At 71.3% G+C, this 55477-nt stretch carries 57 protein-coding genes and 2 riboswitches (2 of these 59 cut by a window edge); of the genes, 28 read left to right on the forward strand and 29 right to left on the reverse strand.

Features of this window, described 5'->3' with window-relative positions; translation table 11 throughout:
• Positions 1-4253, forward strand: partial view of a GH92 family glycosyl hydrolase gene (locus O7614_RS15055; RefSeq protein ID WP_278139082.1) — the 3' portion only. The gene continues 1363 nt to the left of window position 1, outside the view; only the last 4253 of its 5616 coding nucleotides appear in the window; its start codon lies beyond the left edge, outside the window; its stop codon occupies positions 4251-4253.
• Between the two features lie 117 nt (positions 4254-4370).
• Here O7614_RS15055 and O7614_RS15060 read toward each other — a convergent pair whose 3' ends face one another.
• Positions 4371-4553 (reverse strand): hypothetical protein, encoded by a 183-nt coding sequence (locus O7614_RS15060; protein ID WP_278139083.1) that lies wholly within the window; start codon positions 4551-4553, stop codon positions 4371-4373.
• A gap of 116 nt (positions 4554-4669) precedes the next feature.
• Here O7614_RS15060 and O7614_RS32225 point away from each other — a divergent pair, with 116 nt between their 5' ends.
• Both O7614_RS32225 and O7614_RS32230 read left to right on the forward strand, forming a co-directional pair.
• A complete protein-coding gene (locus O7614_RS32225) occupies positions 4670-5077 on the forward strand; it encodes a hypothetical protein (RefSeq protein ID WP_347404352.1) in 408 nt (135 codons plus the stop codon).
• Positions 5074-5286 (forward strand): helix-turn-helix transcriptional regulator, encoded by a 213-nt coding sequence (locus O7614_RS32230; protein ID WP_347404353.1) that lies wholly within the window; start codon positions 5074-5076, stop codon positions 5284-5286. The genes O7614_RS32225 and O7614_RS32230 overlap by 4 nt, the downstream gene beginning before the upstream one ends.
• Before the next feature lie 59 nt (positions 5287-5345).
• On the opposite strand, the gene O7614_RS15070 is transcribed toward O7614_RS32230, so the two are convergent.
• Genes O7614_RS15070 through O7614_RS15080 form a run of 3 tightly spaced genes read right to left on the reverse strand, consistent with a single transcriptional unit; the run spans position 5346 to position 6906 of the window.
• Positions 5346-5942, reverse strand: a complete 597-nt coding sequence (locus tag O7614_RS15070) for a histidine phosphatase family protein (protein ID WP_278139084.1) — start codon at positions 5940-5942, stop codon at positions 5346-5348.
• Positions 5939-6712: a CbtA family protein gene (locus O7614_RS15075; RefSeq protein ID WP_278139085.1), complete on the reverse strand. Its 774-nt coding sequence runs from the start codon at positions 6710-6712 to the stop codon at positions 5939-5941. The genes O7614_RS15070 and O7614_RS15075 overlap by 4 nt, the downstream gene beginning before the upstream one ends.
• On the reverse strand, positions 6703-6906 hold the full coding sequence (locus O7614_RS15080) for a CbtB-domain containing protein (protein WP_278139086.1): 204 nt from the start codon (positions 6904-6906) through the stop codon (positions 6703-6705). The genes O7614_RS15075 and O7614_RS15080 overlap by 10 nt, the downstream gene beginning before the upstream one ends.
• A 34-nt stretch (positions 6907-6940) precedes the next feature.
• A riboswitch (cobalamin riboswitch) is annotated at positions 6941-7093 on the reverse strand.
• A 268-nt stretch (positions 7094-7361) separates the two neighbouring features.
• Here O7614_RS15080 and O7614_RS15085 point away from each other — a divergent pair.
• The 5 genes from O7614_RS15085 to O7614_RS15105 all read left to right on the forward strand — a co-directional run bounded on the left by O7614_RS15085 (position 7362) and on the right by O7614_RS15105 (position 11946).
• Positions 7362-7496: a hypothetical protein gene (locus O7614_RS15085; RefSeq protein WP_278142456.1), complete on the forward strand. Its 135-nt coding sequence runs from the start codon at positions 7362-7364 to the stop codon at positions 7494-7496.
• A gap of 492 nt (positions 7497-7988) precedes the next feature.
• Positions 7989-8996 carry an ABC transporter permease gene (locus O7614_RS15090; protein ID WP_278139087.1) on the forward strand — a complete coding sequence of 336 codons (1008 nt, stop codon included), beginning with the start codon at positions 7989-7991 and terminating at the stop codon, positions 8994-8996.
• Between the two features lie 40 nt (positions 8997-9036).
• Positions 9037-10089, forward strand: a complete 1053-nt coding sequence (locus O7614_RS15095; protein WP_278139088.1) for an ABC transporter substrate-binding protein — start codon at positions 9037-9039, stop codon at positions 10087-10089.
• Positions 10089-10907, forward strand: coding sequence for an ATP-binding cassette domain-containing protein (locus O7614_RS15100; protein WP_278139089.1), 819 nt, complete (start codon positions 10089-10091; stop codon positions 10905-10907). The genes O7614_RS15095 and O7614_RS15100 overlap by 1 nt, the downstream gene beginning before the upstream one ends.
• Before the next feature lie 40 nt (positions 10908-10947).
• Positions 10948-11946 carry an aldo/keto reductase gene (locus O7614_RS15105; protein WP_278139090.1) on the forward strand — a complete coding sequence of 333 codons (999 nt, stop codon included), beginning with the start codon at positions 10948-10950 and terminating at the stop codon, positions 11944-11946.
• A gap of 10 nt (positions 11947-11956) precedes the next feature.
• Here the strand turns inward: O7614_RS15105 and O7614_RS15110 are convergent, their stop codons facing one another.
• Positions 11957-12679: a FadR/GntR family transcriptional regulator gene (locus tag O7614_RS15110; protein WP_278139091.1), complete on the reverse strand. Its 723-nt coding sequence runs from the start codon at positions 12677-12679 to the stop codon at positions 11957-11959.
• A 7-nt stretch (positions 12680-12686) separates the two neighbouring features.
• Positions 12687-14084, reverse strand: a complete 1398-nt coding sequence (locus O7614_RS15115) for an enolase C-terminal domain-like protein (protein WP_278139092.1) — start codon at positions 14082-14084, stop codon at positions 12687-12689.
• Between the two features lie 447 nt (positions 14085-14531).
• Positions 14532-14749, forward strand: a riboswitch (cobalamin riboswitch).
• A gap of 191 nt (positions 14750-14940) precedes the next feature.
• Here O7614_RS15115 and O7614_RS15120 point away from each other — a divergent pair.
• A complete protein-coding gene (locus tag O7614_RS15120; protein ID WP_278142265.1) occupies positions 14941-17274 on the forward strand; it encodes a ribonucleoside-diphosphate reductase subunit alpha in 2334 nt (777 codons plus the stop codon).
• A 56-nt stretch (positions 17275-17330) separates the two neighbouring features.
• A complete protein-coding gene (locus tag O7614_RS15125) occupies positions 17331-18326 on the forward strand; it encodes a ribonucleotide-diphosphate reductase subunit beta (protein ID WP_278142266.1) in 996 nt (331 codons plus the stop codon).
• Here O7614_RS15125 and O7614_RS15130 read toward each other — a convergent pair.
• Positions 18323-19237 (reverse strand): MerR family transcriptional regulator, encoded by a 915-nt coding sequence (locus O7614_RS15130; protein WP_278139093.1) that lies wholly within the window; start codon positions 19235-19237, stop codon positions 18323-18325. The two genes, O7614_RS15125 and O7614_RS15130, sit on opposite strands and share 4 nt — an antisense overlap.
• 118 nt (positions 19238-19355) lie before the next feature.
• Here O7614_RS15130 and eno point away from each other — a divergent pair, with 118 nt between their 5' ends.
• Together eno and O7614_RS15140 are read left to right on the forward strand one after the other, a co-directional pair.
• A complete protein-coding gene (gene eno, locus O7614_RS15135) occupies positions 19356-20627 on the forward strand; it encodes a phosphopyruvate hydratase (RefSeq protein WP_278139094.1) in 1272 nt (423 codons plus the stop codon).
• Complete coding sequence (locus tag O7614_RS15140; RefSeq protein WP_278139095.1) at positions 20627-21124, forward strand: GNAT family N-acetyltransferase; 498 nt, start codon at positions 20627-20629, stop codon at positions 21122-21124. The genes eno and O7614_RS15140 overlap by 1 nt, the downstream gene beginning before the upstream one ends.
• Before the next feature lie 13 nt (positions 21125-21137).
• On the opposite strand, the gene O7614_RS15145 is transcribed toward O7614_RS15140, so the two are convergent.
• The 6 genes from O7614_RS15145 to O7614_RS15170 all read right to left on the reverse strand — a co-directional run bounded on the left by O7614_RS15145 (position 21138) and on the right by O7614_RS15170 (position 26981).
• Positions 21138-21491 (reverse strand): TraR/DksA C4-type zinc finger protein, encoded by a 354-nt coding sequence (locus O7614_RS15145; protein WP_278139096.1) that lies wholly within the window; start codon positions 21489-21491, stop codon positions 21138-21140.
• A gap of 95 nt (positions 21492-21586) precedes the next feature.
• Positions 21587-22798 carry a ferritin-like domain-containing protein gene (locus tag O7614_RS15150; protein WP_278139097.1) on the reverse strand — a complete coding sequence of 404 codons (1212 nt, stop codon included), beginning with the start codon at positions 22796-22798 and terminating at the stop codon, positions 21587-21589.
• Complete coding sequence (locus O7614_RS15155; protein ID WP_278139098.1) at positions 22795-23640, reverse strand: PhnD/SsuA/transferrin family substrate-binding protein; 846 nt, start codon at positions 23638-23640, stop codon at positions 22795-22797. Before O7614_RS15155 ends, O7614_RS15150 begins: the two co-directional genes overlap by 4 nt.
• The gene (locus tag O7614_RS15160) at positions 23640-24806 is read right to left on the reverse strand and encodes an acyl-CoA dehydrogenase family protein (RefSeq protein WP_278139099.1); all 1167 of its coding nucleotides are present in this window, start codon (positions 24804-24806) and stop codon (positions 23640-23642) included. Before O7614_RS15160 ends, O7614_RS15155 begins: the two co-directional genes overlap by 1 nt.
• 77 nt (positions 24807-24883) lie before the next feature.
• Entirely contained in the window at positions 24884-25831 is a 948-nt protein-coding gene (locus O7614_RS15165; protein WP_278139100.1) for an ion transporter, read from the reverse strand.
• Positions 25832-26123: 292 nt separating this feature from the next.
• Complete coding sequence (locus O7614_RS15170; RefSeq protein ID WP_278139101.1) at positions 26124-26981, reverse strand: SDR family oxidoreductase; 858 nt, start codon at positions 26979-26981, stop codon at positions 26124-26126.
• A gap of 96 nt (positions 26982-27077) precedes the next feature.
• On the opposite strand from O7614_RS15170, the gene O7614_RS15175 reads away from it, so the two are divergent.
• Positions 27078-27473, forward strand: coding sequence for a helix-turn-helix domain-containing protein (locus tag O7614_RS15175; protein WP_278142267.1), 396 nt, complete (start codon positions 27078-27080; stop codon positions 27471-27473).
• A gap of 201 nt (positions 27474-27674) precedes the next feature.
• Here O7614_RS15175 and O7614_RS15180 read toward each other — a convergent pair whose 3' ends face one another.
• Positions 27675-28637 carry a helix-turn-helix transcriptional regulator gene (locus tag O7614_RS15180; RefSeq protein WP_278139102.1) on the reverse strand — a complete coding sequence of 321 codons (963 nt, stop codon included), beginning with the start codon at positions 28635-28637 and terminating at the stop codon, positions 27675-27677.
• A gap of 429 nt (positions 28638-29066) precedes the next feature.
• On the opposite strand from O7614_RS15180, the gene O7614_RS15185 reads away from it, so the two are divergent.
• A complete protein-coding gene (locus O7614_RS15185) occupies positions 29067-29726 on the forward strand; it encodes a hypothetical protein (RefSeq protein WP_278139103.1) in 660 nt (219 codons plus the stop codon).
• A 39-nt stretch (positions 29727-29765) separates the two neighbouring features.
• On the opposite strand, the gene O7614_RS15190 is transcribed toward O7614_RS15185, so the two are convergent.
• Positions 29766-30353, reverse strand: a complete 588-nt coding sequence (locus O7614_RS15190; protein WP_278139104.1) for a MarR family winged helix-turn-helix transcriptional regulator — start codon at positions 30351-30353, stop codon at positions 29766-29768.
• Between the two features lie 114 nt (positions 30354-30467).
• Between O7614_RS15190 and O7614_RS15195 the strand changes: the two genes are divergently transcribed.
• From O7614_RS15195 to O7614_RS15210, 4 genes are all read left to right on the forward strand, one after another.
• Positions 30468-31316 (forward strand): LLM class flavin-dependent oxidoreductase, encoded by an 849-nt coding sequence (locus O7614_RS15195; RefSeq protein ID WP_278139105.1) that lies wholly within the window; start codon positions 30468-30470, stop codon positions 31314-31316.
• Positions 31317-31390: 74 nt separating this feature from the next.
• Positions 31391-32134 carry a hemerythrin domain-containing protein gene (locus O7614_RS15200; RefSeq protein WP_278139106.1) on the forward strand — a complete coding sequence of 248 codons (744 nt, stop codon included), beginning with the start codon at positions 31391-31393 and terminating at the stop codon, positions 32132-32134.
• 64 nt (positions 32135-32198) lie between these two features.
• The gene (locus O7614_RS15205; protein ID WP_278139107.1) at positions 32199-32876 is read left to right on the forward strand and encodes a helix-turn-helix domain-containing protein; all 678 of its coding nucleotides are present in this window, start codon (positions 32199-32201) and stop codon (positions 32874-32876) included.
• Positions 32873-34147: an MFS transporter gene (locus tag O7614_RS15210; RefSeq protein ID WP_278139108.1), complete on the forward strand. Its 1275-nt coding sequence runs from the start codon at positions 32873-32875 to the stop codon at positions 34145-34147. The genes O7614_RS15205 and O7614_RS15210 overlap by 4 nt, the downstream gene beginning before the upstream one ends.
• A 119-nt stretch (positions 34148-34266) precedes the next feature.
• On the opposite strand, the gene O7614_RS15215 is transcribed toward O7614_RS15210, so the two are convergent.
• The 4 genes from O7614_RS15215 to O7614_RS15230 form a co-directional block, all read right to left on the reverse strand.
• Entirely contained in the window at positions 34267-34962 is a 696-nt protein-coding gene (locus tag O7614_RS15215; protein WP_278139109.1) for an alpha/beta hydrolase, read from the reverse strand.
• Between the two features lie 39 nt (positions 34963-35001).
• Positions 35002-35382, reverse strand: coding sequence for a VOC family protein (locus O7614_RS15220; RefSeq protein ID WP_278139110.1), 381 nt, complete (start codon positions 35380-35382; stop codon positions 35002-35004).
• Between the two features lie 28 nt (positions 35383-35410).
• On the reverse strand, positions 35411-36448 hold the full coding sequence (locus O7614_RS15225; RefSeq protein WP_278139111.1) for an L-dopachrome tautomerase-related protein: 1038 nt from the start codon (positions 36446-36448) through the stop codon (positions 35411-35413).
• A 129-nt stretch (positions 36449-36577) separates the two neighbouring features.
• Positions 36578-36997 carry an MmcQ/YjbR family DNA-binding protein gene (locus tag O7614_RS15230; protein WP_278139112.1) on the reverse strand — a complete coding sequence of 140 codons (420 nt, stop codon included), beginning with the start codon at positions 36995-36997 and terminating at the stop codon, positions 36578-36580.
• 152 nt (positions 36998-37149) lie between these two features.
• Between O7614_RS15230 and O7614_RS15235 the strand changes: the two genes are divergently transcribed.
• The gene (locus O7614_RS15235; protein ID WP_278139113.1) at positions 37150-38952 is read left to right on the forward strand and encodes an acyl-CoA dehydrogenase; all 1803 of its coding nucleotides are present in this window, start codon (positions 37150-37152) and stop codon (positions 38950-38952) included.
• A 4-nt stretch (positions 38953-38956) separates the two neighbouring features.
• On the opposite strand, the gene O7614_RS15240 is transcribed toward O7614_RS15235, so the two are convergent.
• Both O7614_RS15240 and O7614_RS15245 read right to left on the reverse strand, forming a co-directional pair.
• On the reverse strand, positions 38957-39133 hold the full coding sequence (locus O7614_RS15240; RefSeq protein WP_278139114.1) for a hypothetical protein: 177 nt from the start codon (positions 39131-39133) through the stop codon (positions 38957-38959).
• A gap of 156 nt (positions 39134-39289) precedes the next feature.
• Positions 39290-40009 carry a spermidine synthase gene (locus tag O7614_RS15245; protein ID WP_278139115.1) on the reverse strand — a complete coding sequence of 240 codons (720 nt, stop codon included), beginning with the start codon at positions 40007-40009 and terminating at the stop codon, positions 39290-39292.
• Positions 40010-40139: 130 nt separating this feature from the next.
• Between O7614_RS15245 and eccB the strand changes: the two genes are divergently transcribed.
• Positions 40140-41522: a type VII secretion protein EccB gene (gene eccB / locus O7614_RS15250; RefSeq protein WP_278139116.1), complete on the forward strand. Its 1383-nt coding sequence runs from the start codon at positions 40140-40142 to the stop codon at positions 41520-41522.
• A gap of 16 nt (positions 41523-41538) precedes the next feature.
• On the opposite strand, the gene O7614_RS15255 is transcribed toward eccB, so the two are convergent.
• Positions 41539-42144 carry a class I SAM-dependent methyltransferase gene (locus O7614_RS15255; RefSeq protein ID WP_278139117.1) on the reverse strand — a complete coding sequence of 202 codons (606 nt, stop codon included), beginning with the start codon at positions 42142-42144 and terminating at the stop codon, positions 41539-41541.
• 40 nt (positions 42145-42184) lie between these two features.
• Positions 42185-42781: a TetR/AcrR family transcriptional regulator gene (locus O7614_RS15260; RefSeq protein ID WP_278139118.1), complete on the reverse strand. Its 597-nt coding sequence runs from the start codon at positions 42779-42781 to the stop codon at positions 42185-42187.
• Between the two features lie 106 nt (positions 42782-42887).
• On the opposite strand from O7614_RS15260, the gene O7614_RS15265 reads away from it, so the two are divergent.
• Positions 42888-43625: an SDR family NAD(P)-dependent oxidoreductase gene (locus O7614_RS15265; protein WP_278139119.1), complete on the forward strand. Its 738-nt coding sequence runs from the start codon at positions 42888-42890 to the stop codon at positions 43623-43625.
• Between the two features lie 57 nt (positions 43626-43682).
• Here O7614_RS15265 and O7614_RS15270 read toward each other — a convergent pair whose 3' ends face one another.
• Genes O7614_RS15270 through O7614_RS15280 form a run of 3 tightly spaced genes read right to left on the reverse strand, consistent with a single transcriptional unit; the run spans position 43683 to position 46893 of the window.
• On the reverse strand, positions 43683-44549 hold the full coding sequence (locus O7614_RS15270; RefSeq protein ID WP_278139120.1) for a carbohydrate ABC transporter permease: 867 nt from the start codon (positions 44547-44549) through the stop codon (positions 43683-43685).
• Positions 44549-45502 carry a sugar ABC transporter permease gene (locus O7614_RS15275; RefSeq protein WP_278139121.1) on the reverse strand — a complete coding sequence of 318 codons (954 nt, stop codon included), beginning with the start codon at positions 45500-45502 and terminating at the stop codon, positions 44549-44551. The genes O7614_RS15270 and O7614_RS15275 overlap by 1 nt, the downstream gene beginning before the upstream one ends.
• Complete coding sequence (locus O7614_RS15280; protein ID WP_278139122.1) at positions 45499-46893, reverse strand: extracellular solute-binding protein; 1395 nt, start codon at positions 46891-46893, stop codon at positions 45499-45501. Before O7614_RS15280 ends, O7614_RS15275 begins: the two co-directional genes overlap by 4 nt.
• Before the next feature lie 116 nt (positions 46894-47009).
• Between O7614_RS15280 and O7614_RS15285 the strand changes: the two genes are divergently transcribed.
• The 6 genes from O7614_RS15285 to O7614_RS15310 all read left to right on the forward strand — a co-directional run bounded on the left by O7614_RS15285 (position 47010) and on the right by O7614_RS15310 (position 52379).
• A complete protein-coding gene (locus tag O7614_RS15285) occupies positions 47010-48047 on the forward strand; it encodes a zinc-binding dehydrogenase (protein WP_278139123.1) in 1038 nt (345 codons plus the stop codon).
• Positions 48047-48868, forward strand: a complete 822-nt coding sequence (locus tag O7614_RS15290) for a sugar phosphate isomerase/epimerase family protein (RefSeq protein ID WP_278139124.1) — start codon at positions 48047-48049, stop codon at positions 48866-48868. The genes O7614_RS15285 and O7614_RS15290 overlap by 1 nt, the downstream gene beginning before the upstream one ends.
• A gap of 366 nt (positions 48869-49234) precedes the next feature.
• Complete coding sequence (locus tag O7614_RS15295) at positions 49235-50233, forward strand: hypothetical protein (RefSeq protein ID WP_278139125.1); 999 nt, start codon at positions 49235-49237, stop codon at positions 50231-50233.
• A gap of 55 nt (positions 50234-50288) precedes the next feature.
• Positions 50289-50687: an NUDIX domain-containing protein gene (locus O7614_RS15300; protein ID WP_278139126.1), complete on the forward strand. Its 399-nt coding sequence runs from the start codon at positions 50289-50291 to the stop codon at positions 50685-50687.
• Between the two features lie 41 nt (positions 50688-50728).
• A complete protein-coding gene (locus O7614_RS15305; protein ID WP_278139127.1) occupies positions 50729-51142 on the forward strand; it encodes a DUF2267 domain-containing protein in 414 nt (137 codons plus the stop codon).
• Between the two features lie 88 nt (positions 51143-51230).
• Positions 51231-52379, forward strand: coding sequence for an FUSC family protein (locus O7614_RS15310; RefSeq protein WP_278139128.1), 1149 nt, complete (start codon positions 51231-51233; stop codon positions 52377-52379).
• A gap of 10 nt (positions 52380-52389) precedes the next feature.
• Here the strand turns inward: O7614_RS15310 and O7614_RS15315 are convergent, their stop codons facing one another.
• The gene (locus tag O7614_RS15315; RefSeq protein WP_278139129.1) at positions 52390-53022 is read right to left on the reverse strand and encodes a TetR/AcrR family transcriptional regulator; all 633 of its coding nucleotides are present in this window, start codon (positions 53020-53022) and stop codon (positions 52390-52392) included.
• A 70-nt stretch (positions 53023-53092) separates the two neighbouring features.
• On the opposite strand from O7614_RS15315, the gene O7614_RS15320 reads away from it, so the two are divergent.
• Positions 53093-53857 (forward strand): SDR family oxidoreductase, encoded by a 765-nt coding sequence (locus tag O7614_RS15320; RefSeq protein WP_278139130.1) that lies wholly within the window; start codon positions 53093-53095, stop codon positions 53855-53857.
• On the opposite strand, the gene O7614_RS15325 is transcribed toward O7614_RS15320, so the two are convergent.
• Both O7614_RS15325 and O7614_RS15330 read right to left on the reverse strand, forming a co-directional pair.
• A complete protein-coding gene (locus tag O7614_RS15325) occupies positions 53858-55099 on the reverse strand; it encodes a hypothetical protein (protein WP_278139131.1) in 1242 nt (413 codons plus the stop codon).
• Between the two features lie 26 nt (positions 55100-55125).
• A protein-coding gene (locus O7614_RS15330) for an NUDIX domain-containing protein (RefSeq protein ID WP_278139132.1) crosses the window boundary here: on the reverse strand, positions 55126-55477 show its 3' portion. 164 nt of this gene lie beyond the right edge of the window; the window shows 352 of its 516 coding nt (coding positions 165-516); the start codon falls outside the window, past its right edge — the gene reads right to left on this strand; its stop codon occupies positions 55126-55128.

Genomic DNA, 55477 nt, shown 5'->3' on the forward strand with positions numbered 1-55477 from the left:
TCAACAACGAGGCCAACCTGCCCATGTTGCAGGGCCTCGCGATCTCCCACGAGCCGAGCCCGTGGATGGGTGACCGCAACCAGATGTCGGTGATGCCGGTCGTCGGCGGCGGACCGCTGACCGGTCAGCCGGCCAGCCGGGCGCTCGCCTTCAGTCACGACGACGAGATCGCGCAGCCGGACCTCTACCGGGTCACGCTGCAGAACGGCCTCGTCGCGGAGATGTCGCCGACCGACCACGCCGGGATCATGCGGTTCACCTTCCCGACCGGGCAGACGACCGGAAGTCTCGTCTTCTACAACGGCACGTTCACCATCGGCACGGACGGCACCTTCACCGGCTGGGTGGACAACGGCAGTGGCCTGTCCGCCGGACGTAGCCGCATGTTCGTGGCGGGCTCGTTCGACCGGGCGCCGACGGCCTCCGCCGCGACCTCGGCCACCTTCGACGTCTCCACCACCCGGGAGGTGACGATGCGCCTCGCGACGTCGTTCCTCTCCGTCGACCAGGCGCGCCGCAACCTCGACCTGGAAGTGACCGGCAAGAGCTTCGACCAGGTCCACAGCGCCGCGACCGCGGTGTGGAAGGACCGGCTCGGCCGGATCGAGGTGCGTGGCGCGACCGAATCGCAGCTGGTCTCCATGTACTCCAACCTGTACCGGCTGAACCTCTACCCGAACTCGCAGTCGGAGAACACCGGCACCGCCGCCGCACCGCGCTGGCAGTACGCGAGCCCCGTCTCCGCGCCCACCGGCGCGTCGACCCCCACGCAGACCGGCGCGAAGATCGTCGACGGGCAGATCTACGTCAACAACGGCTTCTGGGACACCTACCGCACCGTGTGGCCCGCCTACGCGCTGCTGTACCCGGACGTCGCCGCGAAGATCTCCGACGGGTTCGTCCAGCACTACCGCGACGGCGGCTGGATCGCCCGCTGGTCGTCGCCCGGCTACGCCGACCTGATGACCGGCACCAGCGCCAACGTGGCCCTGGCCCAGGCATACCTCACCGGGGTCAAGCTGCCCGACCCGCTCGCGGCGTACGACGCGGCGGTGAAGGACGCGACCGTCGCGTCCGGGCGCAGCGCGGTCGGCCGCAAGGGCATCGAGACCTCCCTGTTCCTCGGCTACACGCCCACCTCCACGGGCGAGTCGGTGTCGTGGGCGCTGGAGGGCTTCATCAACGACTACGGCATCGGCAACATGGGCGCGGCGCTCGCCAAGGACCCGGCCACGCCGAAGTCGGAGCGTGCCCGGCTCAAGGAGGAGTCGCGCTACTTCCTGGAGCGGGCCCGCAACTACGTCCACCTGTTCGACCCGAAGACGAAGCTCTTCCAGGGTCGCGACGCCGCCGGCAACTTCCTCGCCGGCGACCCGCTGGACTGGGGTGGCGTCTACACCGAGACCAACGGGTGGAACTTCGCCTTCACCGCCCAGCAGGACGGGCAGGGCCTCGCCAACCTGTACGGCGGGCAGAAGGCGCTGCGGGACAAGCTCGACACGTTCTTCTCCACCCCGGAGAACGCCGACCGCCCCGGTGGGTACGGCGGCATCATCCACGAGATGGTCGAGGCGCGCGCGGTGCGGATGGGTCAGCTCGGCATGAGCAACCAGCCGTCGCACCACATCCCGTACATGTACAACTTCGCCGGCGCGCCGGCGAAGACGCAGGCGGCGGTACGGGAGATCCTGCGACGCCTCTACGTCGGCAGTGAGATCGGCCAGGGCTACCTGGGCGACGAGGACAACGGCGAGATGTCGTCGTGGTACATCCTCAGCTCGCTGGGCATCTACCCGCTGCAGGCCGGCTCGTCCGAGTGGACCATCGGGTCACCGCAGTTCACCAGGATGACAGTGCGTCGCCCCAGTGGCGACATCGTCGTCAACGCGCCGGCCAACAGCACGCGCAACATCTACGTGCAGGACGTCAAGGTCAACGGCAAGAAGCAACGCGGCCTGTCCCTGGACGTGACCGCGCTCGCCAAGGGCGGCACCATCGACTTCCAGATGGGCCCCAACCCGTCGTCCTGGGGCAGCGGCAAGAAGGACGCACCGCCGTCGCTGACCAAGGGCGACGACGCGCCGAAGCCGTTGCAGGACACCACCGGCCCCGGTCTGGGCACCGCTACCGCGACCGGCGGTCAGGACGCGGCGAAGCTGTTCGACGACTCGTCGACCACGCAGCTGACCTTCACCTCGGCGACTCCGCAGATCACCTGGACCAACCGTGGTGGCAAGCAGAAGCCGACGTACTACACCGTGACGTCCGGGGCCAGTGCCGGTGACCCGGCGGACTGGCGTCTGCAGGGCTCCAACGACGGCATCACCTGGACCACACTGGACACCCGCAAGGACCAGGCGTTCCGGTGGCGCAACCAGACCCGCCCGTACCCGATCGACAAGCCGGGTCGGTTCGCGCAGTTCCGGCTCGCCGTGACGAAGACCGTCGGCGCCGCGCAGACCAACCTCGCCGAGGTCGAGCTGCTCGCCGGTGGGGACCTGGCCATCGGCGGTGGCGACATCACGGTGACCCCCGCGGGCAGCGTGCACGCCACCTCCGGCGTACCCGTCTCGGTGCCGCTGGCATCCGTCACCGGCGGCACCGCCGACGGCTACCGGGCCACGATCGACTGGGGCGACGGCACTCCGGTCACCGAGGGCACCCTGACGCTCAGCTCGCGGGCCGTCTACCGCGTCGGTGGATCGCACACCTACGCCACGCCCGGCTACCACCAGGCCAACGTCACGGTGACCGACGGCGAGAGTCAGAGTTCCGCGACGGTCGGCGTCGAGGTGGCGTACGCCCCGACGTCCGGCCTCACCGCCGCCTTCGACACCGTCTGCGTCGGTGACGAGGGGGTCCTCGCGGCGGACTGCGACGCCAAGTCGTGGGCGTACTCGCGGGCCGCCCTGACGGCGGGCGGCGCGGTCCAGGGCCAGCGGCAGCAGGTGCCCGGAACGGCACTGCAGTTCACCCTGCCGGTGATCCCGCCCGGGCAGCCGGACAACGCCACCGGCAACGGCGCGACTGTCGTGCTCGACCTACCGGCCGACGCCCGCACCATCTCGTTCATCGGCGCCGGAACGCAGGGCAACCAGAGCACCACCGGCACCGCGACGTTCAGCGACGGCAGCACGGCCAGCATCCCGATCCAGTTCAGCGACTGGACGCTGGGCGGCGACGCCAACGGCACCCCGTCCTACGGCAACATCATCGTCGCCAGGACGGCGTACCGACTGCACGGCACCAGCCGGGACGGCGCCCAGCCGTTCCTGTTCGCCACCGCGCCGTACCAGATCCCGGCGGGCAAGACGCTGGTGTCGGTGACCCTGCCGACGCAGACCGGCGACCCCCGCTCGGCGGGCCGGATCCACGTGTTCGCCGTCGCCAACGACGGCACCCCGGCCCCCGCGCTGACCACCGACGCACCGAAGGACCAGACGGCGAAGGCTGGACAGGCCCTGGCGGCGAACCTCGGTTCGGTGAACGGCGGGGTTCCCGGTACGACGGGTTACCGCGCCCGGGTCCAGTGGGGTGACGGCACGGCTCCGGACGACGTCACCATCGACGGGTCCGGTGCGATGAGCGGGCAGCACACCTATACCCGGGAGGGCGCCTACACGGTGCACGTCACCGCCTGGGACACGCAGTCCAGCAGCACCGAGGCGTTCACCGTGACCGTGGGGAGGGGTGGATCGCAGCCGGCGATCGCGCTCTCCGCGGCGGGCAGCGTCACCACCGGCGGTGCGATCACCGTCGACGGCAGCGGGTTCGCCGCCGGCGAGCAGGTGACCGTCAGCGTCGGCACCGACCCGGCCCGGACCACGAAGATCACGGCCTCCGCGAAGGGAACGGTCCGAGTTTCGGTTCCGACGTCCGACGACGCGCAGCCCGGCCGGTACGCGGTCACCGCGACCGGCGCGTCCTCCCGTACGCCGGCCACGGCCACCGTCCAGGTGACCGAGCAGGAACTGACGCGGACCTACCAGCCGAGGGTGGCGCTGTTGACGGCCTCGGGGCCGCGCGCAACGGCGATCACTGTCGACGGCTCCGGGTTCGTGCCGAACGAGGTGGTCACGATCGCCTTCGGCAACGGTGTCGCGCTCAGCACCGTGCGCGCGAACGGTGACGGTGTCATCTCCGGTACGACGGTGAGCGTGCCCGGATCGGCCAAGGCCGGGCCGACGAGCGTCACGCTGACCGGTGCGACGTCGGCGACGAAGGTGTCCCGACCGTTCACGGTCACCGGCTAGAACGGATTCGACGCGTAGGGCGGGCCGTGCTCACGGCCCGCCCTACGCCATTCGACCTCACGGGTTCGCTGGGACAGTCCGCGTCTCGATGCCGTACGGCCACGGCGCTCCTCGGGGTCAGTCGGGCAGCTCCCAGATGAACACGAGTCCTGCGGGCGTCGCCTGGAACGAGTGAAGAGTCCAGCCGTTCTCCGTGCCCTCGTCCAGGACGGGCTGAATCATCTCCTCGGCGATCCTGTCTTCATCCTTGGCGGTGAGCACAGCCTTGATGATCCTGTTCTGCGCCTTGTAACGGGCCATCGCTGCCTCCGTGAATCGTGGGAACGCCGCCGGAGTCAAGCATGCTTGACTCCGGCGGCTAAGGTCAAGCGTGCTTGACGCGACAACGCAGAGGGAGGGCCGTGGAAGCCTGCGACGTGACCACGAAATATCGGGACTCCAACCGGGCTGCTGTCCGGCTGGCGCTGTGGACGCTGGCCTGGGTGGTCAGCCTTGCCGCAGCCAGATTCGGCCCTGAATTGCTGCGGGAGGCGCAGAGGTCGCCAATGGCGAGCTGGATCCTGGTCGGAGTCAACGCTCTTGTCGGTGCCGCCTGGATCGTCGCTTTCGCGAGCTTTCTCCGAGCAATTGATGATCTCTGGCGCAAGGTCATGCAGGATTCGCTGGCGGTCACCCTCGGGGTGGGCTGGGTCGTCGGCTTCGCCTATGTCGCAGCCGACGCCGCCAGGCTCATCACCCACGACCTCAACATCGCACTCTTTCCTCTGCTCTTGGGGGTCGTCTACGTCGTCACGTCCGTCATCGGCTGGATCAGGTACCGATGAAGAACCGGATCGCCGCCCTCCGAGCCGAACAGGCGTGGACGCAAGCTGACCTGGCTCAGCGCGTTGGCGTCTCACGACAGTCGATCAACGCGATCGAGACCGGGAAGTTCGACCCGAGCCTGCCCGTCGCGTTCCGTCTGGCCAGGCTCTTCGGTCTGCCGATCGAACAGATATTTGTCGACGAGTCGACCGACACGCAGATGCCCTAGCCCAGGCGACCATCGCGGCCCGTGACACAGAGCCCGCCGAACAGCGGTGTGGCGATGGCTCAGGCCACCCGGGGCGGGCCCAGTCGGAGGTGCCAGCGCGACCCACGGCCGGTCAGCCGGACGATCGCCAACGGCTCCACGTCCACCTGCCGGTACGTCGCCAGGGGCAGGTCCAGGGCGTGCACGACCGCGACCCGGATCACCAGCGGGTGGGCGACTGCGGTGATCCGCTGGTGAGCGCCTCGTTGCCGGTCCAGCCAGCGACCGACGCGGTCCCGCAGGGCGGCGACGGATTGACCGCCGTGCGGTGCGGACTCCGGTTCGGACATCCATTCGTGCAGCGCCTGCGGTTGCTCGACGGCGATCTCCTCGATCGACCGCCCGGTCCAGTCGCCGTAGTCGCAGTCCGCCAACGCCGCCTCGATGGTGGGCAGCAACCCGAGCGCGTCGGCGGTCTGGGTGGCCGCCGCCGCCGGACTGGACAGGCAGGCGCGGTCCACGCCGAGGTGCCCACGTCGGTCCGGTCGATCCTGGGCCAGGGCGAGGGCGGCCCGCCGGCCGCCCTCGTCCAGGCCGTCGTCAGGCCCGCCGAAGCGGGCCTGACGCAGGGCGGTGGTGTGCGCGTGGGCGACCAGCCGGAGGCTGGTCGCGGTCACGTGCTCGGAAGTGCTGCGGCGGTCCGACGACGCCGGTCGTGGTGCATCAGGGCGCCGAACAGCAGACCGATCCCGGTCCAGAGCACCACCTGGGTGCCGAGGGAGGCCAGCCGGAAGTCCCACAGCAATGTCGCGGGGAAATCGGCGGGAACTTCCTGGAACGACGGAAGCACCACGTAGGACACCACGGTGACCAGCAGGAATCCGCCGACGGCCGCGGCGGCGCGCTGCCACAGCGGGGCCTGGGCGCCGACCGACCGGTAACCCAGCGAGCCCGCCCACACGGCGACCAGACCGAGCACCACCATCAGCAGGTAGGTGACGGTGCGTTGGTCGATGGTGGCCGGGTCGCCGACCGCCGGCGGGTTCGCCGGGTACTTGAGGAACGGCACGATCACCGCGCCGAGCAGCGCCGCGCCGGCCAGCAACAGGGCCGACCGTCCGTCGTCGTAGCTGCGCCGTCGGCGTGACAGCAGGACGTACGCGGTGGCCAGCAGACCGCCCATCGCGGCACCGAACAGGCCGGTGGCCAGGAACAGGCCGCTGCGCTGCCCGTTGCGGCTGACCAGGGCGTCCTCGTGGTCGTGCGCGCCCGCGACGGGCTCGGTGTGCGCCGACGCCGCCTCCTCGATGGCGATGGCCGCCTCGACGTGCGGTTCGCCCGCGACATAGGCGAACGTCCCGGCGAGCAGCCCGGCGATCAGGCCGGCGAGCAGCCCGCGGACGAGGACGGTGACGAACGGGGGAGCGGTGCTGGCGTTCAGTGGCACGGAACACCCAGCAGGTGCCGGCCGTCGTGCATCAGCTCGTGCAGGTACATGCCATTGCGCGACACCGCACCCTGGTCGAAGGCGACGAGGTAGGCCAGCAGGGCGAGCGCGACGACGGTCGCCGTCACCGTCCACAACAGACGAGTGGTGCCAGCGGGGGTCACCAACGGCCGGCTGGACGTGGAACTGGACATGTGATCACAGACCTCCCCGGGGATGACGCGTCCCCATCGCAAGGCTGCGGACGACCGAGCGTCCTGGCTCGCGGCCCCTCGTCATGGGGGAACCGCTCACAGTGGCGCGACCGCGCCGGAATCACACCGGCTTCCCTCGCGTCGCCGCAGATAGTGGGTCGACGGTATCGGCGCCGCCTCAGGCGGTCAACCCGGCCACGGGCGCGGACGCGCCACCGGCCGACGCACAGGGGTTGGCGTCGGTACCGGCGGATCCGACACGGCGAAGGTGTACGCGGTCATCCGCGAGGGTGGCTGCGGAGTTTCGCCGCCGAGCCGAACACGACGGCGAAGCTCTCCGGCCTGGTGACCGAGGTGAGCGGTGGCCCCTGGACAGCGGCGGACCTGCGGCCGGCCGTCGAGCACGCGCTCGACGTGTTCGGGCCGGGCCGGCTGATGTTCGGCTCGGACTGGCGGTGTGTCTGCTCGCCACCTCGTACACCCGCTGGGTGCGGGTCCTCGGCGATCTGCTGGACCCACTGGCCGACGACGAGCGTGCGGCGATCTGGCGGCGGACAGCCTGCCGGGAGTACCGGCTTACGGCGTCGTGATCCGGCAGCGGCTCGCGGGCTGTGCCGTCGGCAGGTCTCGGCGAGACGGCCGTGCCCGCGACCGCCTCCGGGCATAGGATGTTATCGATAACATGCTCGCGTTGATCCACCGGAAGGTGCGAGGTGCGCATGGTCGTTGGGGCCGGACTCGCCGATCCGGTGTGGACCGTCGCTGGCCGATTGTCCGCCGGTCGCACGTCGGGCGGTCGGGTCCGTGCCACTCGGCCGCAGTTGTGCCGTTGTGATCAGACCTATGCGTCGGGCGGCGCTGGTAACGATGACAAAACATGGTTGTAAGACCTTGGCAACGCGCATTGGCGCATGGCATGGTAACGGCTGATCAAGGAAAACATCTGATCTATCGTCACGGTGAGGCAGGTTCAGGCCAGGCCCTCTCCTCTCTTGGGAGGCTCGGTCGCTCATAGGTGCTCGGCACCACGACGGGTCCTCCGTCGAGTGCTGGCCCCACGCTTGGGGAGGTCAGGTCCGACGATGAGTACCGTCGAGGCATCCGCCGGCACGCAGCGCGGCGAACTCGCTGACTGGTTCCGGGAGCGGATCTCCCACGCCGTCTCCGAGTTCACCGCCGCCACCGCGTTGGTCGTCCTGTTCGTCGCGTTGACCTTCGCGAGCCCCTACTTCCTGACGGCGGACAACCTCTTCAACATCGGGGCACAGACGGCGGTGATCGCCATCATCGCCACGGCGCAGACGATGATCATCATCACGAAGGGCATCGACCTGTCCGTGGGGTCGGTGGCCGCGCTCGCCGGCGTGCTGGGCGCGATGGTCGTCCGCGACCTCGGCTTCTCCCTCTGGGCCGCGACGGCGGTCGCGATCGGCGTCGGCGCACTGGCCGGGCTGTTGAACGGGCTGCTGGTGACGGCGGCCCGGATACCGCCGTTCATCGCGACGCTGGGCACGATGTCCGTCGGCCGCGGTCTCGTCTTCATCATCACCGGCGCGGTCGGCGTCTACGGCCTGCCCCGGTCGTTCCAGCTGCTGGGCAACGGAGAGATCATCGGTGTTCCGTTCGCCGTCGTGATCACCGTCCTCGTGGCCGTCGGGGTCGCCTTCCTGCTCTCGCAGACCCGCTTCGGTCAGTACACCTACGCGATGGGCTCCAACCTGGAGGCCGCGCGCCGCTCCGGCATCCGGGTGGGACGTCACCTGACCGGGGTGTACGTGCTGGCGGGCGTGCTGGTCGGGCTCGGTGGCATGATCGCCGCCTCCCGCGTCAACTCCGGCCAGCCGAACTACGGGATCTCGCTGGAGCTCGACGTGATCGCCGCCGCGGTCATCGGCGGAGCCAGCCTTTTCGGGGGCCAGGGTCGGATCGTCGGGACGATCATCGGTGCCTTCCTCATCGCCCTGGTGCGCAACGGGGCCGTCCTGCTCGACATCAGCATCCACTACCAGCAGGTGATCGTCGGCCTGATCATCTGGGCCGCCGTCTACTTCGACCAGTACCGCCGCCGGCGGCTGGAATCGCGGGGTTGACATGCCATTCCACGAGTCCGAACGAGGAAGGACACACACCATGGCACACACCACCACCAGCCGACCGGAGCGCAAGCCCCTCCTGCGTGCACAGGCCATCCTGGCCGCGGTCGCGGCCACCGCACTGCTCAGCGCCTGCGGCGGCGTCGAGGTCCGGGACGGCGGAGACGGCGCGACCAAGGACGCGAGCGGCCCGTTGAAGCTCGCCGTCGTACCGAAGGCCGTCGGAGCCGACTACTGGAACACGGTGAAGGCGGGCGCGGAGTGTGCCGCGCAGCGCGCGGGGGACGTCACCGTCCAGTGGGACGGGGTGACCACCGAGACCGACGTCGAGGGCCAGGTCAACCTGATCCAGAACTTCGTCACCAAGAAGGTCGACGGCATCGTCTACGCGGCCACCGACTCCAGCGCGCTGGCGCCGGCCACCGACCAGGCGCTCGCCGCCAACATCCCGGTCGCGATGATCGACTCCGGCACCAGCCCGCAGCCGTCGGGCGTGCCGCTCTTCGCCACCGACAACCGCGCGTCGGCGACCGAGGCGGCGAAGCTGCTTGCCACCGAGTTGGGCCCCGGCAACCACGACGTGGCCCTGGTCGAGTTCCAGCCCGGGTCGCAGACCAACACCGAGCGGGTCGACGGCTTCAAGGCCGGCCTCGCCCAGTTCCCCAACCTGAAGCTGGTCGGCCAGCAGCCCAGCCGCAGTGACGTCAACGAGGCGCGGCGGGTCACCGAGAACATCCTCACCGCCAACCCCAACCTCAAGGGCATCTTCGCGGCCAACGAGCCGAGTGTGCTCGGCGCCGCGCAGGCCATCCAGGCGGCGGGCAAGTCGGGCAAGGTGGTCATCATCGGTTGGGACGCCGCCCCCGACGAGGTGGCCGGGCTGCGCAGCGGTCAGATCTCAGCGCTGGTCGTGCAGAACCCGTTCAAGATGGGCTACTTCGGCGTCGACAAGATGGTCAAGCACCTCCGGGACAAGGCACCACTGGCGTCGGCCGACACCGGCGTCACGTTCGTCACCAAGGAGAACATCGACTCGGCGGAGATCAAGGCGGTGCTCGAGCCCAGCTGCGCCAACCCTCCGGTGCAGTGATGGGCGCGACTCCAACGGCCACCGCCGACGCCGGCGAGTTGCCGTCCGCCGGGGACCCGCCGGTCCTGGAGGCCCGCGGCATCGTCAAGCGCTTCGGACACGTCGAGGCGTTGCGTGGAGCCGACTTCACGGTCCACCGAGGTGAGGTCGTCGCGTTGATCGGCGACAACGGCGCGGGGAAGAGCACTCTGATCAAGACGCTCTCCGGTGTGCACCCGCCGGACGAGGGCGAGATCCTGGTGGGTGGTCGTCCGGTGCGGTTCTCGACCCCGGTCGACGCCCGCCGAGCGGGGGTGGAGACGGTCTACCAGGATCTTGCCGTCGCCGACGACCTCAGCGTGGCCGCCAACCTGTATCTCGGCCGGGAGATCCTGCGCTCCGGACCGCTCGGTCGGCTGGGGCTGCTGGACAAGCGCGCCATGCGGCAGGGCGCCGCCGCGGCCCTCGACGAACTCGGTGTGCGGATCCCGCGGGTCACCACCCCGATCGCCATGTTGTCCGGTGGGCAACGGCAGTGCGTCGCGGTGGCCCGCGCCATCATCTGGGCGACCAACGTGGTCATCCTCGACGAACCCACCGCGGCGCTCGGGGTGGTCCAGACCGGGCGGGTCCTCGACGTCGTCCGGCGCGCCCGCGACGCCGGCATGTCGGTGGTGCTGGTGAGCCACAACATGCCGCAGGTGCTCGACATCGCCGACCGGGTCGAGGTGCTGCGCCTCGGTCGCCGTGCGGCCCAACTCCGCGCCGACGAGGTCACCACCGACGACCTCGTCGCAGCGATGACCGGGAGCACCAGCGCGGAACGGGACGAGCGGTGACGGCGGACAGCCTGGCCGACGGCGACGGTTGGCGCGGCCGATGACAGGTCCCCTCGGTCGACGGACCACCCTGGACGCCGCTCGCCCGCCGCTGCGGCTGGGCGCGCTGGGCTTCGGTGCCTCGCAGGGCGGCAACCTCTACCGGACGACGTCGGACGAGGAGTTCGCCGCCGCCGTGGACACCGCGTGGGCAGGTGGCATCCGATACTTCGACACCGCGCCGCACTACGGGCTCGGCCTGTCCGAACGGCGTCTGGGTGCCGCCCTCCGGTCCCGCCCGCGTGCCGAGTACGTGGTGTCCACCAAGGTCGGTCGGCTGCTCGTGCCCTCGCCGGAGACCGCGCACCTGCGTGACCCGCAGGGGTTCGACGTGCCCGCAGATCACCGCCGGGTCTGGGACTTCAGCCGCGACGGCGTACACCGCTCGGTGGAGGCGAGCCTTCGGCGCACCGGCCTGGACCGGATCGACGTGGTGTATCTGCACGACCCGGACGACCATTGGGAGCAGGCCGCGTACGAGGCGGTGCCGGCGTTGGTGGAGCTGCGCGAGCAGGGTGTGGTCGGCGCGATCGGTGCGGGAATGAACCAGTCCGCGATGCTGGCCCGGTTCGTGGCCGAGACCGACGTGGACGTGGTGATGTGCGCCGGCCGGTACACGCTGTTGGAGCAGGGCGCGTTGACCGACCTGTTGCCCGCCGCGCAGGCCCGCCGCGTCGGAGTGGTGATCGCCGGGGCCTACAACTCCGGGTTGCTGGCCCGGGACCTGCCGCCGAGCGACGCCGCCTACAACTACCAGCGGGCGCCGGTGGAGGTGGTCGGTCAGGCCCGCCGGATCGCCCGGGTCTGCCAGGCGTACGGAGTCACGCTGCCCCAGGCGGCGTTGGCGTTCGTCCGTCGGCACCCGGCCGTGGTCTCGACGGTGGTCGGCGTACGGAACGCGGTCCAGGTGACCGAGACCCTGCGCCGCTTCGACGCCGACGTCCCGGACCAGCTCTGGGTGGCGCTGTACGAGGCGGGGCTGCTCGACGTGCAGCCGTGAGGGGCGACGGTCAGGAGCGTGTCGTCTCGGTGGTCGCGTCCGCGTCGTCGGGCGACCCCAGCAGGGACTCCTCCACACCGATCAGGTGGTTGGCCATCCGGGTGCGGGCCCGCTCCGGATCGCGGGCCACCAGGGCCTTCAGGATCGCCACGTGTTCGTCATGGGTACGCCGGTCCGCGCCCTCCTCGTGCAGGCTCCGCCAGAGCCGCCCGCGGATGGTGCGTCCGGCGAAGGCCTCGATCAAGCCGACCAGAACCGGGTTCTCGGCGTGCACGGCGATGATCCGGTGGAAGGCGATGTCGATCTCGAGGATGCGTTCGTGGTCCTGCGGTTTCTGGCCGACCATCCGGGCCGCCTCGTCGAGGAGTTCCCCCGCCTGGGCGAGGGCCTCGTCGGTGATCCTGGTCGCGGCCAGCCGGGCTGCCTCGCACTCCAGCAGCCGCCGGACGGTGTGGATGTGCCGCGGGTCGCCCTGACCCTGGAAGTCCACCACGAAGCCCATCGGGGCCAGCAGTTGTGGCGCGTCGAGGTTGGTGACGTAGGTGCCGTCGCCCTGACGGATGTTGACGATCCCGAGGATCGACAGGGCCGACATCCCCTCGCGCAGCGAGCCGCGGGAGACGCCGAGCGACTCGGCGAGGTCCTTCTCGATCGGCAGTCGGTCCCCGGGCTTGAACTTTCCGTCCAGGATCATCCGCTTGATGCCGTTGACCACTTCGTCAGTGCGAGACATGATCCCCCTAGCGGCCGGCGGGGGTGGCCTTCCCACCCGCGATCACGTACGCCGCCTCCGGAGATGACACGGTAGTCGGGTCTGCCGCCGCCCAGTAGTGGCCGTCCGGAAACCGGTAGAGCGCGATCGACTCGGTGCGCATCCGGGTGGAGTAGCCGGGCTGGTCCGGCAGGACGTAACCGCTGCCCGAGCCGGTGTCGCGGATGACGCACGGGTCGGTGAAGTGCTCGTGCAGGTGGTCGACGAACTCGGTGACCCGGTTGGTGAGATCTCCCGACACCGCGACGTAGTCGAGCACCGACACGTGTTGGACCATCTCGCACAGCCCGACGCCGCCGGCGTGCGGGCAGACCGGGATGTCGAACTTCGCGGCGAGGAGCAGCACGGCGACGATCTCGTTGATGCTGGCCAGTCGGCCGGTGTCCAGTTGGCAGAAGTCGATGGCTCCGGCCTGGAACAGTTGCTTGAACATCACCCGGTTGTGGCAGTGCTCGCCGGTGGCGACGCCGATCGGGGCGACGGCCCGGCGGACGGCCGCGTGGCCCAGGATGTCGTCCGGGCTGGTCGGCTCCTCGATCCACAGCGGCGTGAACCGGGCGAGGGCCGTGACCCACTCGATGGCCTGGCCGACGTCCCACACCTGGTTGGCGTCGATCATCAGGTTGCGGTCCGGGCCGAGGATCTCCCGGGCGATCGCGCACCGGCGGATGTCGTCGTCGAGGTTGGCGCCCACCTTGAGCTTGACGTAGCCGTAGCCGCTGTCGACCGCTTCCTGACACAACCGGCGCAGCTTGTCGTCGCCGTAGCCGAGCCAGCCGGCCGAGGTGGTGTAGGCGGGGTAGCCGGTCCGGTCGAGCTCGGCGAGGCGGTCGGCCTTGGTGCTCTCCTTGGCCCGCAGGATGGCCAGTGCCTCGTCCCGGGTCAGCGCGTCGGACAGGTAGCGCAGGTCCGCGATGTCGACGAGTTGCTCGGGGGACATGTCCACCAGCAGGCGCCACAACGGCTTGTCGGCGAGCCGGGCGACCAGATCCCACGAGGCGTTCAGCACGGCCGCGAGCGAGAGGTGGACGACGCCCTTCTCGGGCCCGAGCCAGCGCAGTTGCGAGTCGGACGTGAGGAGGCGGTAGACCGCCCCCATGTCGGCGGCCATCGTCGCCACGTCCAGACCCACGAGGTTCTGTGCCTGGTGGACCGCCGCGGCGGCGACGATGTCGTTGCCCCGACCGATGGTGAAGGTCAGGCCGTGGCCCGCGAGCGGCGCGCCCACGCTGTCGGTGCCGTCGGTGTGTAGGACGACATAGGCCGCCGAGTAGTCGCCGTCCTTGTTCATGGCGTCTGACCCGTCAGCGGTCAGTGAGGTGGGGAAGCGGACGTCCTCGACGGTGACGGCAGTGATCTGCGGCATGCGCTCCTCGCCCAGCTAGGCCAAAGATCAGATGATCATTCGGAGTATACGGAGGCTGGATCAGGTGCGTCAACGACGTCGATCACCCGCTCGGTGCAAACATCCGACGTTTCTGATCCGGACTGGGCCGCTGACGACAAGGGCCCCCGAGGCGGAGCGGTAGGGGCCGGCGTCGGCGGTCGGGTGGGGTTCTGAAGATTGGATGTTCATTCCGGATGGGCACATCGACGGCGAATTATGGGCAACGTTCCTTACCTCTGTGGACTCTATACATCACACCTCTGTGGATCGCTGCCGCATACCACCCGGCCCCGGACTGCCGGTGCCGGCCGCGGACGGCACGACGAGGTCGCGAGAGGAGGTGCGGTCGGGTGACGGTCGTCACCGCTCGGCCGTCGACACGCCGACACCGACATGTGGGGTGTGACAACCGCTGCATCCCTATATATGGTGTCGAGCGCAGCTGGTTCGGCCGCTCATCCGGCGCGGTCGAGGCAAGAGGGAACCCGGTGGAAATCCGGGACTGTCCCGCAGCGGTGAGTGGGAACGACAGCCGTCATCAGCACTGGGCCACCAAGCGGTCTGGGAAGCGACGGCCAGTAGGAGACCGGCCAACCCGGTCGCGCCCACGAGTCCGAAGACCTGCCAGCGCGCCGCGTACCCGCACCCGGGTGGGCGGCGGTCCGAGGCCGCGTGGGACGGCTGACGCCACCCGACCCACGCCGTACCGGTGTGGCGTCCGTCGGTGTCTGTCTCCTCGCGTCCGGACCACCAGGTCTCGAACTCCGAGGAGCGAGTGGTGACAGTCACCGAGGTAGTCCCGGCCAGCGCCGACGCCGCCCTGCGGCGGACGCCTATGCAGGTCCGCAAGCGCGACGGGGCCACCGAGCCCGTGGACGTGAACAAGATCGTCCGGGCGGTCGAGCGATGGGCCGACGACCTGACCGACGTCGACCCGATGCGCGTCGCCACCCGCACCATCAGCGGCCTGTACGACGGCGCGACGACGGCCGAACTGGACCGGCTGTCCATCCAGACGGCGGCCGAGATGATCGGTGAGGAGCCGCAGTACTCGCGCCTCGCCGCCCGGCTGCTGGCCGGGTACGTCGACAAGGAGGTGCGTCGCCAGGGCATCGCCTCGTTCAGCGCGGCGATCCGGGTCGGCCACGCCGAGGGCCTGATCGGCGACGACACCGCAGCGTTCGTCGCCGCACACGCCGGCGTGCTGGACGACGCCGTCGACGTGGACGGCGACCGGCGCTTCGAGTACTTCGGGCTACGCACGGTGTACGACAGGTACCTGCTGCGTCACCCCACCAGCCGGCTGGTGCTGGAGACCCCGCAGTACTGGCTGCTGCGGGTGGCCTGCGGCCTGTCCCGCACGCCGGACGAGGCGGTCGGCTTCTACCGGCTGATGTCCAGCCTGGCCTACCTGCCCAGCTCACCGACGTTGTTCAACTCCGGCACCCAGCACACCCAGATGTCCTCCTGCTACCTGGTCGACTCGCCGCTCGACGAGCTGGACTCGATCTACGCGCGGTACGCCCAGGTCGCCAACCTGTCCAAGTTCGCCGGCGGCATCGGCATCGCGTACTCCCGGGTCCGGTCCCGGGGCGCGTTGATCCGCGGCACCAACGGGCAGTCCAACGGGATCGTGCCGTGGCTGCGCACGCTGGACGCCAGCGTCGCCGCGGTCAACCAGGGCGGCCGGCGCAAGGGCGCGGCGTGCGTCTACCTGGAGCCGTGGCACCCGGACATCGAGGAGTTCCTGCAACTGCGGGACAACACCGGCGAGGACGCCCGCCGCACCCACAACCTGAACCTGGCCAACTGGGTTCCGGACGAGTTCATGCGCCGGGTCGAGGCCGACGAGATGTGGTCGCTGTTCGACCCGCACGAGGTTCCCGAGCTGCCGGACCTGTGGGGGGAGCGGTTCGACGCCGCGTACCGGGAGGCCGAGGCGCAGGGTCGCTACGTGCGGCAGGTCCCGGCGCGCGAGCTGTACGGGAAGATGATGCGCACCCTGGCCCAGACCGGCAACGGGTGGATGACCTTCAAGGACGCGTCGAACCGGCTGTGCAACCAGACCGCCGAGCCGGGCAACGTGGTGCACCTGTCCAACCTCTGCACCGAGATCGTCGAGGTGTCCAGCGACGCCGAGACGGCCGTGTGCAACCTGGGTTCGGTGAACCTCGCCGCCCACCTGGTCGACGGTGGCATCGACTGGGAGCGGCTGCGCGCCACGGTGCGTACCGCGGTGACCTTCCTCGACCGGGTGATCGACATCAACTACTACCCGACCCCGCAGGCGGCGGCGAGCAACCCCCGCTGGCGGCCCGTCGGGCTCGGGCTGATGGGCCTGCAGGACGTCTTCTTCGCGCTGCGGCTGCCGTTCGACTCGCCGGCCGCCCGGGAGCTGTCCACCCGGGTCAGTGAAGAGCTGTACCTGACCGCGCTGGAGACCTCCGCCGACCTGGCGCGACAGTTCGGCGCGCACCCGACGTACCCGCAGACCCGGGCCGCGCGGGGCCAGTTGCAGCCCGACCTGTGGGGTGTCGAGGGTACGCAGACCGCCCGGTGGGACGCGCTGCGGGAACGGGTCGCGGCGCACGGGCTGCGTAACTCGCTGCTGGTGGCCGTCGCCCCGACCGCGACCATCGCCTCGATCGCCGGGTGCTACGAGTGCATCGAGCCGCAGGTGTCGAACCTGTTCAAGCGCGAGACCCTGTCCGGGGAGTTCCTCCAGGTCAACACCGCTCTGGTCCGCGAGTTAAAGGCCCGAGGGCTGTGGACCGACCGGATCCGGTCGGCGATCAAGCGGGCCGAGGGGTCGGTGCAGGACATCGCCGAGCTGCCGGCCGGCGTCCGCGAGTTGTTCCGTACCGCGTGGGAGCTGCCGCAGCGGGCGCTGATCGACCTGGCCGCCGCCCGTGCCCCGTTCATCGACCAGTCCCAGTCGCTGAACCTCTTCCTGGCCGCGCCGACCATCGGCAAGCTCTCCTCGATGTACCTGTACGCCTGGAAGGCCGGGCTGAAGACCACCTACTACCTGCGCTCACGGCCGGCGACGCGGATCCAGCAGGCCACCGTCAGCGCCGTCGCGCCCGTAGCCGTCGCGCCCGTCGCCCTCGACGCGGACGCGCTGGCCTGCTCGCTGGAGAACCCCGAGTCGTGCGAGGCCTGCCAGTGACCCCCGCCGACACCACCACCACCGACGCCCGCACCACCGACACGAGGACCACGCACATGCTGCTCGACCCCGGGATGGACCTCACCCTCCGCCCGATGCGCTACCCACACTTCTTCGACCGCTTCCGTGACGCCATCCGCAACACCTGGACGGTCGAGGAGGTCGACCTGCACGCCGACCTCGCCGACCTGGACAAGCTGTCACCGGCCGAGCGGCACCTGGTCAGCCGTCTGGTGGCGTTCTTCGCCACCGGCGACACGATCGTCGCGAACAACCTGGTGCTCAACCTCTACCAGCACGTCAACAGCCCCGAGGGTCGGCTCTACCTGTCCCGGCAGCTGTTCGAGGAGGCCGTGCACGTCCAGTTCTACCTCAACCTGCTCGACACGTACGTGCCCGACGAGACCGAGCGGTTCGAGGCCTTCGCGGCGATCGAGAACATCCCCTCGATCCGTCGCAAGGCCGAGTTCTGCTTTCGCTGGATCGACTCGCTGAACGACCTGCGGGAGCTGCGGTCCCGGGAGGACCGTCGGACGTTCCTGCTCAACCTGATCTGCTTCGCCGCCTGCATCGAGGGGCTGTTCTTCTACGGCGCGTTCGCGTACGTCTACTTCCTGCGCTCCCGTGGCCTGCTGCACGGGCTCGCCTCGGGTACCAACTGGGTGTTCCGCGACGAGTCCATGCACATGGCGTTCGCGTTCGACGTGGTGGACACCGTTCGCGCCGAGGAGCCGGACCTGTTCGACGACGACCTCGCCGAGCAGGTGCGGCAGATGCTCACCGAGGCCGTCGAGTGCGAGGTGCAGTTCGCCGAGGACCTGCTGGGCCACGGCGTGCCGGGCCTGACGTTGGCCGACATGCGGGAGTACCTCCAGCACGTCGCCGACCGCCGGCTCGCTCAGCTCGGCATCGCCGCGCACTACGGGTCGAGCAACCCGTTCGCCTTCATGGAGTTGCAGGACGTGCAGGAGCTGTCCAACTTCTTCGAGCGCCGGGTGTCGGCGTACCAGGTCGGGGTGAGCGGCACTGTCGCCTTCGACGACGATTTCTAGGCGGCGACCGGTCCGGGGGCCCGGCGTCGCTTGGTGAGCCATCGCATCACGTGCAGGGGGTGCGACGCCGGGTCCGGAATCGGGTGGAAGACGTGCTCCACCACGCCGTCGGCGATGATCAGGGTCAACCGCTCGTAGAGCGTCATGTCGCCCGCCGTGCGGGTCGGCAGGCGCAGCGCGGTGGCCAGGGTCAACCTCGGGTCGGGAATCAGCGGGTAGGGCAGCCGCAGCCGGTAGGCGAGTTCCCGCTGGTACCCGGTCGACTGCGCGGACAGGCCGTACACCCGGGCGGCACCGGCCGCGCGGAGCTCCGCGTGGTGGTCGCGGAACCAGGCGGCCTGCTCGGTGCTGCCCCGGGCGCCGTGCACCTCCAGCAGCCCGTTGGGCAGGTCGACGCCCGGCCGCCCGGTCAGCGGGTACACGAAGATGACGGTGCGCCCGACGCCGAGCGCGCCGAGGTCGACCGGGCGGCCGTCGGTGCCGTAGAACGACAGCGCCGGCAGGCTGGTGCCGACCAGCGCGGCGGGGTCGCCCCCGACCTCGCCACCGCCGGGTATGACCTGGGTCGCTGCCGCGTCCAGGCGCGCGTCCAGCGCGTCCCGCTGGGCGGTCAGCCTGCCGATCCGCTCCTGGAGGGTGGTGATGGTGCTGCGGTACGTCGCCACCGCCGCCGCACACACGTCGGTGTCGTCGGCGCCACCGGCGATCGACTCGACGAACGGCCGGGTCTCCTCGACGGTCAGACCGAGCGCCATCAGCTCGCGGATCTGTGCCACCAACCGCACCGCGATCGGGTCGTACTCGCGGTAGCCGTTGCCGAGCCGCCGGGGCACGACCAGCCCGGCCGACTCGTAGTACCGCAGTGCCCGGACCGTGGTCCCGGTCCGTCGTGCCAGCTCACCCACCCGCATCCCGCGACCCTAAACCCGCACCCTGGGGTACGGGTCAACGTGTCGATCGTCGCGGTGCCAGCACCGCCGTTTCCTGCCAGTCTGGCTGCGAAAAGCCAGTGTGACCAGGGAGTGTGTGATGACGGCAATCAATCGGGTGCGTGCTCGGCAGATCCTCGACAGCCGGGGCAACCCGACCGTGGAGGCCGACGTGGAACTCAGCGACGGCTCGGTCGGCCGGGCGGCCGTACCGTCCGGGGCGTCGACCGGGGCGAACGAGGCGGTCGAACTGCGCGACGGCGACCCCGCCCGCTTCCACGGCAGGGGCGTCACCACGGCGGTCGCCGCCGTCAACGGCGAGATCGCCGACGCGGTGCGCGGGCTCGACGCCGAGGACCAGGCGTTGATCGACGAGACGATGATCGATCTCGACGGTTCGAAGGACAAGGGGCGACTGGGCGCCAACGCGATCCTCGCGGTGTCCCTGGCGGCGGCGAAGGCCGCGGCGGCAGCGCACCGCCAGCCGCTCTACCGCTACGTGGGTGGCGTCGGCGCCCGCCTGCTGCCGGTGCCGATGATGAACATCGTCAACGGTGGCGCGCACGCCGACAACCCACTCGACTTCCAGGAGTTCATGATCGCCCCGGTCGGAGCGCAGAGCTTCGCCGAGGCGGTCCGGATGGGCTCGGAGGTCTTCCACACCCTGAAGGCATCGCTCGCCGCGGCCGGTCACCACACCAACGTCGGCGACGAGGGCGGGTTCGCACCGGCCTTCACGACCGCCGACGAGGCGCTGGGTTTCGTGCTGCGCGCCGTCGAGGAGTCCGGCTACCAGCCCGGCGCCGACATCACGATCTGCCTCGACCCGGCCAGCTCGGAGTTCTACCGCGACGGCGTCTACGCCTACGCGGGCGAGGGGCGCGAGCGCACCGTCGAGGAGCACGTCGACCACCTGCTCGACCTGGTCTCCCGGTACCCGATCAGCTCGGTCGAGGACCCGATGGCCGAGGACGACATCGCCGGCTGGCAGCGGCTGACGGCACTGGCGGGGGAGCGGGTGCAGTTGGTCGGCGACGACGTGTTCTGCACCGACGTCGACCGGCTGCGCGACGGGATCGAGGGCGGTTACGCCAATGCGATCCTGGTGAAGGTCAACCAGATCGGCACGCTCACCGAGACCCTCGCGACTGTCGACGCCGCCCACCGGGCGGGGTACCGGGTGGTGATGTCGCACCGCTCCGGCGAGACCGAGGACACCACCATCGCCGACCTGGCCGTGGGCGTACGCTGCGGCCAGATCAAGACCGGCTCGCTGTCGCGCTCGGACCGCACGGCCAAGTACAACCAGCTCATCCGCATCGAGGAGGAGCTCGGCGATCGCGCCGTCTACGCCGGGAGGGGAGCCCGCTGATGGTCGACGTCACCGTCCGACCGATGACCGACGCCGACGCCGATCGGGTCCTGGCCATCTACCAGGCCGGTCTCGACGCCGGCAACGCCAGCTTCGAGGTCACCGCGCCGACCTGGTCGGCGTTCGACGCCGCGCGTCTGAGCGCGCACCGGTTCGTGGCCGTCGACCGCCCCGGCGCGGTCGTCGGCTGGGTCGCGGTCTCGCCGATCTCGACCCGGGAGGTCTACGCAGGTGTGGTCGAGCACTCCGTCTACGTGGACCCGGCCGCCCAGGGCCGTGGCGTCGCCCGACTGCTGCTGGATGCGCTGATCACCTCCACCGAGGCGGCCGGCATCTGGACGATCCAGTCCGGGGTCTTCCCGGAGAACGGCGCCAGCCTGGCACTGCACGAGCGGGCCGGGTTCCGGGTGGTCGGCGTACGCGAGCGGGTCGGTCGCCACCACGGACGCTGGCGTGACGTGGTCCTCATGGAGCGGCGCAGCCCCACCATCACCTGACCGGCCCGGGCCGTCACCGTCGGCTGGCGCAGGCCACGCAGGTACGCGCCGACGGGCGGGCGACCAGCCGCTCGGCGGGAATGGGACGAGAGCACCGTTCGCACACGCCGTAGCTGCCGTCCTCGACCCGTGCCAGCGCGACGTCCAGCTCCGCCAGCCGGCGGCGCGCCGCGTCCAGTACGGCGCTGAGCTGTGCGCGTTCGAAGGCGATCGTGCTGCCCTCGGGGTCGTGTTCGTCGTCGGCGTTCGACGCCCGGGACGCCTCGAAGAGGCTGCGCAGGTCGCCGTCCAGGGCGGCGACCTGCGCCTCGGTCTGTGCGCGTAGCCGCACCAGTTCCTCGCGGACCGCGTCGGAGTTCCTGTCCATGGCTGTTCCACGGTACTGCGGGATGACAGTGGTCACGGTTCTGGCGTTCCGAGACGACCGGCCCGCGCACGACACGTCGTGCGCGGGGGTCGCGCCTACATGAAGTTGCGGGTGTGCAGGGCCGAGAGCGCGGCGGCCTCGTCGGGCGGGAAACCCAGGCGTACCAGCCGGCGCTGGCGCCCCTGGTCCATCGCCCGTTGCAGGGCCTGCACCCGGTCGAAGCCGGCCGACACCTCGGCGGGGTGCCAACCACCCGCGGCGAGCACCACCAGCGCGTCGAAGACGTCCGCGTTGAGACCGGCCGTGTCGGCGAGAGCGTCGTGGCGACGGTGGATGGCCGCCCGCAGCCGGTCGCGCAGCAGCGGGTCGAGCTGTGCCTGATGCTCCAGGTGGGCCATGCCGAACACCACGTGCCGGCGCTCGTCCTGCATGGCGAGCCAGCAGATCCGGCGGGTCACCGGATCCGGCGCGAACCGGTGCAGGAACGAGAGCAGGTCGACGAAGCTGCCCTCCCCGAGCACGGACAGCAGGAAGGAGGCCAACGCGAAGTCCGACTCCGTGACGAGCGTGAACAGCGACTGCCGCCCACCGGCCGACGACGTGCCCAACTCGGTGCCCCGCAGCAGCGCCCGCCGGCCGAACACCTCCATGTGCCGGGCCTCGTCGGCCATCTGCACCGCGAGGAGCTGCACCACCTCGCGGAAGTGCGGGTGGATCCGCCCGACGAACCGGGCCGGAACGACCAGAGCTGCCTGCTCGTTCTCGACCAGGTAGGTCATCACCTGGACCACTGCGGCCTCCACGTCGGCCGGCAGCGTGAACGGATCGTCCCAGGGCACTGCGGTCTGCGGGTCCCACTGTCGCGCCGCCGCCTGGGCGTAGAGGTGCGGAGCGACGTCGGCCCACACCAGGTCACGGTCGTCCAGGTCGAACCGGGCCTCGGGGCCACCGGCTTCCAGCAGCGCGCCCCGAGCACCCAGCCCCCACCGCGCCGGCGGGCGGCTGCTGAGCGGCGTCGGCAGGGCTGGCCCGGCCCGCTCTGCGCCGAACCAACGGTCGTCGTCCGCCGTACCCCGCACGATCACCGCGACCAGGTCGCTCCGGTCGTCACGCGCGGGCGACTCGACCCGATGGCCCCGGCCACGACACCAGGCGGGCAGGTGTACGCGCAACGCCGGGTCGCGGCCGGCGACCGCCAACCGGCCGCCGGGCGGCAGCCCGGCCAGGGCGCGTTGCACGAGCAGGTGCGCGCCCCGGCCGAAACCCAGGTCGCCGAGGTCGACCTGGGCGACCGGTGTGGCGTTCACGGCCGGTAGTCCGAGGCCGTCACCCGCCCGTCGGGGGAGTAGAAGCCGATGGCGTCGACCGCCCCGGTCAGGGCGTCGTACCCGGTGGCGCGGCCGTCCTTCCAGGCCGTCAGCCCCTCCAGGTCGAGCAGCGGACGCACCTGCGGATCGGTGTACGACATGCCGAGCAGCAGCGAACCGAGGAGCCGGACCCCGGCGGTCTCCGGACCACGGACCGTCATGTTGCAGTGGTCGTAGGGCGCTGTCTGCGCGATGATCCGGGTGCCGTCGGGCGGCAGTGTGCCCTCCCGGACGAACGCCAGGTGGTTGGCGTCGATCATGCAGGCGGCGTCGACCTCGCCGGCGGTCAGGGCGCGGGCGGCGTCGCGCTCACCACCGATGTGGTCGCCGTGCAGACCGACGCCGACATCGAAGCGGCGTACGTCGACAGCGACCCCGGCCGCCGCGAGGTGAGCCAGCGGAATCAACGTCGCCTGAGGGCTGTCCACCGCTCCGACGGCGACCGTCATCCCGGCCAGGTCCGCGGCGGAATGCACCGGCGAGTCGGCCCGGACCACCACGACCGACGTGAGGTCCTGGTCGGTGTCGCGCATGGCCAGCGCGCGCACTGTCGTGCCGTTGGCGCCCGCCAGTCGTTCGGCGCGCAGCCAGGCCAGGGGGGAGTTCCACGCCGCGTCGATCCGCCCGGCGACGAGATCCTCGACCTGCCGCTCGTAGTGCGAGTAGAGGACGAAGTCGAAGTCCAGGCCGCGTCCGCGCAGCCACGCACGGAAACCCTCCCAGATGGTCACCACCTTGGGGTCGTACGCGACAGCGCCCATCACGACGCCGGGCACCGGCATCAGCGGTTCGCCTCGTCGAGCAGCGGCAGGCCGGTGGCGACCCGACCGACGAAGTCGTGCAGCGCGTCGGTGGTGGGCGCCATCACCCGGGCCGCGCGCGAGTCGCGGAAACGACGCTCGAGACCCAACTCCTTGCGGAACGCGCTGCCACCGCAGAGCTGCATCGCGCCGTCGGTCACCTCGGCGACGGTCTCGCCGGCGAGCGCCTTGACCTGCAGCACGCGCAGCATCGCGTCGTCCCGGCCGGTTTCCAGAGCGGTGAGGGTGTCACCCAGGAAGGCACGCAGCGCGTCGGTGCGGATCATCAGTCGGGCGAGGTCCCGGCGGGTGACCGGAGCGTCGCGCAGGGCGGTGCCGGTGTGTGCGAGCGTGGTCGCGGTGAGGTGGCGGCCCGCCTCGGCGACCGCGCTGTCGGCGAGACCGAGACAGAACGCGGCGTTGAGCACCAGGAACCAGGGCAGGACCGCGCCGAGCGCGGTGTCGAGCCCCGCGCCGTCGGCCGCCAGCATGGCCGACGACGGGACCCGGAGCCCGTCGGCGGTCATCGGCCGGGAGCCGTTGCCGCGCAGGCCGAGCCCGTCGAACTCACCGGCGACGGTCAGGCCGGGGCTGTCGGCAGGCACGAGCCACAGCGTCATCGGGCCGTCGGCGGTCACCGGGAGACTCGACCAGACGTAGCTGGTGGCCTCGCCGGCCGAGGTGACCCAGCTCTTGCGGGCGTCGAGGCGGACGCTACCGTCGTCGGTGGTGGTCGCGGTGCCGGTGGGTGACCAGAAGTGGCTGCGTGACCCGTACTCGGAGAAGGCCAGGGTGCTGAGGTGACCGCCGGTTGCGATGGCCGCGCGGACCTCGCGCGGGCCGTGTGCCTCGATCACGGCGGTCGCCGCGTAGTGCATGAGCACCACCATCGCGGTGGAACCGCACTCGGCGGCCAGCCGTTCGACGACCTCGGCGACCGTCCGTATGCCGTGGCCGCCGCCGCCGACCTCGGTGGAGGAGGCCAGGCCGAGCAGACCGGCCGCGGCGAGCGCGTCGACACCCGGCCGGGGGAAGACACCATCCCGGTCGACCGACGCCGCCTGCGGACGGATCACCTCGGCGATGACGGCACCGAGCCGGTCGGCGACGTCGGCGGTGGACTGAGCACTGTCGACAGTGGTCGTCATGCTGGTGCCCCTTCGGCCGAGGCGGTGGGACCGCCGCCGACACTATCCGAAACGGAGTACGCAGCGCGAGTGTCGGATCACCCTCTGGTACGCGCGCCGTCCCGGTGTGGCCGGCCGTGCCCGTCCTCCCGGTCGATCCGCAACTCCCGCTCCAACTCGGCGATGACCGCCCGCAGGTCGTCCAGCCGTTGGGTCAGCGCGATGCGGTCCACCTCGTCCGGTACGCCGTCGCCGTCCTCGTCGTAGTCGGGGGCCAACCGCTCGGTCATCTCCAACCGGCGCGCCTCCTCCATCGAGTTGACGATGACCGCGATGAGGATGTTGAGCAGCAGGTTGACGGTGACGACCACGTAGCTGACGTAGTAGAGCAGGGTCCACGGCGAGATGGCCATACCCTGCTCGATGAGGCCCGGCAGCGTCTCCAACGACAACAGCACGAACAACGTCAGCAGCGACCGGCCGATGTCGCCGTACTCTTCCGGGTACCTGTTGCCGAAGATCAGCCAGCCGGCCATGCCGTACACGTAGAGCGTCACCACCGCCAGGGCGAGGAAGCCGGTGACGCCGGGCAGGCTGCGCCACAGCGCGGAGACGATGGTCCGCAGGCCCGGCGAGAACCGCACCAGCCGGACCATGCGGGCGACCCGCACGACCCGCAACAGTGCCGGGTCGCCGTGCAGGCCCGGTATGAAGATGGCGGCGATCACCACGAAGTCGAAGACGTTCCAGCCGTGCCGGAAGAAGTCCTGCGGACGTCTGCCGTACGCAGCGAGTCGGACGCCGATCTCGACGACGAAGACGGCGCGGAAGAACAACTCCAGCCAGTGCAGTGCCGTGCCGGCCGGGCTGAGGTCGTCGTAGGTCTCCAGGCCGAGCACGATCCCGTTGGCAAGGATGACCACGACGATGGCGATCTCGAAGGGGCGCGACCGGGAGAGGCGAGCGCAGCGGGCGGCCCAACCGGATCGGTGGGGTGAAGGTGTGCCCGGCCCGCCTCGCTGGGCGGGCGCGGGTGCGTCGCTCACCAGCCGGCCGGCTCGATCGGGCGCGCCGGGGCCGTGGCGGGGGCCCACCTCCGGCCGTCGTGGTGGCGGTGCGGATGGTGTTCGGGCATGCCCACCACCCTAGCCAAGATCAATCAATGTGGGAGGCGTCGCGCGAGGGGCCGAACTCGTCGAGCGGCCCCTGCGAGGTCTGCTCACCGAGGAGCAGGACGAGGGCGAGTAGTCGGCGCGGGGCGGTCGGCCCCGGTGCTCCGGCGGGCGACGGGACGCCCGTCCCGCCGCCCGCCGGGATCGCTGTGGCCGATGGCCAAGGTCAGGCCTGCGCGGCCCGGATGGCGTCACGCAGCGGGGTGCTCGGGCGCCCGATCAGACGGCTGAGGTCGTCGCTGTCGGTCACCAGCTCGCCGATCGCGATCGAGTTGTCGAGTGCGGCGACGAATCCGGCCGTGCCCGCGTCGAGGCCGACGTTCTCCAGCGCCGAGGCAAGCTCGGCGGCGGACAGGTCTCGGTGGGCGACCGGGGTGCCGGTCACCTCCGTGACGGCCTCGGCGAGCTCGTCGAAGGTGAACGGGGTGCCGCCCAGCTCGTAGACGGCGTTGCCGGCCTCCTCGCGGGTCAGCGCGGCCACCGCGGCAGCCGCGTAGTCGGCCCGGGTCGCGGCGGAGATCTTGCTGCCGCCGGTGGCGCCGAGGATGGTGCCGGACCCCAGGTACTGCGGCAGCTGGTCGGTGTAGTTCTCGGTGTACCAGCCGTTGCGCAGCACTGTGTAGGTCAGGCCGGACGCGGCGAGGACCTCCTCGGTGGCCTTGTGCTCCGGGGCGAGGGGGTTCGTGGTGGAGTCCGCCTTCAGGATGCTGGTGTAGACCAGCCGTTCGACCCCGGCGAGCTTGGCGGCGTCGACGACCGCGGTGTGCTGCGGGACGCGCTGACCGGGGGTGTCGCCGGAGATGAGCAGCAGACGGCGTACGCCGGCTACGGCGCCGGGCAGGGTCGACGGGTCGTCGTAGTTCGCCTTACGGATCTCGACCCCGCGCGCGGCCAGGTCGGCGGCCTTCTCCGGGCTGCGGACGATGGCGGCGATCTCGGCGGCCGGTACGCCGCTGTCGAGCAACTGCCCGATCACCAGGCGGCCCAGGCGGCCGGTGGCGCCGGTCACGGCGTAGGTGGGCATGGGAACCTCCGATGCGTGGTGTCAATTCTGCATGCACTTACGAATCTACAGCACTATCTTCGAGTAACCGTGAGGTAGGCTGGTGAGGTGAGCGACATGCCCGCCCAGGACCCGGCGGGGCCTACCCAGGAATTCGTCAGCGATGTCTTCGCCCGAGGGTGCACCTCCCGGGCGGCCTTCGAGGACGTCACCTCGAAGTGGGCCTCGCTGGCCCTGTTGGCGCTCGGCGAGGGTCGCTACCGGTTCAACGCCCTGCGTCGCCGGATCGACGGGGTCAGCGAGCGGATGCTCTCCCAGACCCTGCAGACACTCGAACGTGACGGCATGCTCACCCGCGAGGTGCTCACCGCGATCCCACCCCGCGTCGAATACTCGCTGACGCCCCTCGGCGCTCGGGTCGCCGAACAACTACGCGGCCTCGCCGACCTGCTGGAGGCATCGGTGCCCGAGGTGCAGGCCGCCCGCGACACCCGCGAGCGCGACCGGAGCTAGGTGTTGTCCTGCGCGCAGATCGTGGTCATCTCGGCCAGGTAGCTGGCCGGTGTGGGCAGGCCCGCCTCGGCCCGACGCCGCTCGACACCCGACTCGTCCCCGGTCGGAGTCGTCGGGGCGGGACCGTCCGGACCTGTGTGCCGTAAACCTGGGGCTCGCCCTTGCTCACCGCGACCCGGTGATCTCCTTCAACCGTGTGGCTCAGGCGTGCAGCGTCTCGCGCGGCGGTACGCCGTAACTGGCGTGGTAGCGGGCCGTGAACCTGCTGTGGCTGGCGAAGCCCCACCGACTGGCGATCGCCGAGACGGTCTCCTGGCGGGGGTCGGCCCGCACCAGGTCGTGGTGCGCGCGATCGAGGCGGATTCGACGCAGGTACGCCATCGGCGTGGTGCCGAGGTGACGGCGGAAGGCGAGTTGCACCGCCCGCAGGGAAACGCGCGACGCGACGGCGATGTCGGCGGCGCTGATGTCCTGGTCGGCGTGCCCCTCCAGGAATGTGATGGCCCGCCGCAGGGTGGCGGTGCTGGCGTCGTTCCGGTCAGCGGCGGTCGGTTCGGTGAAGGCGGTGTTGGGAAAGACGGTGAGCGCCGCAGCGGCGAGCATGCGGGCGGCATTGCCGATCACCAGCGGTTGCGTTCCGGCGGCGGGACTGCTCAGCACCACACCGCTGACGAAGCTGGTGGTGTTGCGCCACTGGCGGGCGAGGGCCGCGCTGGCGGGACTCAGGTTGGTGAACCGGATCGGACCGGGCCGCCGGGTCGGCGCGGTGGTGGCCACCTGCGCCAGGATCGACAGGTCCAGCACGCAGAGCTCCACCTCACCGGGAAGCCACCGTACGCTGCACGGCATTTCCGGCCTGGTGACGAGGAAGACGTCACCGGGCCCGAACCGGTCGGCCGATCCGTCGCAGGCGCGATCGACACGGGCGGTTCGGCTGCTGCCGACGACCAGGCCGCTGAGCGTGCTGGCGTCGATGTCGAGATGTCCGGTCTGGCGGGTGGTCGCGAGGGCGAAGGGGCCGGCGTCGACGCGGTGATGACTGAGCTGGTAGCCGTGCCTGCTGTGGACACGCAGTTTCGGGTCGTACGTCGTGGACAGGAACTGTTGGATGGCCACCGGGTCGCGGCTGTCGAACTGGTGGGTCTGCACTGGTGTTGACGTCATCCGCTGCTGCCTCCGTCCGGTGCGGGCGCCGCCGGCGGTGAACCGTGCCGGCGGCGGGATCGGAACGTGCCGGGGTGTTCGGCGGTGATCCGACCCTGTCGTGGCCGGCGGTGCGGTGCGGTGGAACGTCGCGAGCGGGACGGCGGCGACCGGTCGAGGTGTCGGAGATGGTCTGACCATCGGGCGGGCGAGGGCGCAATATCTGTAGATGGGAATATCACCCTACGACAACCATGACTGCGTCGTCCCGCGAATCGCTGATGCGTGTCGGCAGGTCGAGTTCGCTTTCCGGCTAACCCGTCAGCGCGTTCTGCGTCTGCTGTCCTAGCCACCCGTGCGGCCGACAACGAAATGTTATTCACGATCACCACGGGCGGTCGCGGACGAATGGGCCACCGCCCGGTGGACCTGCCCACGGAGGGGTGAACGTTGGACAGTACTGACCCTGAACGCGTCGTTCGGCTGGCCGTGGCCGAGGCGCTGGCCCGGGTGGCGGACGAGGACAGCCTGGGGCTTGGCGAGGGTGACGCGGTGCAACGGCTCGGCAGCGCCCTGCGCGAGGTGCTGCACCGCGCACTCGACGACCGGGTGCCCCTGACCACACCGGACTTCGTCGACCTCTGCCGCGAGCTGCGCCTCGACCGCGACGCCTTCGACCTGCTGGGGCATTACCTGATGACCGCTCTGTTGGCCCAGCACGTCGGGCCGGACGCGCTCATCCGCGTCGGGGTGCTCCTCGGCACCGTCGGGCGCTATCTTCCCAGCGCCCGCCCGACGCACCGCAACGCGGGCCCCGCGCCGCGGCGACGCGACGTGCGTGCGGACAACAGCGTCGTCGGTCGGTACCACCGGGCGAAACTGCCGGAGCACCTTCCCAACCCGCCGAGCTGGACCTGCACCGGATGTGGTCGGGAATGGCCCTGCGCCACGAAGCAGAGCCAGCTGCTCGCCGAGTTCGGCGGTGCGCGCGCCGCCCTCGCCGTCTACCTCGGCTCCTGCCTTGTCGCCGCCGCCCAGGACCTGCCCACGCTGCCGCTGCCCCGGGTCCGGCTCCGGTTTCTCGGCTGGCTGCCCCGCGCCCGGATCTGACGGCTGGCACCCTTGCTGGGCAGGGTCTTCTGATGGGCGTCAGTCGCGGCGGCGGGCTCGGGGGGTGGAAGTCCGCCTGACCCGTCCGGGCGCGTCGTCGGACCGGTCCGTCGCCGTGGCAGGGGCGGGCTGCACCTGCGCCACCACCTCGCAGAGGTCACGCAGCGGGTCCGCCGCCTGGGCCGAGCAGGCGACCTGTTGCAGCAGTGCCCGCAGCGTCGCCGCGTCGCCGGGCGCGAGCGCGCCCAGCAGGTGCGACTCGACCTGCCGTAGCGCGGAGCGCCGCTTCTCCCAGGCCACGCGGCCGGCGTCGGTGGCGTCGATCAGCCGGTTGCGTCGGTCGGCCGGGTCCGCCCGACGCGCGACGAACCCGGGCCCTTCCAGGTCGTCGATGAGGTACGTGAGGACGGTGCGGTCGAGGCCGAGCTCCTCGGCGATCGCTCCCTGGTTGCGGGCCGGTCCGTTGATCGCGGCGGTGAGCACCTGGTAGCCGCGTGGGCCGCCGGGGAAGTCGGCGAGCGCGTGGTCGGCTGCCCGGACGTAGCCACGGAAGACGATCCCGAGCATCCAGCCCAGGTCGTCGTCGAGCGGATCGGGCCGGTCCGGCCGGTGGGTGGCACCCGTCATGCCACGACAATAGCGCAGTGACACAGACCTTGTTGGCAGCAGATGATCTGAGGGGCATAAGGTTCAGGGCATGGCGCATCATCCGACGCGTCGTGTGAATCGGGAGGCTCGCAGATGAGCGACTACGGCCACGACCTGGTCTTCGGATCCTTCGTCACCCCCGGCGGTGGCGATCCGGAGCGCACGGTCGGCCTCGCCGTCCTGACCGAGCAGGTCGGGCTGGACCTGGTCACCTTCCAGGACCACCCGTACCAGCCGGCGTTCCTCGACACCTGGACGTTGCTGAGCTTCGTCGCCGCGCGCACCAGTCGCGTGCACCTGGCGGCGAACGTGACCAACCTGCCGCTGCGCCCACCGGCGGTGCTCGCCCGCAGCGTGGCCAGCCTGGACCTGCTCAGCGGCGGGCGGATCAGCCTCGGCCTGGGCGCGGGAGCGTTCTGGGAGGCCATCGAGGCGATGGGTGGCCGACGATTGACCCCGGGCCAGGGCGTACGCGCGTTGGAGGAGGCCATCGAGGTCATCCGGCAGGTGTGGGACACCGGGACGCGCGGTGGTGTTCGCGTCGACGGCGAGTTCTACCGGGTGGTGGGCGCCAAGCGCGGTCCGGCTCCGGCGCACGCGGTGCCGGTGTGGCTGGGCGCGTACAAGCCTCGGATGCTCCAGCTCACCGGTCGCCGGGCCGACGGGTGGCTGCCCACGTTGGGCTACCTCCAACCCGGTGACCTCACCAAGGGCAACGCGATCATCGACGACGCCGCGCAGCAGGCCGGCCGCTCGCCCGGGGACGTGCGGCGACTGCTCAACATCTCCGGCCAGTTCTCGGCCGTCGGCAGTGGTCCGCTGGACGGACCCGCCGAGCAGTGGGTGCAGGAGCTGACCGAGCTGGCCCTGGGTGAGGGCGTGAGTGCCTTCATCCTCGGCGCGACGACCCCGACGACCTGCGCCGGTTCGCAGGCGAGGTAGCCCCCGCCGTCCGCGAGTTGGTCGCGGCCGAACGCGACCGTGGCGCGGCACCGGAGCACGGCAGGGACGCGGCGGTGCGTAATCGTGGCGCGGCACCGGAGCACGGCGGAGACGCGGCGGTGCGTGATCGTGGCGCAGTGCCGGAGCGTGCGCCGGAACCGGCGTCGGAGCGGCGTGTCGCCCCTCCGGTACGGGCGAGCCGCGCGACAGTGACCGGCGGCGCGTTCGCCGTCGTGCCGACCCCCGACGACGGGGTACGGCGCAGCGACCAGCAGGTTTGGGACGAGTCGACCCGACCGACCGGGCCGGCGCCGGACCCGGATCGCACCTACACGCCGCAGGAGCAGGCCACCGGTGCGCATCTGGTGCAGATCCACGACGGCCTGCGCGCCGAGCTGGCCCAGATCCACGACCTGATCGAGCAGGTCGCGGCCGGGGAGATCGACGCCGGCGCGGCCCGGTCGCACATCAACACGATGACGATGCGGCAGAACCGGTGGACGCTCGGCGTCTACTGCGAGTCGTACTGCCGCATCGTCACCACTCACCACACCATCGAGGACCAGTCGTTCTTCCCCCGGCTGCGGGCGCACGACCCCCGGCTCGGCCCGGTCGTGGACCGGCTGGAGCAGGAGCATCACGTCATCCACGACGTGTTGGAGGGTGTCGACAGGGCTCTGGTCGCGTACGTCGGGTCTCCGGACGGGCTCGCCGGCCTGCGGGCGGCGGTGGATCTGCTGACCGACGCCCTGTTGTCGCACCTCAGCTACGAGGAGCGTGAGCTGGTCGAGCCGTTGGCCAGGTTGGGCGTCGCCTGATCGTCGCGGCCCGCTCCGAGCGACGGAGGTTGCCTCGGCAGACCTGAGAGACTACTTTCGAAACATGTCTCTCAAGAATCCGTACGGGGACTTCGAGATCAACGAGCCGCAGGCGTTGCGGGCGTTGGCCCACCCGGTCCGGCTGGCCATCCTCGAACACCTCCAGCGCGAGGGCCCGGCCACCGCGACCGGGCTCTCGCCGCACGTCGGCGCCACACCGTCGGTGGTCAGCTGGCACCTGCGGCACCTTGCGACGTTCGGCCTGGTCACCGACTGGGACGGCGCCACCAGCAAGCGGGAACGCTGGTGGCAGGCGGTGGCGCGGGGTTTCCGCTTCGTGCTGCCGGACGACGCCGAGGGCCAGGCCGCCGGCAGGCAACTGCGCGGCGAGATGTTCGCCCGCCGGGCCGAGGTGCCCCAGCAGTGGCTGTTGCACGACGAACCCCGACTCGACGCCGAGTGGCGCCGGCTGGCCGGCGTCGCCGACACCCGATTCGTGGCCACCGCCGACGAGTTGCGGCAGTTGGAGGAGTCGATCGAGGAGCTGATCGCTCCGTACGTGCGACGCAAGGAGGAGTCAGCCCCGGACGGCGCCCGAATCATCCGGACGCTGCGTTACCTCCTGCCCGAGCCCGGCGACGAAGCCTCGGCCGCCGAGCCCGGCGACGCAGCCTCGGCCGCCGAGCGCGGCGACGCAGCCTCGGCCGCCGAGCGCGGCGACGAAGGCGCGGTTTCGTCATGACCGCCACCGGCACCGCGAGCGCCACCGGCGCCGCATCCCCGCCGGCCCTGCATCGCGACCGACGGTTCCGCACCTTCTGGGCCGGTGAGACGATCTCCCAGTTCGGCGACCGGGTCAGCGAACTGGCACTCCCGCTGATCGCCGTCTCCCTGCTCACCGCGACACCCGTGCAGGTCAGCGTCCTGACCGCGCTGATCTGGCTGCCCAACCTGCTGGGCCTGTTCCTCGGTGCATGGGTGGACCAGCGCACCCACAAGCGGCGACTCCTGATCATCGCGGACCTGGTCCGCGCGGCGGTGCTGCTCAGTCTGCCGGTCGCCTACCTGTTCGACGCGATCACCCTCACCCAGCTCTACCTGGTGGCACTGCTCACCGGCCTCGGAGCGGTGCTGTTCGCCATGGCGCGTCAGGCCTTCTTCGTCGCCCTGGTGCCGCGGTCGGCGTACGTGGACGCGAACAGCAAGCTGAGCATGAGCCGGTCACTGTCCTTCATCGCCGGCCCCGCCGTCGGTGGCGGGCTGGTCCAGGCGCTCAGCGCGCCGGTCGCGATCCTCGTCGACGCGGTGTCGTTCCTCGGCTCCGCGTTGCTGCTCCGCCGCATCCCGGTCACGGAGTCGCCTCCGCCGCCGCGCCAGACGTCCACGCTCGGTCTGGTCCGCCAAGGGCTCGCGCTGGTGCTGCGGCACCCGGTGTTACGGGCAGCCCTCGGCTGCACCACTACCGTCAACTTCTTCACTTTCATCGCCACCGCGCTGCTGGTGCTCTACGCCAGCCGGGACCTCGACCTGTCGGCCGGCGCGATCGGCGTCGCCCTCGGGTTCGGCGCGCTCGGCGGCCTCGTCGGCGCGGGGCTCGCCCCACGGATCTCCCGCGCCATCGGGTTGGGGCGTGCCGCCATGATCGGGGTGGTGCTCTTTCCCGCACCGCTGGCGCTGACCGCGCTGGTGACCGGCCCCACCTGGACGAAGGTAGCCATGCTGGCGGCCATCGAGCTGGTCTCCAGCATCGGTGTGATGCTGATGGACGTCAACCTGAATGCCCTGCTCACCGCCGTGACACCCGACGAGGCGCGAGGACGGCGGGCCGGGGCGTACAGCGCCGTCAACTACGGCATCAGACCGATCGGCGCGTTGGTCGGTGGCGCGCTGGGCACCACCATCGGGCTGCGACCCACCCTGGCCATCGCCGGGCTGGGTGGCATGCTCGCCGTGCTCTGGCTGGTCGCGTCGCCGGTGCGCCAGATCAGAACCCTGGACGACCAGATCGCCTGACCCCGTTGGCGCTGGACGCCGCGGTCGCCACCCCACTCCCGGCGGATGGCGGCGAGCGGAGGCACCGCGCCGTCGGCGGGCCTGGGTGCGCCGCGCCGACACTCACGCGCCCGGCGCGGTCAGTCGGCTTGCGCAGCCAGGATCCGGGCCAGCTCGGTGGGCTGCGAGAACATCGGCCAATGGCCGGTGTCCATGGTGACCAGTCGCCAGTTGTCGCTGGCCAGCAGCGTTGCCACGGTGTCGTTGGGCTCAGGCCCGTCGAGCAGGCACTTGATGTATGTCGCCGGAAGCTCACCCAACGGGCGGGTCAGCACGGCCGGCTCGGTCAGCGTGGCCCCCGGGTGCGGCACAGAGCCCTCGATCAACCGGGCGACCTGCTCGTCGGCGAGCCCCTGACCGTCGAGGTCGGCCGCCCCGATCGGCGGCCAGTAGCCCCCGTTCTCAGTGAGCTGCGCTTCGAACGCCTCCTGGCCCTGCCACCAACCGGACGCAAACGACCCGCCGTCGACCGGCACTTCCGCGTCGACGAAGACCACAGTGGTCAACCGGTCGCCGATGCGCTCGGCGGCCTGACCCACCGGGATGCCGGAGTAGCTGTGCCCGACCAGCACCACGTCGCGCAGGTCGCGACGCGCGACCTCGTCGACGATGTCCTGCACGTGGGTCTGCTGCCCAGCGGGCATGCCCCGCTTGTCACCGAGACCGGAGAGGGTCAACGCGTGGGCGCCGTGCCCGGCCGCCCGAAGTGGCGCGACCACGTCGTCCCATGCCGAAGCCCCCAGCCACGCCCCCGCCACCAACACGAATTCAGCCATGGACGGACCCTAGCGGCACCCTCCGACAGTCGCGATGCGTCAGGACCAGGTGCGGGCCTCGGCGGCGAAGAGCTCCGGCGGGCTCTCCACCGGCAACACGCAGAGCAGGTGACCGCCGGGCGCCCGCAGAATCCGACACTCGAGCCACCGGGACACCTCGGTGGCACCCAGGCCGATCAGCCGCGCGGTCTCGGCCGGCACGTCATCGGTCTCGATGTCGAGGTGGAAGCGGGGCTCGTCGTCGACTGCCTGGACCGCGGCGACCAGCCCCGGCAGCGCCTCGTGCAGGCCGACGAACTGCGGCTCCGCCGGATGGGTCCGGGTGCTGACGCCGAGCGCGGCGGACCAGAACTCCGCAGCCCGGGTGGCCTGCGCCGCGGGGGTGTCGATCAGCAGGGCGTAGACGCGACTTCGATGCATGCGAGGCAGCATATCGACGCCCGTCAGCTCAGGCATGGTCCAGGACGGGCGGCCCGGCCGCGACCGGCATCCGGTAGACGCGCACCGGGTAGTCGACCGCAGAACGCCCGCCGTTGAGCCCGGCGGTCAGGTGCAACTGGGCCGCCGGCATCCAGAGCCGGGCCTCGGCGTCGAGCCACATCGCGTCCACCCAGACCAGCCGGGGGTCGGCGACGAGGGTACGCACGCTGCCGTCCGGAGCGACGGTGAGGATGCGTCTGTGCTCCACGTCGCTGAGGTAGATGGTTCCGGTGTTGTCGATCGCCGTGCCGCCGGTGCTGGGCGTGTCGCACCACCGTTCGACCCGCCGTGCCACCTCGTCGGCCGACACCGTCGGGTCGTCCACCCAGCGGGTGTCGAGCCGGGACATCCCACCGGAGGCCGGTTGGTAGTAGAGCCATCGACCGTCGGGCGACACCTCAAGCTGGTCGACGTGCAGACGCACCTCGGCGCCGTCCGGATCGCGCAGCACCCGCCCGTCGGCGACCACCGGTCCGCCCACGGTGCTCGGGTGTCCGTCCAGTACGCGCCGAAGCCGACCCGATTCGAGGTCGAGCACGACAAGGCCGGGCATTCCCGCGTCGCTGAGGTACGCGATCGCCCCGTTGAAACGGACATCGTCGACGTAGCTGGTGGGGTGCAGCGCCTCGCCGAGGTGGTAGACGCGTTCCACCCGGTCGCCGTGTGGGTCGACCGCGATCAACCGGGCACCTCCCGGGACCTGCTTCCCGCCGATCTGCGGCGTGCCCGAGTCGAGGATCCACAGCCGACCGTCCGGGCCGCCACGCAATCCGTTGACGTGCACGAACGTGCCGTCCGGTGGCTGGTTCGTCCGGTTCCACGCAGCGTCCGGGTACGGGTTGCGGCGGCCGTCCGGGAGGGCCTCGACCACCTGGACGCCGGGCCCGTCCGCCGACGGGTAGCTCAGGAAGACCCGCCCGCGCACTGAGGTCACCCCCGTGCACACCCGGCCCTCGCTCAGGATCGAGGTCAGCCGGGGGTCCTCCCGGGTGGGCAGGGTGGACATCGACCCGCTCCTCACCCGCCCTGCGGCGTCGTCGGCAGTCCGGCGGGGAGCCCGACTGACCTCGGCCACCCAGCCCGGTATCCCCGGAGCATGCCGGGCGAAACCGCCTGCTCGCCGGGCGCCGCCCGCTCAGTGGGTCGGGGACTGCGGGCCGACCAGGGCGGCGAGCCGCTTCGGGGCGAGCATGCAGTAGCTCTCGGAGAGCAACTCCGCGATCTCGACCCAGTCGGCGCCCCCGTCCAGGACCATGCCCATCACCGTCGGACTCCAGTCCGGCTTGTAGAAGGGATGACCGGCGCTCAGCAGCCCGGCGATCTCGTCGAGCGGTGAGCGGAAGGTCAGTAGGCAGGCGGGCCGGTCGAGCTCGGCGGCCCGCGCGTGCACCACCTGCCGAGCGGGGTCGACGGTGAACACGTGGGCGACGGTGCGCTTGCGGATCCGCCAGCGGATGCCCACCCAGGCAGGCTCCTCGTACGTCTCCGGCAGGCCGAGACAGATCGGGCGCAGCCGGTCGAGCACCTCGGGCGGGACATCTCCGGGTTCGGTCACAGGCAGCGACCCTAGCCGCCCGGTGTGACACATTCCGCTCGCCCGACGCCGCCCGCGCCGGTGGTGCCGACTCTCCCGATCCGTCAGGATGAGCCGGGGCGACAGTGGGCCGTCGTCCCGGCAGTCCCACCCCGTGCCCGCTGAGGAGACTCGTGCCGTCCACCCTGCTCTCCCGCCGTGACCTGGACTTCCTGCTGCACGACTGGCTGCGGGTGTCCCAACTCGTCGAGCGTCCCCGCTACGCGGAGCACGACCGGGAGACGTTCGACGACGCACTCGACCTCGCCGAGCAGGTGGCCACCGAACAGTTCGCCCCGCACAACCGGGCGGCCGACCTCGCCGAGCCCACGTTCGACGGGCAGCGCGTGCGCCTGATCCCGCAGGTTCGCGCCGCGCTGGACAGCTTCGCCGAGACGGGCCTGCTCACCGCCGCGTTGGACGCCTCGGTCGGCGGCCTGCAACTGCCGCACGCGGTCGCGGCGGCCTGCTTCACCTGGTTCCAGGCGGCCAACGTGGCCACCTCGGCGTACCCGTTCCTGACCCTGGGCAACGCCAACCTGTTGCTGGCGCACGGAAGCGCCGAGCAGGTGGACACCTACGTCCGACCGATGCTGGACGGCCGGTTCTTCGGCACCATGTGCCTGTCCGAGCCGCACGCGGGCAGCTCGCTGGCCGACATCACCACCCGCGCCGAGCCTCAGGCCGACGGCTCGTACCGGCTCTTCGGCACGAAGATGTGGATCTCCGGTGGCGACCACGAGTTGGCCGAGAACATCGTGCACCTCGTCCTGGCGCGGATCCCCGACGGGCCGCCCGGAGTGAAGGGCATCTCGCTGTTCATCGTCCCCAAGGTGCTGGTCGACGCGGACGGGTCGCTCGGCGAGCGCAACGACGTGGTGTTGGCCGGGCTCAACCACAAGATGGGTTTCCGGGGCACCACGAACACCCTGCTCAGCTTCGGCGACGGCGGGCACACCCCGGGCGGCCGTGCCGGTGCGGTCGGTCACCTCGTCGGGGCGCCGCACCAGGGTCTGGCACAGATGTTCCACATGATGAACGAGGCCCGGATCGGGGTCGGGGCGGGCGCCGCCGCGCTGGGTTACACCGGCTACCTCAAGAGCCTGGCGTACGCCCGGGAGCGGCCGCAGGGTCGGCCGGTCGGCGCGAAGGACCCGGCCACCGCGCAGGTGCCGATCATCGACCACCCCGACGTACGCCGCATGCTGCTGGCGCAGAAGAGCTACGTGGAGGGGGCGCTGGCGTTGGTGCTCTACTGCGCCCGGTTGCTCGACGAGCAGAAGACCGCCCCCGCCGAGGCCGACCGTGAACGCGCCACTCTGCTGCTCGACGTGCTCACGCCGATCGCCAAGAGTTGGCCGTCGCAGTGGTGCCTGACCGCCAACGACCTGGCGATCCAGGTGCTCGGGGGAGCCGGCTACACCCGCGACCACGACGTGGAGCAGCACTACCGGGACAACCGGCTCAACCCGATCCACGAGGGCACGCACGGCATCCAGGCACTGGATCTGCTGGGGCGCAAGATGACCATGCAGGGCGGCGCCGGTCTCACTCTGTTGACCACGACGATCGAGGACACCGTCGAGCGGGCCCGGAAGGCTGGTGGCGAGGCGGCCGGTCTGGCGGACCGTCTGGCCGACGCGGTGGACCGGGTGACCGCGGTCACCGCTCGGCTGTGGGCCGACGGTGACCCGGTGCTCGCGCTGGCCAACGCCAGCGCCTACCTGGAGGCCGTCGGACACGTGGTGATCGCGTGGATGTGGCTGGAGCAGGTGGTGGCGCTGCCGCCGGAGGGGGCCGGCGACGCGTTCCACGCCGGCAAGCGACAGGCCGCCCGGTACTTCTTCGCCGTCGAACTGCCCCGCACCGGTCCGCAGTTCGACCTGCTGGAGAGCCGGGACCGGACCGCGCTCGACATGCGGCCGGACTGGTTCTGACCGGTCAGCGCCGTCGGCCCTGGTGGTGCACCGCCTGCCGCCCCTTGACGACGCCCCAGACGATCACGATCACCAGCGCGACCACACCGATGATGATCAGCCAGCGGACCGCTTCGAGCAACAACCCGAGCAGGATCAGCACGCCGGCGACCACGCCGACGACCCAGAGCAGTGCGCGCATCTCGACCTCCCGTGACCGGCCGCGCCTGGTGCGGCGGGCCCGGGTTCAGATTCCCAGTCCGGCCGACACCATGCCGATTGATCGACTCGGGTTCCTCGGGGCCGGTGTGTCCGGGGCGCGGAAGTGCTTCGAAACCGGAGTCGCTCGAGGGCGGGTTCAGCTGCCGGTACGCGCCACGTAGACGGTGTTGGCCGACTCGCCGCCGGTCAGCGGGTTGGCGAACGGCACGACGTGCGCCCGTACGCTCGCGAACACCTCGCTCAGCGCGTCGGTGAAGCCGGCGTCCGGCGGGTCGTCCGACCAGAGGGCGAAGACGCCCTCGGGGCGCAGCAGGGCGGCCAGGCGGCGCAGACCGGCCGGCGGGTAGAACGCGGCATGGCTGGGGTGCAGGACGTTGCGCGGTGAGTGGTCGACGTCCAGCAGCACCGCGTCGAACCGCCGCCCGGGCGCCTCGGCGTCGAACCCGACGTCACCGGCGACCGCCGCGAAGAAGTCGGCCTGCGCGAACCGGGTCCGCGGATCCTCGGCGAGCCCCGCCGCGAACGGCAGCAGCCCTCGTCGGTGCCAGTCGATCACGTCCTCGATCGCCTCCACCACCAGCAGCGACCGCACCCGTGGGTCACCCAGCGCCGCGCAGGCGGTGTAGCCGAGGCCGAGACCGCCGACCACCACGTCGATCGACTCACCGGCCACCTCGGCGAGACCCAGCCGGGCCAGCTCGATCTCCGCGACCGGGAAGAGGCTGGACATCAGGTATTCGTCGTCGAGCTTGACCTCGTACACCTCGACCTGCAGTGCCGGGTCCCGGCGTCGGCGCAGGCTGATCGCCCCGATCGGGGTCTCCCGCCAGGCCAGCTCCTCGAAACGCGCGCCCACGGGTGCCCTCTCGCCGCCGGATTCGTCCACGGATGGTACCGGTTGCCCCGCGGTCGACGGCCACGCAGGGTCCGCGAGACATCGACGCAACGCATATCCTGTGCCCGGCCGAACGACCGGAAGGGACCTCATGCCGTCGCGGCAGGACCAGCTGCACTCCTACCAGTTCAGCGTCCAACGGGCGGTCGCCGCCCTGGTCATGCGGGAGACCGACCCGGCGCAGTCACCGTTTCGTCGGCTGGCTGGCGCAGGTCTGGCCAGCGTCCTGGTCGCGGTGATCCTGCTGGGTGGTTTCGCGCTCTATGGCCTGTTCGCCGGTGGCGGCAAGGGCTGGCGTGACCCGGGCGCGGTGATCGTGGAGAAGGAGTCCGGTGCCCGGTTCGTCTACCGCGAGCAGAAGCTGCACCCGGTGCTCAACTACGCCTCCGCGCTGCTCATCGTCGGCGCGGATCGGTCGAAGACCGTGCTCGTCTCCCGACGCACGATCGACGGCGTGCCGCGCGGTCTGCCGCTGGGCATCGCCGACGCTCCCGACTCGCTGCCCGTCCCCGGGCGGTTGGCCACCGCGGCGTGGACGGTCTGCTCGACCGTTCCGGCCGGCGAGGCGCCCCGGTCCGCGCTGCTGATCGGCACCGAGCCCGACGGCGGCCGGCCGCTGGGCGACGAGGCACTGCTGCTGCGCCACCCCGACGGCGGCCTGCACCTGGTCTGGCACCAACGGCGTTACCTGGTCCGCGATCCCAGCCGGGTCCTGGCGGCGCTCGCCACCACCCGTGCGCAGGCCGTGCCGGTGGCTCCCGCCCTGCTCAACTCGCTGCCGGCCGGCACCGACCTCGCCCCGCTCGACCTGCCGGAACTCGGCCGGCCCGCCACCCGGGTGCCGGGCGCCGTCGTGGGCACGGTCTACCTGGTGAGCAACTCCGGTGGCGGCCGGCAGTACGCGGTGGCCCTCGACGCCGGCTTGGCCGGCATCACCGAGCTGCAGGCCGGGTTGCTGCTGGCCCGCACCGGGCAGGGTGCGCCGGTGCCGATGACCCCGGGCCGGTTCGCCGCGGTGCCCACAGTGCCCGACCTTGCGCCGACCGGCCAGAACGCCCCGCCGCCGACCCCACCCCGACTGGCGGCCGGCGGCGACGGGGCGCTCTGCACCCGCGTCGCCGACGACGGTGGGGCTGGCGAGGTGCGGTGGGGCGTACCGCTGCGGGACCTGGCGGCTTCGCCACGCACCGCGCCGACCGGCGGCGCGGTGCTGGCCGACCATGTGCTGGTCGAGCCGGGTCGCGGCGCGGTGGTCGAGGCCGCCGCGGCGCCCGGCGCGACCGGCGGCGCGGTCTCCGTGGTCACCGACCTGGGCCGGCGGTACGTGCTGGCCGACCGTGAGGTGCTGCCGATGCTCGGCTACGGCAGCGTCCGCCCGTTGCGGCTGCCGGCCGGTCTGGTCAGCCTGGTACCGGCCGGCGCGACCCTGGACCCCGCCGCCGCCCGGGCCGTCGCCGCCGGGGACGGTGGATGACGCGGCCTGCGCGGTGTCAGTCCGCCGGCCGGCGCAGGATGGTGACCGCGAACGGGGCGTCGTCGCGCCACGGGCGCAGGTCCCAGGTGGCGAAGCGGTGCTCCACGCGCAGCCCGGCGGCCACCGCGTCGGCGTCGAACGCGGTCAGCGGGTAGCCGCGTTCGGTGCCGAAGCCCACGGTCAGCACCCCGTCGGGCCGCAGGTGGGCGGCGACCCGGCGCAGCACCTCCGGCTCGGTGCCGACGGCGACGAAGGCGAGCACGTTGCCGGCCAGCACCGCCGCTTCGAACGGCTCCGCCTCACCCAACGCGGGCAGATCCAGTTCGGCCAGGTCGGCGACCAGCCAGGTCGGGCCGGGATGGTCGGCGCGGGCGGCGTCCACCAGTGCCGGGTCGGCGTCCACCCCCACCACTGTGTGCCCACGCTGGGCCAGCGCGGCACCGACCCGGCCGGTGCCGCTGCCGGCGTCGAGGATCCGTGAGCCGGGCGCGACCAGGGTGTCCACCAGGCGGGCCTCGCCGGCCAGGTCCGCTCCCTCGGCGGCCAGCTTGCGGAACCGGTCGATGTACCACTGTGAGTGCTCGGGGCCGGTGTCGGTCGCCCAGCGGGTCGGGTTGGCCATGTGGCCACCGTAACCGGACCGGTGGGGGAGCGGCGCGGGGTCAGGGCCGGCGGTGTGGGTCGACCCGAAGGCCGTCGAGGACGAACCCCATGTGCCGACGCCAGGCGCCGGTGTCGGCCTTGGGGTCGCTTCGCAGGATGCCGGAACTCGCCAAGAAGATCGCGGTGAGGTCGGCGGGGCCGAAGTCGTCGCGTAGCGAACCGTCTTCCTGGGCCGCTTCGAGGAACGACGACGCGTGCACGACGGCCTCGTCGCACAGGCGCGCCAACTGCTCCGAAGCCGGGTACCGGCGCGCCATGATGTCGTCGAGTACGGGCAGGGTGGCCTGGAGTTCGAGCAGGCTCGTCAGGTAGAAGCGGAATCGGCTCCACGGGTCGGGAATCGCCTGGGCCTCGGCGGCGATCGTCGCCATCTGCTCGGCCGCGATGATCGGGACGGCGACGTCGATGAGCGCTTCCCGGGAGCCGAACCGGTTGTAGAGGGTGCCCGTACTGACACCGGCGGTGCGGGCCACCTCCTCCAGCGGCGCGCCGAGACCCTGCGCACGGAACACCTCAACGGCGGCGTTCGTGAGCTTTACGAGGTTCTCCCGTGCGTCGCGCCGCAGCGTCGACCTGCCCGTTCCACCCGTTCCCATCCGCGCCGGCCTCCATAAGTTGATGACACCCTCAAGTTAATGCTAGCGTCGGTCAGGTCAACTTGAGGCAGCCCTCAAGATATCACTCGACCTGGGGAGTCCACACATGTCCAAGACCGTTGCGATCTTCGGCGCGGGAACCGGCCTCGGCCTCTCGGTGGCTCGACGGTTCGGCCGCGAGGGCTACCGGGTGGCCCTCGTCGGCCGCCGGCCGGACGCCCTCGACCGGCTCGTCGCCGAGCTGACGACCGATGGCATCGAGGCGGCCGCGTTCCCGGCCGACCTGACGCGGACCGCCGAGGTGCCCGCACTGCTCGCCGCGATCACCGCGCGATACGGCGGCATCGACGTCGTCGAATACGCGCCGATCACCACCGCGCCGTTCATCCCGGCGGCGGAGCTGACGCCGGAGGTCGCACAGGGGTTCGTGAAGCTGTACCTGCTCACCCCGCTGGAGATCGTGCGTCAGGTCCTGCCCGCAATGATCGAACGCGGCGACGGCGGCATCCTCATCACGCAGGGTGCCACGGCGGTCAACCCGGCACCCTTCATGAGCGGCGTCGGACCGGCGATGGCGGCGGCCCGCAACTACCTGCACAGCCTGCACGGCGAGGTCGCCGGCAAGGGTGTCTACGTCGGCACCTTGATGGTCAACGCCATGATCCTGGGCAGCGCCGGACACCGGGCGATGACCGCCGGCGAGCTGGGTGTCCACATGCCCCAGGGCATCGAGATCCCCACTGTCGACCCGGTCGACCTCGCCGACCTGTTGTGGAAGCTGCTCGTTACCCGCGACCGCGTCGAGGTGGTGCACCCCGACGTCGACCACGGCAGCGCCGTCTGAGCGCGCCGAGCGGGCGCTGAGCGGCGGCGACACCGCTCAGCGCCCGACGGGAATCCCTCATCCCTTCTCCGCGCCGCTGGTCAGACCCTCGGTGAGCAGCCGCTCGCTGGCGAAGAAGAGGATCACGATGGGCAGGGTGAGCACGACCGAGCCGGCCATCAGCACCGTCTTGGGGACCTCCACCCCGTCGGCGAGCAGTGACAACCCCAGCGACACCGTCCACCGGTTGGGTTTGTCGACCAGGAACAGCAGGGCGAAGAGGAACTCGTTCCAGGCGATCATGAAGTCGTAGAGCGCGACCGCCATGACCGATGGCATGGCGAGGGGCAGGCTGACCCGGCGGATGATGCCGAGCCGACCGGCGCCGTCGATGGCGGCGGACTCCTCCAGACTGACCGGGATGGTTTCGAAGTAGTTCCTCAACATGTAGACCGAGACCGGCAACGTCTGCGAGATGTAGACCAGCACCAGACCGAACAGCGAGCCGCGCAGGTTGGCAAGGCTGAACGCCACGAACAGCGGGATCGCGATGACGATCGACGGGAACAGGTAGACCGCCAGGAACAGGAAGTCCACCTGCCGCCGGCCGAAGAACCGCAGCCGGGCCACCGCGTACGCGCCGGGGATCGCGATCAGCAGGGTGAGCACTGTCGCCGCGACCGCGACGAGGCCGCTGTTGCGGATGAAGGTGAGGAAGCCCTGGCCGCCGTCGTCGGTGGCCTTGAGGACCTCGGCGTACGTGGCCACCGTCAGTTCGCCGAAGCCGACCACCAGCGCGCCGGGGTCGAGCAGCAGCCGCTCGATGGGACGCACCGAGAGCACCAGCATGTAGTAGAAGGGGAAGACGGTGACCACCAGGAACGCGGCGATCACCAGGCGGCGCAGCCAGCGCAGGCTCACCGTCTCGATGACGTCCCGGTCCATCACTTCACCCTCCGTCCGAAGAAGCGCAGGTAGATCAGCACGAACACGATGAGCACCACGGCCAGCACGACCGCCTGCGCCGCCGCGGCCCCGATGTCGGTACGGGCGGTGAGGAACTCGTACACCCGTACGCTGACCACCTCGGTGCCCGCCGCGCCGCCGGTGAGCAGGTAGACGTCGTCGAACTTGTTGAACGTCATGATGAAGCGCAGCACGCCCAGCAGGGCCATCACCGGCAGTAGTTGGGGCAGCAGGATGTGCCGGAAGCGTTGGGTGGGGGTGGCCCCGTCGACGCGGGCGGCCTCCTCCAACTCACCGGGAACGGCCTGGAGTCGGGCCAGCAGGAACAGGAAGGCGAACGGGAAGTACCGCCACGCCTCGAACACGATCACGGTGATCAGCGCGGTCGACTCCTGGGTGAGGAACGGCACCGGGGTGTCCCAGCCGAGCAGGCGTTGACCCCACGCGTTGACGATGCCGAGCTGTGGGTCGAGCATCACCTGCCAGAGGAACGTCACCGCGACCACCGGTGCCACGTACGGCAGCAGCATGGACGCCCGGACCAGGGTGCGGCCCCGGAACGGCCGACGGACCACCAGCGCGGCGACCAGGCCGAGCACTATCGACCCGACGGTGCCGCCGATGCTGTAGATCACCGTGACCCACAGCGTCTCGGCGAAGCCGGGGGTGTGCAGCACCCGGTCGATGTTGTCCATGGTGAACTCGCCGAACAGGCCGGTCTTGCGCAGCGTGGCGAGCCGGACCCGCTGGAAGGCGAGCACCACGGTCCACACGATCGGGATGCCGATGACCGCGATGGTGACGAGCAGGGTTGGTGCGACCAGCGCGAGTCCGGCCCGGGCTTCGCGGCGGCGCAGGGTCAGCGGTCGGCGGCCCCGCGCCGGCCGCTCCCGGGTGGGGGAGCGGCCGGGGCCGGGCGCGGTGGTGGTCAATTGACCCCCGCCTTGATCGCTTCGACGTCCTTCTTGGCGCGGTTGGCGGCGGCCGTCGCGTCGGACTCGCCGGAGACGAGGTCGCCCAGCACCTTGGGCACCGGTAGCTCACCGAGCATGGCGCCGACCAGTCTGCCCTGCCCCTGGGTGAGCCCCCACCGCCCGAAGGTGTCCGGGCTGCGGCGCAGGGTGGCCAACACCTCGTCGCCGTACACGTCGGCGAGGGGCTTCTTCGCGTCCACGCCGGCCTGGCTGGCGTTCCAGGCGGTCAGGAACGCCTCCGGCTCGGCCGGGGTGCCCTTGCGGACCGGGAAGCGACCCTCGGGGGACATGCCGAACCAGCGCGGGTAGCCGTCTCCGAGCATGTACTCCACGAAGGACTTCGCCGGGTCGGCCACCGCGCCGTCCACCACGGCCCAGGAGCTGATCTCGCCGTACTGGGCCGGCTCGGCGCCGTTCGGGCCCTTGATCGCGGTGACGAACCCGCTGTTCTTCGCGAGGAAACCCGGGTCGGCCTGGCACTGCGGGCAGGTCGGCTTGGCGTCGTCGCGCAACCCGGCCAGCTCGTCGAGGATGAACGGTGACCAGATCACCATGGCCGCCTTGCCGGCGAAGTAGGTGGCCCGGGTGGTGTCCACGTCCTGTGCGCCCTTTACCGAGCTGGTGCGGATCAGGTCGCCGTAGAAGCGGAACGCCTCGACGCACTGGGGTGAGTCCAGGGTGACCTCTCCGGAGTCGTCGGTGAGCTGGCAGCCGTTGGCCAGCGCCAGGTGCTCGAAGGTCTGCTGGGTGAACACGTCGCTGGGGGCGGTCGCCGCGGTGATCCCGGCGACACCACCGGTGTTCAGCGCCGCCGCTGCCGCGGTGATCCGCTCGTACGTGTCGGGGGCGGGCAGGTTGGCGGCGGCGAACAGGTCCTTGCGGTAGACGAGCAGCTGCCCCCATCCGTCGCTGGGCACGGAGAGCTGTGTGCCGTCGTCGGAGGTGAGCTCCAGCGCTCGCGGTGAGAACGTCTGCCTGCCCAGCCTGTCGACGACCTCGGCGTTCGCCGAGGTGTGCAGCAGCTCGTTGCCGGCGAGCGTCCGGATGCCGGCGAGGGAGACCGACCCGACCACGTCGGGCAGGTCGCCGGCGGCGGCGTTTGCGGCGATCAGGGAGGGGAACTGGTCCTCGTTGACGGTCACGAGGTCGACCTGGATGCCGGTCTTCGCGGTGAAGTCCGCGATGATCGCCTTGGTGGCGGTCACCCGGTCGGCGACGTCCTCCAGGCTCCAGACGGTGATCTTCTTGCTGTTGCTGTCCGACTTGTCGTCGCCGCAGGCCAGCAGGGTGGACGTGGTCAGTGCCAGGATCACTGTGGTGGCGAGTATCCGCCTCGGAGGTGCTGACATCAGTGGCACTCCTCTCGAAGGGTACATGACGGATTCAACGCCTTCGATTGATCAATAGCAAGACATATGGCGATTTTGTGTCTATCCTGGAGCCCAGTGCTACCGGGATGTGACTCATGGTCAATTGGGTTGTCTCTCTCGCCGGGCCTCGACGGATCAGCCTCGAGCCCCACCCCCCGGATCCGCTCGGCCCCGGCCAGGTTCGCGTCCGCACCTGCTACTCGGGCATCTCCGCCGGCACCGAGCTGACCCTCTACCGGGGCAGCAACCCCCGGCTCAGCAAGGCCTGGGACGACACCGCCCGGATGTTCGTCCCCCGACAGGCGCCGGTGCCCTACCCGTTGATCGGCTTCGGCTACGAAGAAGTCGGCGAGATCGTCGAGGTGGCGCCGGAGGTCGCCGACCGGCACCCGGGGCAGTTGGTCTGGGGCATCTGGGGGCATCGGGCCGAGGCGGTGCTCGCCGCCGGGTCGGTCCGTCCGCTCCCCGCCGGGTTGGACCCGCTCGCCGCGGTCTTCGCCCGCCCCGGCGCCATCGCCCTGACCGCCGTGCTCGCCGGCGACCTGCACCTCGGCGACTGGGTCGGTGTCTTCGGGCAGGGCGTCATCGGGCTGCTCACCACCCGACTCGCGGTGCTCTCCGGGGCCCGGGTGGTGGCCGTCGACCCGGTGCCGGCCCGGCTGGAACACGCTGCCCGGTACGGCGCGGCATCCACAGTGGACGCGCGGACCGAATCCGCCGCTGCCGCGCTGCGCCGCGCCACCGACGGCCGGGGCGCGGACGTCTGCCTGGAGTTGTCCGGGGCGTACCCGGCGCTGCACGAGGCCATCCGCTCCACCGCACACGCCGGCCGGGTCGTCGCCGCCGGGTTCTACCAGGGCCAGGCCGACGCGCTCGGCCTCGGCGAGGAGTTCCACCACAACCGCATCCAGCTGGTGGCCGCCCAGGTGTCCGGGCCCACCCCCGCGCCGAGCATGGCCGGGCGGTGGACCGGAGACCGGGTCGCGCAGACCTTCATGGACCCGGTGGCCGACCGCAGCGTCGATCCGATGCCGCTGGTCAGCCACATCGTCGACGCCAGCGCCGTCGCCGACGCCCTCGCGCTGCTCGACCGCGGCGCCGGTGACGTCCTCCAAGTCGTGCTGAGGTTCTGATGACCACCATCGCGCTGGCCTGCCAGGAACAACTCCTGCCGGGCACCAACCTGATCCAGAAGTACGCCCTCGCGACCGCCCTCGGCTACCAGGGCATCGAACTACGCGGACGCGGCGACCTGGCGTTCGCCCACCGGCTGCCGGAGCTGCGCCGGGCCCGCGCCGCCGGGGTGGTGCTGCCCACCGTCTGCGTCGAGATGGACCACTTCATCGGCGACTTCGACACCGACCGGTCCGCCGACGCCGTCCGCAACCTGCGCTCCCAGCTCTCGGTGATCGCCGAGCTGGGCGGCGTCGGGGTGATGACCCCGGCCGCCTGGGGGATGTTCTCCCGGCGGCTTCCGCCGTTCGAGCCACCCCGACCGCCGGCCGGCGACCGGCAGGTCCTCCTCGACGCCCTGGGCGGCCTGGGCGAACACGCCCGGGCCGAGGGGGTCACCCTCTTCCTGGAACCCCTCAACCGGTACGAGGACCACATGGTCAACCGCCTCGACGAGGCGGTGGCGCTGTGCGCCGCACTCGCACTGCCGTCGGTCCGGGTGGTCGCCGACACCTTCCACATGAACATCGAGGAGGACGACGTGCACCGCGCGCTTCGCGCCGCCGCGCCCTACCTCGGGCACGTACAGGTCAGCGACTCCAACCGCTACCAGCCCGGCGCGGGGCACCTGGACTGGCCGGCGCTGGTGCGTACCCTGCTGGAACTGGACTACCGGGGTTGGCTCGCCCTGGAGTGCCGGCTGCGCGGGGACCCGGTCCGGGCCCTGCAGGAGGCCGCGACGGTGCTGCGGCACGCGTTGCCCCGGCGGGCCGCCGCGTGACCGCCGACGCCGGGGCGACACGGGTCGGCGGGACCGCCGCCGTGACCCGCACGGGTGGCCCGACCGACCTGGCCGGGTTGCGCCGGCTGGCGGTCGACACGCTCGACGCCAACTGGGAACACGACCACACCGTGCCGTCGCGCACGCTCTACCCGCACCAGTGGAGTTGGGACTCCGCGTTCATCGCGATCGGGCTCGCCCAGGTCCGCCCCGAACGAGCCTGGCGCGAGTTGACGAGCCTGTTCCGGGCCCAGTGGGCCGACGGGCGGGTGCCGCACATCGTGTTCAACCCGGCGCTGCGGGTCGGCGCGTACTTCCCCGGGCCGGAGATGTGGGCGCACCGACAACGCCGAGGGCACCCCCACGGTGGACACGTCCGGCCTGGTCCAGCCACCGGTGCACGCGCTCGCGGCGTGGCTGGCGTACCGGCGGGCACCCGAGTCGTCCGGCCTGGACGCGCTGCGCCGGCTCTACCCCGCGCTGGTCGCCCAACAGCACTACCTGGCCGACCGGCGGGACGTGGCCGGCGACGGGCTGGTCTGCATCGTGCACCCGTGGGAGTCCGGGTTGGACAACAGCCCCGCCTGGGACGAGCCGATGGCAGCGGTCGGAGCCGAGGCGGCGGTGATGCGCGCGTACCGTCGGCACGACACCGCGCACGCCGACGCCGCGCACCGCCCCACGGACCTGGACTACGCGCGCTACCTGGCGATCGTCGCCGCCTACCGCGAGCACGGCTACGCCGACCGGGATCTCGCCGACGACCACCCGTTCCTGGTCGAGTGTCCGCTGTTCAACGCGGCCTTCGGGTCCGCCGAGCACGCGCTCGCCGAGATCGCCGCGCTGCTGGGTCACGACCCCGGGCCGCACCGGGCCCGCGCGGCCCGCGTCACCGAAGCGTTGGTACGACGGCTCTTCGACCCGGTCACCGGCACGTTCCAACCCCGCGACCTGCGCACCGGTCGGCTGATCAGCGCCCGTACCGTGCTCGGGTTGACCCCGCTGCTGCTGCCCGACCTGCCGACCCGACAGGTCGACGCGCTCGTGGTCGAGGCCCGGTCGGCGCGCTTCGGGGTGGCCCGGCACATGGAGCGGCCGCTGCCCACCTACGACCGCACCGCGCCCGACTTCGAGCCACTGCGCTACTGGCGCGGGCCGAGCTGGCTGAACATCGGTTGGCTGGTCCGGCGCGGACTGCTCACCCACGGGCACCCGGACCTGGCCGCCGGGCTGCGCCACTCGATGATCGGCGTGGTCGCCGGGGCCGGCTGTCACGAGTACTTCCATCCGGACACCGGCGCGGGCCTGGGCTCACCGGCGTTCAGCTGGACCGCCGCGCTGCTGCTCGACCTGCTGACCGACTGAGTCAGCTCCGGCCGCCGGTGGTAGCGTGCCCGGTCCGCCGGCCGGAAGGAACATCGTGCGCGAGATCGACAAGGTGGCCTGGATCCTCATCGAGGAGGGACGGGTGCTGAGTACGCGGTCGGAGGGCAAGGACGTCTGGTACCTGCCCGGTGGCAAGCGCGAGCCGGGCGAGACCGACCTGGAGACCCTGCGCCGGGAGGTCCACGAGGAGCTGAGCGTCGAGGTGGACGTGCGCGGCGCGGTGCCGCTGGGCACCTTCACCGCTGCGGCGCACGGTCACGCGGCCGGCATCACCGTCCGGATGACCTGTTACCGGGCCGGATATCGGGGACAGTTGCAGCCGGCCAGCGAGATCGCCGAAATGGCCTGGCTGGGGTACGCCGACCGGCACCGCACCTCCGCGGTCGACCAGATCATCTTCGACCACCTGCTGTCCGAGGGCCTGCTGCGCTGACGCTGCCGTTTGTCGACGTCGGCCGGGGGTAACCGCCCGGCGTGACCGACGGCGACGGCTTCCCGTACTTCATCGACGCGGTGTCCCGGCGGTCCGGCCTGCCGACCGCGCAGGCCGCCGCGCTCGCCCGCGCCGTCCTCCAGACAATGGCCGAACGGGTGACCGGTGGCGCGCCCGACGACCTCGTGGGACACCTTCCGAACAACGTGGGCGGTTATCTGACCGGCCCGGCCCCGGTCGACGGTGGTGCCGGTGCCGCACCACCGCCGTCGGACGCCGGTCCGGCCGACTTCCTGCGCCGGGTGGAGCAGCGTGCCGGTGTCGATCCGGCCGCCGCCCGCGCCGGAACCGGAGCGGTCTTCGCGACGCTGCGGGAGGCGATGACGGTACGGGAGTTCCGCGAGATGGTGGCGCGACTGCCGCGCGACGACGGCGGCCGACCAGGTCCTTTGTGATCCACTCGCGTGGGCTGTGCCGGTGCCGGACACCTCGATTAGCGTGAACCCGGACTGATCGGCAGCCGGTGCGTGGTACGAGTGCTCGGTGAAACGCGTCAAGACGGCCGTCGCGCAGATCCGCAGTCGCGGTGGCCGGGCGAGCCGACTGCGGCTCAGCCAGTTGGAGGCCGCCCTGGTCATCTCGGTGCAGGCCGGGCTGGCCGCGGCCCTGGCCTGGTCGATCGGGCACGACCTGCTGGGCAATCCCGCGCCGATCTTCGCCCCCTCCGCCGCGGTGGGCACGATCGTCGCCGCGCTCGGGCAACGCGCTCACCGGACCATCGAACTGCTGCTCGGTGTCGGCCTCGGCATCGCCACCACCGACTTCCTGTTGAGTTTTCTGGGCACCGGGTTCTGGCAGACCGGATTCGTCGTCGGGTGTGCCGTCCTCGCGACGCTCGTGCTCTTCGGGCGCAGTGGGGCTGCCGTCGGCCAGGCGGGCGGCACGGCGGTGCTGCTCGCGACCCTCGCCCCGGCTCAGAACGACCTCGAATGGCCGCGGATCGTCGAGGCGATGGTCGGCGGCGCGGTGGGCCTCGTGGTGGTCGCGTTGCTGGTGCCGCTGAACCCGATGCGGATCCTCGACCGGGATGCGGCGCCGATCTATCAGCGGCTCGCCGGTCAGCTGCGGGAGGTGTCCGGTGCGCTGACAGCGGGGGACCGGCCGCGGGCGATTCGCGCCCTGGATCTGCTCCGCGACATCGGTCCCGCGTTGGACCGGATGCACCAGGCGCTCAGTGGCGCCGAAGAGGTGGTCAGCCTGGCCCCTGCCCGCTGGTTGCGCCGGCAGGACGTGGAGCGGTTCGCGCGTGCCAGTCAGCAGGTGGAACGCGTCATCGAACACAGCCGTGGGGTCGCCCGCCGATCGGCGATGGCACTGCAGTACCACGAGCGGATTCCTCCTGACCTGTCCGCCGGCGTCGGACGGCTCGCCGACGCGGTCGAACTGCTGCGCCGCGAGCATCGCGCTGGACGTCCGACCGAGAGGACCCACCAGGCGGTGCGCGACGCCGTCTACCGGGCGGGCCGGGCCCGCGCCCAGGGCGTCGACGAGTTCGGCGACGCCGTGGTGACCCAGCTCCGTACCGCTGCCAGCGACCTTCTCCGGGCGATCGGGTACGACGCGACGTCAGCGAACGACGAGGTGCGCAAGGCGGTACAGGACGGCGAAGCCTCCGTGCACGGGGGCGGGTGAGCCGGGCGGCTCAACGCGCGTCCGGCCGGTCCCTGACGGCGTCGTCGCCGAAGGCGGCGGTGAGGGCCTTCGCGACCAGGTCGGGCAGCTCGCTGAGTCCGTCGTCCTCGGCCCACCGCACGAGTGCCGTGTGCATGGCGGCCAGGCAGGCGCTCGCCGCCGCGTGGGCGTGGAACACGGCGTCGGGATCGGTGTCGTCCCCGAGGGCGGTGACGATGGCCTGCTGGAGGGCGTAGTTGTTGTCCAGGTGCTTGGCCCGCAGGGCCGGCGTCGAGATCATGAGCCGGAGTCGGGCGAGCAGGAACTGCCCGCTTGCCGACAGGCCGTCGCCACGGCCGCCGGTCAGGGCCGCGGTCGACTCGATCAGCGCGCCGCCGATGCGGCGTACCAGGGGCTGGTTGGCGGGTGACGCGGCGATCCGGTCGGCGACGAGTTGGGCGTGCTGGTCGATGAGGACGAGGTCCTCCTTCGTGGGGAAGTGCCGATAGACGGTCATCGGGGACACGCCCGCGGCCTCGGCCACGTCGTTCACCGTGGTGGCGTCGTACCCGCGTTCGGTGAACAGCCGCACCGCGTGCGCCTGGATCGCGCGTTGCGTCTCGGCTCGGCGTTGCGCGCGCAGGGTCGACTGCTGGTCGGGCATGTGATAGACACTACCTCAGTGATAGTCACTACCAGATTGGTAGCGACTAACAAAAGGTGAGGTGGTTGGCGTGGGCGATCTGACCGGCACAACGGCTCTGGTGACCGGTGCGTCCCGTGGCATCGGGCAGGCGATCGCGGTCCGACTGGCGGCGAACGGCGCGATGGTCCTCGTCCACTTCGGCACCGACGAGGACGGCGCGACGGCGACAGTCGGCGACATCGAGCGCGCCGGTGGTACCGCGCTCGCCGTCCGGGCGGAGCTGGGCGTGGACGACGACGTCGAGACGCTTTTCGCGGGAGTGGAGACCGGCCTGGCCGGGCGTCCACTTGACATCCTCGTCAACAACGCGGCCACCCCGCCGGCCGGCCCGCTCGGGGTCACGACGCGGGCGCAGTTCGACCACCTCTTCGCGGTGAACGTGCGAGCGCCGTACTTCATCACCCAGCGGGCGTTGCCACTGCTGCGCGACGGTGGCCGCATCATCACGATCTCGTCGGTGGCGACCCGGATGGCCAACACCACGCAGACGTCCTTCGCCATGACGAAGGGCGCTGTCGAGACGATGAGCATGACCGTGGCCAACCAGGTCGGGGTCCGGGGGATCACCGTCAACGCGGTCGCCCCCGGCGCCACCCGCACGGCGACCAACGGACCGGCCTTCGAGGCGGCGGGCCTGGCCGACCTCATCGCCGCGACGACCGCCCTGAACCGGCTGGGCGAGGCCGACGACGTGGCCGAGGTGGTCGCGTTCCTCGCCTCCGACGCTGGACGTTGGATCACCGGCCAGGTCATCGATGCTAGTGGCGGCCTGTTCCTCGGGCCGCGGCTCTGATCACCGCTCGACGGCGTCGGCCTCGGACAGGTCCTCCGGCTCGCTGATCCAGGCGGAGAAGACCGGCAGCCCGTGCCACGGCCCGGTGACACCGTCGGCCCCGGTGTCGGTGGCGACGGCCACCACCGCGTACGGGTGACCGAAGCGCAGCTCGGCGGTGCGGGCGACGCCCTCGGGCGGCAGGCTGACCAGGCCGAACATACCGGTCACCGCCGCCGCCTCGAAGCCGTACCGGTCGAAGCGGGCCACCGCCGACTGCCGCGCCTCGAAACGGTCCACGGGTGTCGCCAGCGCCCTCGCCAGCGTGGCGGTCGCGGCGGGGAAGCCGAGCGTCGGGGCGGCCAGGTCGTGGTCGCTGCGAGCCGACCAGCACGGCAGCACCGCGTGGTGTCGCTCCTCGCGGCCGTCCCGGGCCCGGGTGCGTACACGTTCCTCGCGTACCGTCCACAGCGGAGCGTCGCCGAGCGGCAGGTCGAACAGCGACCGAGCACCGGCCGGCTGCGTGCCGTCGGCCGCGCCGGCGCTGAGGTCGTACGCGACGGCCAGTACCTCGGCCGGCGGCACCTGCGGCGCGGCGGCTACCGAGAGGACCACCAGCCCCGCACCGTCGGTCGTCCGGGCCGGGGCGGCGTGCACGATCACGTCACCGGCCCGCGTGGTCGACACGATGGCGCACCGGTGGCCCTGGCCCGGGCTGCGCAGCGCCCGGCGCAGCTTGCCCGCCCACGGGCTGTCGACGCCGAGCGCGCGGGCGTCGGCGACGTCGAACGGGGTTGCCCAGGACACCCGGGTGGCCAGGGCGCTGGCCAGGGCGAAGACCACGTCCGGGCCGACCTTCAACGGGAACGTCTCGACCAGACCGTCGGTGTGCTCGCGCGCCCAGGCGTCCAGCCCGGCCTGGTCGGGCAGTACGCCGACCTCGGTGCTCCGGGGCAGCGCGGCCCGCCACCTGCTCGACCCGACGTCGCCCCGCCCCGACCGTTGCCAGAGCGCGGTGGCGGACCTGACCAGCGGGTGCGGCGCGTCCAGCAGCGTGCGGGCAGCCTCGGCGGCACCCGCCAGGTCGGTGCCCAGGGCGTCGGCCAGGCCCGCGCCGGCCGGGTCGTGGTCGGCGGCCGTCGTGGCGCAGACCGCGAGCAGCAGCCAGGCGCCGAGCGGGGAGGCGACGTGGTGCCGGTCGCCGACCGTGGCGTGCAGCCGTGCGGCGTACCCGGACAGTGGCCCGTGCAGGTCGGTCGTCATGCCCCTACTGTGCCCGCCGGCCCGGCTCACGACCACAGCTCGAACGGCTCGTCGATGGCCTCGCCGGCGAGGAACGGCGTGAGCAGCCGGGGGAGCTGCCCGGGGTAGAAGCGTTGCGGGCTGGCGACCACCTCGCGCAGTGGCCACCACCGGAAGTCGAAGTAGTCCTCCCGCTCGTAGTCGAGCCGGTGCGTCTCGTCCACGTCCGGACCGGGGCCGGCCAGCCGTACCGCGACGACCACCTCGTCCTGCAGGTGCCGTACCTGGCGGTGCAGGAAGCTGGCCCGCCGACGCCAGGTCGGCGCCCCCACCTGGTCGGCGCCGACCACGATGCCGGTCTCCTCCCGCAGCTCCCGCAGCGCGGTGTCGCGGTAGGTC

This window comes from Micromonospora sp. WMMD961, assembly GCF_029626145.1.
Taxonomy (GTDB): Bacteria; Actinomycetota; Actinomycetes; order Mycobacteriales; family Micromonosporaceae; genus Micromonospora.

Bases quoted from the DNA above. Each gene is read 5' to 3' on its own strand.
- O7614_RS15080 (WP_278139086.1), bottom strand. From the start codon at position 6,906: ATGTCCAGTTCCACGTCCAGCCGGCCGTTGGTGACCCCCGCTGGCACC.
- O7614_RS15315 (WP_278139129.1), bottom strand. From the start codon at position 53,022: ATGCCCGACCAGCAGTCGACCCTGCGCGCGCAACGCCGAGCCGAGACG.
- O7614_RS15265 (WP_278139119.1), top strand. From the start codon at position 42,888: ATGTCCAAGACCGTTGCGATCTTCGGCGCGGGAACCGGCCTCGGCCTC.
- O7614_RS15325 (WP_278139131.1), bottom strand. From the start codon at position 55,099: ATGACGACCGACCTGCACGGGCCACTGTCCGGGTACGCCGCACGGCTG.
- eccB (WP_278139116.1), top strand. From the start codon at position 40,140: ATGCCGTCGCGGCAGGACCAGCTGCACTCCTACCAGTTCAGCGTCCAA.
- O7614_RS15215 (WP_278139109.1), bottom strand. From the start codon at position 34,962: ATGGCTGAATTCGTGTTGGTGGCGGGGGCGTGGCTGGGGGCTTCGGCA.
- O7614_RS15130 (WP_278139093.1), bottom strand. From the start codon at position 19,237: ATGCGGGTGGGTGAGCTGGCACGACGGACCGGGACCACGGTCCGGGCA.
- O7614_RS15190 (WP_278139104.1), bottom strand. From the start codon at position 30,353: ATGACGGGTGCCACCCACCGGCCGGACCGGCCCGATCCGCTCGACGAC.
- O7614_RS15060 (WP_278139083.1), bottom strand. From the start codon at position 4,553: ATGGCCCGTTACAAGGCGCAGAACAGGATCATCAAGGCTGTGCTCACC.
- O7614_RS32230 (WP_347404353.1), top strand. From the start codon at position 5,074: ATGAAGAACCGGATCGCCGCCCTCCGAGCCGAACAGGCGTGGACGCAA.
- O7614_RS15280 (WP_278139122.1), bottom strand. From the start codon at position 46,893: ATGTCAGCACCTCCGAGGCGGATACTCGCCACCACAGTGATCCTGGCA.
- O7614_RS15170 (WP_278139101.1), bottom strand. From the start codon at position 26,981: ATGCCCACCTACGCCGTGACCGGCGCCACCGGCCGCCTGGGCCGCCTG.
- O7614_RS15240 (WP_278139114.1), bottom strand. From the start codon at position 39,133: ATGCGCGCACTGCTCTGGGTCGTCGGCGTGGTCGCCGGCGTGCTGATC.
- O7614_RS15115 (WP_278139092.1), bottom strand. From the start codon at position 14,084: ATGCCGCAGATCACTGCCGTCACCGTCGAGGACGTCCGCTTCCCCACC.
- eno (WP_278139094.1), top strand. From the start codon at position 19,356: ATGACGGCAATCAATCGGGTGCGTGCTCGGCAGATCCTCGACAGCCGG.
- O7614_RS15195 (WP_278139105.1), top strand. From the start codon at position 30,468: ATGAGCGACTACGGCCACGACCTGGTCTTCGGATCCTTCGTCACCCCC.
- O7614_RS15285 (WP_278139123.1), top strand. From the start codon at position 47,010: ATGGTCAATTGGGTTGTCTCTCTCGCCGGGCCTCGACGGATCAGCCTC.
- O7614_RS15140 (WP_278139095.1), top strand. From the start codon at position 20,627: ATGGTCGACGTCACCGTCCGACCGATGACCGACGCCGACGCCGATCGG.
- O7614_RS15290 (WP_278139124.1), top strand. From the start codon at position 48,047: ATGACCACCATCGCGCTGGCCTGCCAGGAACAACTCCTGCCGGGCACC.
- O7614_RS15155 (WP_278139098.1), bottom strand. From the start codon at position 23,640: ATGCCGGTGCCCGGCGTCGTGATGGGCGCTGTCGCGTACGACCCCAAG.
- O7614_RS15160 (WP_278139099.1), bottom strand. From the start codon at position 24,806: ATGACGACCACTGTCGACAGTGCTCAGTCCACCGCCGACGTCGCCGAC.
- O7614_RS15175 (WP_278142267.1), top strand. From the start codon at position 27,078: ATGCCCGCCCAGGACCCGGCGGGGCCTACCCAGGAATTCGTCAGCGAT.
- O7614_RS15225 (WP_278139111.1), bottom strand. From the start codon at position 36,448: ATGTCCACCCTGCCCACCCGGGAGGACCCCCGGCTGACCTCGATCCTG.
- O7614_RS15105 (WP_278139090.1), top strand. From the start codon at position 10,948: ATGACAGGTCCCCTCGGTCGACGGACCACCCTGGACGCCGCTCGCCCG.
- O7614_RS15090 (WP_278139087.1), top strand. From the start codon at position 7,989: ATGAGTACCGTCGAGGCATCCGCCGGCACGCAGCGCGGCGAACTCGCT.
- O7614_RS15120 (WP_278142265.1), top strand. From the start codon at position 14,941: ATGCAGGTCCGCAAGCGCGACGGGGCCACCGAGCCCGTGGACGTGAAC.
- O7614_RS15095 (WP_278139088.1), top strand. From the start codon at position 9,037: ATGGCACACACCACCACCAGCCGACCGGAGCGCAAGCCCCTCCTGCGT.
- O7614_RS15255 (WP_278139117.1), bottom strand. From the start codon at position 42,144: ATGGCCAACCCGACCCGCTGGGCGACCGACACCGGCCCCGAGCACTCA.
- O7614_RS15125 (WP_278142266.1), top strand. From the start codon at position 17,331: ATGCTGCTCGACCCCGGGATGGACCTCACCCTCCGCCCGATGCGCTAC.
- O7614_RS15145 (WP_278139096.1), bottom strand. From the start codon at position 21,491: ATGGACAGGAACTCCGACGCGGTCCGCGAGGAACTGGTGCGGCTACGC.
- O7614_RS15205 (WP_278139107.1), top strand. From the start codon at position 32,199: ATGTCTCTCAAGAATCCGTACGGGGACTTCGAGATCAACGAGCCGCAG.
- O7614_RS15110 (WP_278139091.1), bottom strand. From the start codon at position 12,679: ATGTCTCGCACTGACGAAGTGGTCAACGGCATCAAGCGGATGATCCTG.
- O7614_RS15270 (WP_278139120.1), bottom strand. From the start codon at position 44,549: ATGGACCGGGACGTCATCGAGACGGTGAGCCTGCGCTGGCTGCGCCGC.
- O7614_RS15220 (WP_278139110.1), bottom strand. From the start codon at position 35,382: ATGCATCGAAGTCGCGTCTACGCCCTGCTGATCGACACCCCCGCGGCG.
- O7614_RS15180 (WP_278139102.1), bottom strand. From the start codon at position 28,637: ATGACGTCAACACCAGTGCAGACCCACCAGTTCGACAGCCGCGACCCG.
- O7614_RS15210 (WP_278139108.1), top strand. From the start codon at position 32,873: ATGACCGCCACCGGCACCGCGAGCGCCACCGGCGCCGCATCCCCGCCG.
- O7614_RS15260 (WP_278139118.1), bottom strand. From the start codon at position 42,781: ATGGGAACGGGTGGAACGGGCAGGTCGACGCTGCGGCGCGACGCACGG.
- O7614_RS15100 (WP_278139089.1), top strand. From the start codon at position 10,089: ATGGGCGCGACTCCAACGGCCACCGCCGACGCCGGCGAGTTGCCGTCC.